Source organism: Microcoleus sp. A2-C3 (genome assembly GCF_036706065.1).
Taxonomy (GTDB): domain Bacteria; phylum Cyanobacteriota; class Cyanobacteriia; order Cyanobacteriales; family Microcoleaceae; genus Microcoleus.
On record NZ_JAUBVX010000049.1, the window covers coordinates 1 to 47927 of the forward strand.

Sequence of the window (47927 nt, forward strand, 5' to 3'; positions counted from 1 at the left end):
CTAATGTCATATCACGCTATGGCAAACACTTCTCTAATCATAACGTACTCTGATCCTTTCCTTCAGGGCACTACCCAGATGCAGACGGCGGTTTCAACCGCCGTCTGCATCTGCGGAATTAAAAAACCTCCACACCCTCCAACTTCTTCATAGTTTCAACCTTGGCATTAGCCGCTTCCCCGCAAGTTTTCGGCGTCGGAAACATCTTTCCAGGATTCGCCAAACCTTTCGGATTAAACACATGACGCACCCACTGCATCGTCTCCAAATCTACCTCCGAAAACATATCCGGCATAAAACACTTCTTATCAGCACCTATCCCGTGTTCCCCCGAAAGACTGCCGCCGACTTTCACGCACAGCCTGAGAATTTCTCCGCCCAATTCTTCCACCTTTTCCAGCGCACCTTTTACCGAGTTATCGTACAAAATCAGCGGGTGCAAATTCCCATCTCCCGCGTGAAATACATTCGCAATTCGGTAGCCGTATTTCTCGCTCAAACCCTCAATTTCTTTCAAAACATAAGCCATTTGCGTGCGCGGAATTACGCCGTCTTGCACATAATAATCCGGGCTGAGATGACCCGCCGCCGCAAAAGCAGCTTTCCGCCCTTTCCAAATTTTCAGCCGCGTTTCCAAGTCATGGGCCGTAGTGATATTTCGCGCTCCATTTTGCTTGCAAATATCAGCGATTCGCTGCTTATTTGTAGCAACTTCCACTTCTAAACCGTCTATTTCTATCAGTAAAATTGCCGCCGCATCGCGGGGATAACATCCTGTTGCTACTACATCTTCCACAGCATTGATGCTGATATTGTCCATGATTTCCATGCCGCCGGGAATAATCCCAGCGCTGATAATATCGGAAACCGATTCGCCCGCTGCTTCAATGCTGGGAAAATCCGCTAACAGAACACAAATCGATTCCGGCGCTTTCAGAATTCGCAGAGTCACTTCTGTAGCGATTCCTAAAGTGCCTTCGGAACCGACAAATACACCAGTTAAATCGTAACCGGGCATTTCGGGAATTTCGCCGCCGACATCGACAATCGAACCGTCGGGAAGTACCAATTTTAATCCTAAAACGTGATTGGTTGTGACTCCATATTTCAGGCAGTGCACGCCGCCAGAATTTTCGGCAACGTTGCCGCCAATCGAGCATATAATTTGACTGGAAGGGTCAGGTGCATAGTAGAAACCTGCGCCGCTAACTGCTTGCGTTACCCAGTTATTAATTACTCCCGGTTGTACGACTACTTGCTGATTTTCTAAGTCTACTTTCAGGATTTTTCGCATCAGGGCTGTGACAATCAGCACGCAGTTTTCTACGGGTAAAGCGCCGCCGGAAAGCCCGGTTCCTGCGCCTCTAGCTACCCAGGGAATGGAATTGCGATCGCATATTTTGACCGCATTTGCCACTTCCTCGGTAGTTCGTGGCAATACCACCAGGGCGGGGCGCTGGCGGTAGCTGGCGAGTCCGTCGCACTCGTATACAATCAATTCTTCACGGCGCTGCACTACGCCGTTTTTGCCGACTACAGCCTCAAATTCTTTAATAACGGGTTTCCAGTTGCGTTCGGTTGCTACGGCTATCATTAGTAACTTAATTTTAAGGGTTGCAATACTGACACTGAGCTGGATCGGCAGTCTCTCGACCGTCGGGAAACAGTTCTTCTTTAGTATAACCGCAGTTTTTGCATTGATAAATTGTCGATCGCACTAACTGACTCGGAAAATAGCAAAGTCCGCAGGGCAACCCGATTTTCCTCTCAGCAATCTCGAATCCCGGCCAACCGCACTCCGGGCAGAATTGCTGGAATTTTTTAACTAAATCGAGAGTTGCATTTTGGATATTTTTCATCCGAGTTGGATTGTACATCGCCCGCATATCTGTTTCGACATGAACTCGACCAGTTGAAGACTTGTTTAAGCCGGCTGATACAGCATCAAAAAGTTGTTTTTCTGTCGTAATGCCCTTGACAATTTCACCATTACCGAGTCCTGCCTCGCCAACTATAACCACCATTCCGTGTTCGGGAAATCCAGCTTGTTTAGCAAAATTATCTGCTTCTTCTATACTCGAAACTAACTGGTGACTGTAATTAGTTTCCACCGACAAAGATTCACCGATTAGTTCTAGATTGTTGTCTCGATCTAATAAAATTACGATTTCTCTATTAGCTGCCAGATACGGCATCATTGGATGAGGGCCGAAAGTGCCTTCGCTAGCAAAAGCCAGAGTTTCGCCCGCAATCTCTAGAGCTTTTTCTGCTTTCAACCGTGCTGCTTCTATTTGAGTACCTAAACGTTTAACTTCTCTGGTGAAGGTGCCGAAGATGTCAGTATCAAAATCCGCAGGTACTAGGATTGTTACGCCTAATTCTCGTTCCAAAATAGGAGCAATCACCCGTTCTTTTTGGTGCATCGTAGCAAGAACAGCCGTGCGATTTATTAATAATTCACTGCAATTCACATACTCAGAAATATTCGACATAGAGCAGCATCATTTCATAACACAAGACTCAGATACACCCCGATAAATTTCAAATCTCAAATGGTATTAATTACCTCCAGCCACTCCCCCAGCTTGACCTCTGAGTACAAAAATTACTCCCGTCATAATTAGCCCCACGCCTACCAACCGCAGCGGTGGCAAAGGTTCATGGAATACAATTTTACCGCCCAAAACAGTAAACAAGTAACTAATTGACAGCAAAGGCGAGACTATGCTAATGTTGGCGCGAGACAAAACTACGATAAAGCCGATCGAAGAAACTGCATACAAACACAGGCCTGCAACTATCAAAGGCTGAGTTGCCATTGCGAGCACTTTTTCCACTAAATTAGCAGCGCCAATGGGCCCTAAGATTTTTGCTCCTGCTTTCAGACTAAATTGACCCACCACACTGCACAAAATAGCAGCGAGCAAAACCAGAAAAACGCCTCTATTCATAAGTTCACTAACCTATATTACTACAAGCAAAAATTGCCATTCCCAAAAACCTGGAAAACTTTAATTAAGTTTTGTTGAGTTTTCTTCACCACTAATAATTTAAGCATACATACTGGAAAAGTAAGTATTGTCGATCGCCAGCAACAGTAAAACAAACATATGGCAGAGCAGACCAACGCCAGCGGGGAATACACTCTCGAACTCTCGATACTCATGCCCTGCCTCAACGAAGCAGAAACTTTAGAAATCTGTATCGAGAAGGCGCAGAAGTCTCTGCGCGAACTTGATATTGCCGGCGAAGTAATCATAGCAGACAACGGCAGCACTGACGGTTCTCAAGATATCGCTACCAGAATGGGGGCGCGAGTCGTACCCGTAGCAGCCAAAGGCTACGGCAGCGCCCTGATGGGGGGCATCATCGCAGCGCGCGGAGTTTATATTATCATGGGCGACGCTGACGACAGCTACGACTTTTCCAACCTCGGCGCCTTTGTCGAAAAATTGCGGGGAGGCTGTGATTTAGTCATGGGAAACCGCTTTCAAGGAGGCATCAAACCGGGGGCAATGCCACCGCTGCACAGATATTTAGGAAATCCCGTGCTGACATGGGTTGGACAGTTATTCTTTTCAAGTCCCGCCGGGGATTTTCACTGCGGATTGCGGGGTTTTAGGAGAGACTCAATTTTGAAACTCGACTTGCAAACAACGGGTATGGAATTTGCCAGCGAAATGGTTGTCAAGGCATCTCTGTACAAGTTGGGAATCACTGAAGTCCCAACGGTACTCTCTCCCGACGGCCGCACCAGGCCACCGCACCTGCGAACTTGGCGAGATGGCTGGCGGCACCTCAGATTTTTGCTGCTGTACAGTCCCCGGTGGTTGTTTCTGTATCCCGGTGCAGCCCTGATGATTTTGGGTCTAATTGTTAGCATTTGGCTGTTGCCCGGTACTCAAAAAATCGGGAGTATCAACTTTGATGTAAATACACTGCTGTATGCTGCGATCGCAATTATCGTCGGTTTTCAAGCAGTAACTTTCGCCTTCTTCACCAAAGTTTTCGCCATCAGCGAGAAACTGCTGCCCGAAGACCCCAAACTCAACAAAATATTTCGCTATGTCACCCTAGAGACAGGATTAATATTCGGAGTCACGCTAATATTAATCGGAATAATTGGCTCGTTCTTGTCATTAACTATTTGGAGCGATACAGCTTTCGGTTCTCTAGACCCTTCTAAAACTCTCCGTTTAGTTATTCCTTCGCTCACTTGCCTGACAGTAGGTTTACAGATGGTTCTGTCCAGCTTTTTTCTCAGCGTGCTGGGCTTGAAGCGCAGATAAAATAATTAAATCTCAAATCTTGTTACAACTTTCATGAAGATGATTTGAATACCTAAAAAGCTGTGTTAAATCTCTCGATAAAAATCAGGATTTACCCATGTTGCCAGTACATCCAAAACCTCAAATCCTATGACAGTAACCGAAAAAAACTCCAGCGAGTATATTGGCCCAAAACTAGGCGGTTTCGCAACTAAACTATCTTGGTACGCCCGCCAAAAAATGTTCGATTTGCTGATGGCATTAGCCAATCCCAGCGGCGACACAACTGTGCTGGATGTAGGAGTAACTTCCGACCGCCGCGAAGATTGCAATTTCTTTGAAAAACTCTATCCGTACCCTCAAAAAATTACCGCAGTCGGCATGGAAGATGCTGCCTTTTTAGAACAAGAATATCCCGGTTTAAAATACGTCCGTTCTGACGGGTTAACTTTACCATTTCCCGACAAAAGTTTTGATTTAGTCGTGAGTTTTGCCGTAATCGAACACGTCGGCAATAGGACTCAGCAAAAAGCTTTTATTCGGGAACTTTGCCGCGTCGGCAAAACTTGCTGCATCACCACTCCCAACCGCTGGTATCCAGTAGAATTTCACACTGCTGTTCCCCTAATACACTGGTTTCCCGCCTCTTGGTTTCGAGCTTTGTTGAGATTGCTCGGCAAGCACTTTTTCGCCAAAGAGGAGAATCTCAACCTTTTATCCGAGAAAGATGTGTTAAAGATGCTGCCAGCAGATGCTCAAGTTTCTACCAGACATTTCCGGCTTCTCGGTTTGATATCCAATCTGCTCTTTTATGTAAAAAATCCCATTTGATATCATGTCCGAGTTTATCTCGCAATACGCTTGGGATCAGAGATTCCAACAGGGAAAACCTATGAAAAATACACACTGCGATTGCTTCGTTCCTCTCTTCGGACAATCTTAAATGAACCGTATTGAGTTATCTCCTCGATACGGCGGTACTACCATATTACGGTTAATTGACCGGACATGATATAACACTTCGACTACGCGAACGTGCAAGCTGTCAACTGTCAACTGTCAACTCACTAGGCACTTTACTTGATCATTTAGTTCCCAAATCCAGCACAAAATTTTCTCCGTCTTCATAAAGTTTTTTTCGAGTTTTTGCAAGTTCCTGCACGTTATCCCGAAAGTCGTGAGAGAGTTGTGCTTGCAGTCGAAACCAAGATGACAATCCAGGCCCCGAAGTATCTACATCTGCGGGATGATTGAGACTCCAAGACGAATAAGCTATGTATCGAATAGATTTTGAAACTAAATAGTTGGCTAAGGCTTCAGGGCCTTTGAATGCAGGCATACCGGGAGGCAAACTCGCTCCCCCCGGCCAGTCTGCTAGGAAAATTTGATTGCGTTTGAAATCGAGGATAAAAGGTGCATCTAATCTTGTTAAAACTGTTTCTCCCTGTGGCACAGACTCCTGCATTGCTACGTACTGCGACTTTTGCTTTGCTGTAACTAACGATGGATTTGTTAGCCCAAATTGAATATTTTTCACATAAGCTGAATAAGTCTGTTTAGTGAGAGCCCAGTCATAGCTAATTGCCAACCCCGCACAAAATACAGCAACAATAAAAAAGTTGGCTACTCCGTTTTTATTTAATGCTCCCGTGTCGGTCATTGCTACCGTGATCAATATTAAAATTGCTGGGAAAAGGTGAGAAAACGAATAGCGAAAAGGGTCAGCATTTTCAGTAAGTATGCCTACAGCAATTGTCGCCAATCCCGCTGCAATTGTCATAGATAAAACTGCTTGGCGGTTCGAGAACGAGGGTTTTTCGGGTAAATTGCCAAAATTTAGAGGTCGGATGCTCAAGCTCAAACAGCCGAGCAATATCAGTATAATAATGTAAATGCCTCGGAAAGATGCGATCGCAGTTTTAGCAGTACCCAATAGTGTCGAACCTGATTTGAAGGTGATGCCGTAGGCGGAGGCGTGATAGCCTTTTCCTAAAAGAGGATACATTAAAGTGCCTGACGATTGATACATAGAAATCATCCAAGGCAACAGAAATATTCCGACTAACACTGTTGTCAGCACTAATTCAAGTACAATTTTTTGTTTTGATTGAGATCTAAAAAAGGAGAAAATGTAGCTCGCTGCCAACAGAAAGACACAGGCGGGAATTAGGGATGATTTTAAGGCACAAATTGCCGCACCAATTAAAGCTAATATACAAGCATTGGCCGCCCAATGGTTGCGCTCTATTTCTTTGCTATCAAGCGTCCTGAACAAACTTACAAATAATGCGACTGGCAGCATCATACTTGTAGTATTAGCTTTGGGAACTGCAATCAAAAGCAAGAATAAAATAGTGAATAAGATCCGTTTGGTTGAGGCTGTATTTTCTTTTAAAAATCCCAGAATTAGTCCGACAGTAATTATCAGGGGCAAAGCGGGGTCGATGAGGTTTAAATTAGTGTCGGAAAGCCCGCTTAAAATCAATGTATGGAGAAATGATTGCCCACCCAAAGATGTTATTCTTCGTTCGCTGAAAGGGTCTGGACCCATCGAACCGAGTTGCAGCATTTTGTGGGGAAATACTAAGTAGGCGTGGTAGTCGTCGCTGGTATTAAATCCGTCAGCATAGACCATGTTTGCAAAGTTGAGTCTACCTGTATAAAGCCATCCAGCATATTGGATTAAAATCAGTAGACTAACTATGGCAATGCCTGCTAAGATGATTTTATCTTGGCGGCATTCTTGAAATAGCTGCAAGATATTGCTAATAATTAATTGTCTATGATTTACTAAATCTACTAGACAGTAAATGAGTCCTAAACCTAAAAAAATTAGAATTGTGGTTTGGGAAATAGTCCAGGTTGCATTTAAGATGCCGCCAATTATAACGCTAAAAGCTAGACCCCAAGCGGCTCTTTGTCCCCAGTCAATTCGCTGGTTGGGAAACAGGATGTGGTTGAGGACTTTTCCCCAACCTATGAGGGATAGTAGCAGGCAAATACCGTAGGAAAATGAGATGAGGTATGACATCATTGCTCGTAGGAGTTTTATCTATTAAATAGTTAACTTTTGAAGTGATTAGTTGTCAAGTATTTGCGGTTTTGCTCTGGAGCGTTTTTGATTATACAATACGGTGTTATTATCGTCAATTTATTGTCAATACTTCGGACAGTTTTAGATCTAGTCGAGTGTCCGCAACCCAGACTGGCTATATTGTGGACTATTATTTCAAGGTTTAAGTGCAGCGCTAAGTTTCCTAAAATGCGTTAAAAATGGCAGGGCTTCCTCGCCCTCGGCTTACAGGGCCGTTAAAAAACTGTCCGAACTATTGTATTGTGGATTATTTATATTAATTAATGGTGGGAAAAAAGGCGGTTAATCGCTTGGGAATTTATTTTTAAGTTAGAGATGGGGAAGAAAAGACCGATCGCACACTCGAACACAAAAAAGTCGATCGCCCGAACAGCAATCTCCTCTGTTGTTCGATCGAGGGAAAGGCTAGCGGGGCGATCGCATTTTACTGATTTTCGTCGGCTGTTGAGTCTGCCGGATCAAAGCGATCGTCTTCGTTGGATTCGCCCGCGTAGGGCAGGCTTTTCTGCCGTTTTACGGCGTGGGAGCATCATTACTTCTGCCGAAAGCAAAATTCCCAAATTCTGCCTTCAGCGGAGCTACTTTATGCCTTCGGAGAGAGTCAAAGCTAAAAATTAAACAAGTCTTGCCACAGCGGATCAATTACCTAACATTAAATTTTATCAGAATTAATGGTACATTTCCGAATCTTTGAGGTATCGTTACAATATGCTCAGATGCCATATGTAAAAAAAATTGATGGGGTAAAAACCATGATCGCAAGTTGCTTAATTCCGTTTACGCTCTGCTTGATTGCTGGGCTGGTGACTGCTGGGACTGATAACAAAACGCTAGACGGGATTCCGGCTCCCATAGCTGCAATTATTGGGGTGTGTTCGTTAATTTGGTTTTTCGCGGTGTGTCCTTGGCCTGTTGAACTCGCTCTAGTCTTGGCGGTGCTGGTTTTGGGCAAAGCTTACCTGCAAGATATTTTGAAAGTAGACTGAATTCTCAGGGCTAGCGCTCCTCAAGTTGGGGGAGGGTTCACGGGTGCTTCTACTTCCTGGAAAAAATTCGCTTTTGGTGATTGTTTCGGTTGTGTTTTCAGAGGAATCTGCAACTGCCAAAGCAACCCCAGCATTGGTAAAATTCAATTTAGGATCGCGAATTAAATCACTTACAATTTAAATTGTGATTGTGGGATGTCCCGCCCGTCCAGAAAGGGCAGAAAAGGCGGGACACCCCATAAACTTGTGTGAATTATTTAATGCGCGATCCTTAGATATTTCGGTTGAAAATTTATAAGATCAATGTGGTTGTTAGATCGCACATAATATAAGGTGCGCAATGCGCACCCTACATATCGAGCAAGTCAAATGGCGAGATGTTAAATTGGCAAGCGATTGATATCTTTATTAGAACCAATTACTACCATCACTTCGCCGTTTTTCAAGCGTTCGTTTGGCTGGGGATTGATCTCGAACTTGTCGGCGCGACCAACTGCTAGCAAGTTCAAACCGTACCGGCGCCGGAGATCCAAATCGGCAATGGTTTTGCCGTCAAACTTTTCAGGAACGAGCAACTCGACAATGCTGTGATCTGGGTCGAGGTCAAAGCGTTCTAAAATGCTGGGTTTTGTAAGAATCCGAGCCAAAGAGCAGCCCATTTCTCGTTCGGGAAAAACTACATGATCGGCGCCGACTTTTTTCAAAATTTTCAAATGAGTTTCCGAGGAAGCTTTGGCTATTACGTGAGTTACCCCGCCTTCCTTAAGATTTAGGGTGGTGGTAATGCTTTCTGCTAGGTAATTGCCGATCGCCACAATCACTGTTTCAAATTCAAATATACCCGCTCCCCTAAGAGCGCTAGGCTCAGTAGAATCTAACTGCACAACGTGAGCAGCTATACGATCGTTCAAAGCTTGAGTTACTTTTTTTTCGTCGGTGTCAACCCCGAGGACTTCGTAACCCAAGTCATGCAAGGTCGAACACACAGCTTTGCCGAAGCGTCCCAAACCAATAACGGCAAACTGCTTGTTTTCGGCGCGCAAACCGCTAAAAAAATTCAAAGATGACAGGTTCACTGAATATCCAGCGCTGAGCGTCTTGCTGTTTAAATTGTAGCAAAGACAGCGCCGCCTCCTTTTGATTTTTAGGTAAATAGTAAAAGTTGATTTGGGTTGTCACCCATTGTTTAGATTATCAGCAATAAGGCAAATTTTTTATCCAACTAACAAACTTTCCTCAACATATTTAAAAGCTCTGGGTTTGGGGTCGCCGACAGCGGCACTCATCAGCAGCAGCACCCCAACCCGACCTATGTACATTGTAGCAATCAAAACCAACTTGCCTAGCACTGAAATCTTAGCTGTAATCCCTGCGGAAAGACCGACAGTGGCAAAAGCTGACACGGCTTCAAGCAAAACTTTGATAAAGTCTAGTTCGGGATTGGTTAGCTGAATTAAAATTGCAGATGTGAAGGTGACTAATAGGGAACCGAAGACTACGCTAATGGTTTTCAAAATCATTGCTGGCGGGATTTGACGCTGATAGCACTGCACATCTTCCTGGCCTTCGAGAACTGCTGCGGTACAGCTAAACAAGATCCTAAAAGTTGTGGTTTTGATGCCGCCGCCGGTGCTGCCGGGACTGGCACCGATAAACATTAGGGCGATCGTTATAAATAGCGCTGCGTCGCTCATTTTGCCAATGTCAATTGTATTAAACCCCGCCGTGCGGGGAGTAACAGATTGAAACCAAGCTGCCATTACCCTTTGCGGAAAATTCAGAGAACCGAAAGTTGCCGGATTGTTGTATTCCAGTACCAAAAAGATTAGCGTTCCTAAAATTAAAAGGGCAACAGTGGTACTGGTAACAACTTTGAAGTTTAGGGAAAAAACTGTGCATACCGGGCTTTTGTTGAAGCGAGCGCGCAGCCACAGGTACATTTCCATAATTACTTGATAACCGATTCCCCCAAATATGATTAAACCGGTGACTGTGAAGTTAATCAGAGGCGAACTGACGTAGCGAGTAAAACTATCTGAGTAGAGGCTAAAGCCGGCGTTGTTAAAGGCATTAACGCTGTGGAATACGGCAGACCAGAGACCGTCTTTAAATCCGTATTCTGGGACAAAAACGGACATTAGCAAAAAAACTCCAGTTAATTCAAACAAAACGGTTGTTGCTAGAATTGACTGCACGAGTTGCACTACGCCGGCTAGCCCGGATTTGTCAAGTGATTGTTGCAGGGCAATTTTGTCTTTTAAGCCAAAGCGGCGGCCCAATAACAGTAGCAAGAAGGTTGTGGCTGTCATGTAGCCCAAGCCTCCTATTTGCACCAATAAAACTAGGCACAGTTGCCCCCAAAAAGAGTAATATTTTCCGACATCCACAACCGACAAGCCTGTGACGCAGACAGCGGAAGTAGAGGTAAAGATTGCTGTGACTGGATCGCTCCAAGTTCCATCACTTGTGGAAAAGGGCATCATCAGTAATAGAGCACCTAGGATAATGACGGCGAGAAAGCCCAAGCAAATGGTTCGCGAGACAGTCATTCGATTTTAGATTTTAGATTGGGGATTTTGGATTTTTTTGATTGGCGATTTGAGAGGGGATCTGCAAATCGATAAATCGATTTTTTTGATTGGCGATTTGAGAGGGGATCTGCAAATCGATATCTGTTTGCGGTTTTGTGCGATCGCCCAAAACCGGAAAAGATGACAACATCGGGAAAATAACGGTAGAATTCCTTTAATAACTTGCGATCGTGCGATGACATCAACACTTTACCAGCAAATTCAGGAACTCTACGACGCTTCTAGCGGTTTGTGGGAGCAGGTGTGGGGCGAACATATGCACCACGGCTACTACGGCGCAGATGGCAATTTGAAAAAAGAGCGCCGACAGGCTCAGATAGATTTGATCGAAGAACTGCTGGGTTGGGCTGGAGTGCCGTCAAATCAGGCACTCTGTGAACCTTACCGCATTTTGGATGTCGGTTGCGGGATTGGTGGCAGTACGCTGTATTTAACCGAAAAGTTTGGTTCGATCGCGCAAAATAATTTAAAGTCGGATGGTGGGGTCGATCGGGTGACAGCCACCGGCATTACGCTGAGTCCGGTACAGGCCAATAGAGCGATCGAACGTGCTAAAATCGCTGGACTGGAAAGTAATGTTAACTTTTTGGTAGCAGATGCTTTAAATATGCCTTTTCCTGACGAGTCCTTCGACTTGGTTTGGTCACTCGAAAGTGGCGAACATATGCCCGACAAAATTAAGTTTTTGCAGGAATGTTGCCGCGTGCTCAAGCCGGGAGGAACTTTGATTTTGGCGACTTGGTGCCACCGCCCGCTGGGAGAAACGGCGGGAGAATTAACAGATGCAGAGAGAAAGGAGTTGGCAGAAATTTACCGGGTTTATGCTTTGCCTTACGTGATTTCTTTGCCGGAATATGAGGAAATTGTCCGCAGTTTGCCTTTCACAAGTATTCGCAGTGCTGATTGGTCAAAAGCTGTTGCTCCTTTTTGGGATGTGGTGATCGATTCTGCTTTGACTCCGAGCGCGATTTGGGGTTTGCTGACAAGCGGTTGGACTACTATTCAAGCTGCTCTTGCTCTCGGATTAATGAGCAGGGGATATCAGAGCGGATTGATTCGTTTCGGGCTGATTTGTGCTGTAAAATAAATCTGAGGGAAGAAGGAAGAGGGAAGAGGGAAGAAGGAAGAGGGAAGAGGGTTCTGTCGATGATATTTCTGGCGGCAAGTTCAATTAAGTAAGGTGGATAATTTTCACCTTACTTAATATTATTTCTGGTGCGTTTGTAGGAATTATGGGAAACGATTCGATTGGTAAGTCTTGGATTGATGAAAATGGCCAGGCTCCGCAAAGCTGGGTGAGGGCATTTTGGGAGTTTTCTCGGCCGCATACGATTATCGGGACTACGTTGAGTGTAATGGCTTTGTATGCGATCGCCCAAAGCACCCGATTGTTTGCCAATCCGATATTTCTGCCACTAGCTTTTGCCTGGTTGGCTTGCATTTGTGGCAATATTTATATTGTGGGATTGAACCAGTTAGAAGATGTTGAAATTGATCAGATTAATAAGCCGTATTTGCCGATCGCCTCTGGAGCGTTTTCTCGCAAAACTGGCGAATTAATTGTAAGTGTAACCGGAATCCTAGCAGTTGTGACTGCTATTTTACAAGGCCCGTTTTTGCTGGCTACAGTTGGGGTGAGTTTGGTAATCGGGACTGCTTATTCTCTGCCGCCAATTCGGCTGAAACGGTTTCCTTTTTGGGCGGCGCTGTGCATTTTTACGGTGCGTGGGGCGATCGTCAATTTAGGTCTGTTTCTGCACTTTAATTGGGTTTTGGGCTTGGGAAAGGCGAAAAACGCTTTCTCTGGCTGGAGTTTGGATAGCGCGTCTTTGGCAATTCCGGCGGAAGTTTGGGTGCTGACGGTGTTTGTGATTGTGTTTACTTTTGCGATCGCCATTTTCAAAGATATCCCTGACATGGAGGGCGACAAGCAATACAATATTACTACGTTTACGATCGAGCTGGGCAAAGCGGCTGTCTTTAATTTGTCTCGCTGGGTGTTGACGGTTTGCTATTTGGGCGCGACTTTAGCCGGAGTAGTCACATTGTCTAATGTTAATTTAGTATTTCTGGCAGTTGCTCATTTCGTGGCTTTGGGTTTGATGTGGTTTTGGAGTGTCAAAGTTAATTTGGACGAGCAGAAAGAAATTGCCGATTTTTATCAGTTTATCTGGAAGTTGTTTTTCTTAGAATATTTGATTTTTCCCGCAGCTTGTTTGTTAGGATAAAAGAAGGAAGTTCGGCAGCGAGCAATGTACGGGATGTAACGGATTTCATGGAGGTCATTTCAGAACCCTTTTTGTAATCACTTTAATAAATTTAACGAATTTAAAGAGGTTGAGGGAAGAAAGAAGGAATAGTTAACAGATTGAAATAAGTTGGTAATGACAAGTTAGCGAACTCCCAAATAACAAAGACAACTATGGCTTCTAAGAAAAAATCGCAAAAATCTGCCGTCAAAATGCGTGCTGAAGATTCTTTGAACATAGCTTGGACACATCATCAAGCGGGGCGTTTGTTAGAAGCTGAAAATTTGTACCGGCAAATCGTGGAAGTGCAGCCGGAGTCAGCAAACGTGTTGTGTTTGTTGGGAATAGCAGTCAGACAGCAGGGAAAAGTGGCTGAGGCGATCGACTTTTACGATCGCGCGATCGCCCAAAACCCCGATTTTGTAGAAGCACATTTAAACAAAGCCCATGTTTTGATGGATGTCGGCGACAGTCAAAGGGCGATCGCCAGTTACGAACAAGTCATCCAACTTTCACCAAATACCGCACTAGCATACAATAATTTGGGCTGGATCAAACAGCAATTGGGCGAAATCGACTCGGCAATTTCATATTATCAAACAGCGCTCAAACTCGACCCAAACCTGGTTGAAGCCGCCCACAATTTAGGAAAAATATTTACAGAAAAAAATCAACTCAACGATGCAGCAGCCTGTTATTTACACGCTTTAAAAATTAATCCTAAATTGACATATTCTCTGCTAGGCTTGGGCAGAGTTTTGCAGCAGCAAGGTAAATTAACCGAAGCTTTCAACTACTACCAGCAAGCTTTAGAAATAGAACCGCACAATCCCGACGCGCAAAACAATATCGGAGCATTTTACCACGAACAAGGCAATACAAAAACAGCCATAGACCACTACCGACAAGCATTAAGCTTAAAGCCCGACTTCGTGGATGCTATTAACAACCTCGCCCACGCTTTAGTAGATTTAGGAGAATTTCAAGAGGCTTTTACTTGTCACCGTCGAGCCTTGGAATTGCAGCCAGACAACGCCATCGCACACCTGGAATTAGCCTTAAGTTTGCTATTGTTCGGAGATTATCAGCGCGGTTTTGCTGAATACGAGTGGCGGTGGCGCACTCCGACACTACAACCGAGGCAATTTCAACAGCCGCTTTGGGATGGTTCCGATTTGCATTCTAAAACTATTTTACTCCACGTTGAGCAAGGTCTGGGCGATTCGATTCAGTTTATTCGCTACGCGCCGATTCTTCGCAGCCGAGGCGCTAAAGTCATCGTGGCTTGCTATCAAGAACTGATGCGGTTGTTTGCGACTGTTGCCGGCATTGAATATTTATCAGTTAGTTTTGAGGGTTTACCAGTATTTGACTTTCACGTACCGCTGATGAGTTTACCCAGAATTTTGGGGACAACTCTCGAAACAATACCCGCAAATGTTCCTTATTTGAGTCCGCCTGCTGAGTGCAAGTTTGCGCTGGCTTCTGATGCAAAATTTAAGGTGGGAATTGTGTGGGCGGGGAGTCCAAAACGGCGGAAAGATAATCAGCGCTCTTGCAATTTAAGCGATTTTATTCAATTTTTGGATGTGCCAGGAATCGCTTTTTATAGTTTACAAAAAAACTTGTCGGAGTGCGATCGCACTTTATTACACCAGCATCTAGTCCCGGATTTGAGTCCGCATCTGATCGATTTTGCTGATACGGCTTCTGCTATATCTCAATTGGATTTAGTAATTACTGTTGATACATCGGTGGCGCACTTGGCTGGTGCTTTGGGAAAACCAGTTTGGGTGCTGCTGTCTTTTGCTCCTGACTGGCGCTGGCTGCTGGAGCGCGAAGACAATCCTTGGTATCCAACTGCAAGGCTTTTTCGCCAGAGTCAGCCGGAAAGTTGGCAAGAATTGTTTGATGATGTGCACGCGGCTTTGAGTTTATTTGCGATCGCAAATTCTGGTACTTTTGCCGATATTTCTGTCGAGGATGCTGCGAAAAATCAGCCACTGGAATTGACAGCTACCAGCCCGGTTGAGGAGAGTAAACAAGTATTTGCGATCGCGGGCGAAGCGTTAGCGACTGACTCACCAGTCAAGGATTCGCAGGGGATTGAGACATCTCTGGCGATCGCAAATTCGCTGATTTTAGAGGATTTATTGCGACAAGCAGAACATTTAATGGAAACAGGCGATAAGCAAGAAGCGATCGCCCTTTATGATCAAATAATATCTCTCGATCCAAATTGCGTGCAAGCGCGGATTAACTTTGGTTTTCTCAAACAAGAAAATGGCGAATTAGATGCAGCTATCCCGCATTATCAAGAAGCTTTAGCGATCGCTCCAAACATCCCTCAAACAGCTTACAACTTAGCCAAAATTTTTGAGGAACAAGGTAAAGTGGAAGATGCGATCGCGCATTACGAACAAGCTCTGATTGCTGAACCGGATTTCGTGCCTGCACTGATTAATTTAGCGGTGGCGCTGCAAGAAAAGGGGGAACTTTTAAGGGCGCTCGATCTGTACCGGCGGGCGCTGGAAATTCATCCCCATAGCTGGGAAGCTTACAACAATCTGGCAACTGTTTTGCAAGAACAGGGCAATTTAGAAGAGGCACTGGAGTATTATCACAAAGCTCTGGAATTGCTGCCGGACTTTGTGGAAGCTATCAACAATTTAGGCAGAACTTTTCTGGAAAAAGGCGTAGTTGAAGATGCGATAGCCTGCTACAGACGGGCGATTTATTTGAATCCAAATCATGCTAGCGCTCACCTGAATTTGTCCTTGGCTTTGCTGTTGGCCGGAGACTTGGAAAATGGTCTCACCGAATATGAATGGCGCTGGACAATTCAAGAATTTAAAACTAGCCATTCCTGTTTTTTGACGGCACAGGGAAATACACTTTCAGCAAGAGAATACCGGCCACTGTGGGATGGTTCCGATTTGCAGGGAAAGACTGTTTTACTGCACGCTGAACAAGGTTTAGGCGATTCGATTCAGTTTATTCGCTACATTGCGATCGTCAAACAGCAAGGTGGCAAGGTAATTGTTGACTGTTATCCACAATTGCGCCGTTTGTTTGCCATGATTGATGGCATTGATTTGCTCATAGTTAGAGGTGAACCTCTGCCGGAATTTGATGTGCAAGTGCCGATGTTGAGTTTACCCTATGTTCTCGGTACAAAACTGGCAACAATTCCGGCAACTACTGCTTATTTATCTCCGCCTGCGGGTGCTGAATTTGCGCTTTTGCCCGATCGCAATTTGAAAGTTGGGATTGTCTGGGCGGGGAATCCCAAACACCGCAAAAATACACAGCGTTCTTGCAGTTTGAGCAAGTTTCTGCCGCTTTTGGACGTTTCGGGGGTAACTTTTTACAGCTTGCAGAAAGAGGTTTTAGAGGCAGATCGCGCGCTGTTGAATCAAACTCCGATCGTCGATTTGAGCCCGCATTTTGGGGATTTGGCCGATACTGCGGCTGCGATCGCCAAACTGGATTTAGTGATTACTGTCGATACCGCTGTCGCCCATTTGGCGGGCGCTTTGGGCAAACCAGTGTGGATTTTGCTGGCGTTTTCCCCGGATTGGCGATGGTTGTTGGAGCGCGAAGACAGTCCTTGGTATCCGACGGCGCGGCTGTTCCGCCAACGGGAAAGGGGGGACTGGCAGGGGGTTTTTGAGCGGGTGGCGGAGGCTCTAGGCGCTGTTTCCGCAGCATTTGTGCCCTCGGATGCGGCGAATGCAGAGTTTCGCGAGGGTCGAAATTTGCAGGTGCAGGGCAATTTTGCTGGTGCGATCGAATGTTATCAGCGGGCGATCGCGATCGATCCAAATTACGCGGCAGCCCACAGCAATTTAGGCGTTGTCAAACAGCAAAGCGGGCGGTTGACAGAGGCGATCGCGCACTACCAACAAGCGCTAGAAATCGACGGGAATTTGGCGGAAACTGCGAGCAATTTGGGCAGCGCGCTGGCGGAAGCAGGGGAGACAGCACAGGCGATCGCACAATACCAGCGGGCGCTGTCTTTGAACCCGAATTGCGCCGAAGCGATGATTAATTTGGGGCTACTGCGGGAAGAAGAAGGGAAGGTGGCGGAGGCTTGTTCGCTTTACCAGCAAGCGATTAAAGTCAATCCTGATTGCGCTGTGGCTTATTTGAATTTGGGCATTGCTTTGGAGGAACAAGGGGAGGAAACGGGCGCGAATTACGATCGCGCGATCGCGAATTACGAAAGGGCGATCGAGCTCGATCCCAATTATTTGGACGCTTTGCACAACTTAGCATACGCCTCGATCCGGCAGGGCCGAGTTGCAGATGCGATCGCGTATTACGATCGAGCTCTGGCGCTGCAACCCGATTTGGCAGCAACCGATCTGGCGATCGGGAGTTGGCTGTCCAACCAAGATCAATTAGATGAGGCTCTAGCCTTTTGCCAGCAAGGGATTCAAAAATATCCAGCCAGTGCGGGCGCTCACTGCAATCTGGCAATTGTCTTGCACAAACAAGGTAAAATTCAAGATGCGATCGCCTGCTATCAGCAAGCTTTGAGCCTGAAACCCGACTTTCCCGAAGCTTTGAACAATCTCGCTAAAGCTTTTGAGGAAGCGGGAAAAACCACGGAGGCGATGGATTGTTACAATCGGGCGATCGAACTCAAACCCGGTTATCTTAATTCCCTCAACGGTTTAGGAAACATTTTGCACCAAAGCGGACAATTTGCCGGTGCTGTCACCTATTACGATCGAGCAGTTGAATTCAATATCGCCAACCCCGAATCTCACCTAAATTTAGCTTTAGCATTGCTGCTTGCGGGAGATTTTAAACGCGGTTTTACAGAGTACGAATCGCGGCTGGTAGTTGAAAAAAAACAGTTCCCGCAATACAACTTTCTCCAACCGATTTGGGACGGAAAAGATTTGGATGGAAAAACAATTTTGCTCTGCCCAGAACAGGGTTTAGGCGATGCAATTCAATTTATTCGCTACGCAGAATTAGTCAAGCAAAAAGGCTGCCGAGTAATTGTTTGGTGTTTGCCGCACTTGCAGCACTTGTTTGCACGAGTTGCGGGAATTGATCAGTTAATAATTAGTCCAGAAGCAGCACCGGATTTTCAAGTTCGCGCGCACCTCATGAGTTTGCCGCACCTTCTGGGAACAACTTTAGAAAGTATACCCGCCCAAGTTCCTTATTTAGCTCCGCCTCCCGACGGGGAATTTACTTTGAGGCAAACAGCCAATTTGAAAGTAGGCATTGTCTGGTGTGGCAATACTAACAATTCCCAAAATAAACTGCGATCGTTCCCGCTCAATTTGTTAGCCAAAATATTAGATATTCCCGGAGCAGATTTTTACAGTTTGCAAAAGGAAATAACAGCAGAAGAACGCGCTTTGTTAGAGCAAATGCCTGTCACAGATTTAAGCTCTTATTTGCACGATTTTGCCGATACAGCGGCCGCAATATCGGCTCTGGATTTAGTGATTTCGGTGGATACTTCTGTGGCGCACTTGGCCGGTGCTTTGGGCAAACCTGTGTGGATTTTGCTGTGTTTTGTGCCGGATTGGCGGTGGATGTTGGAACGGGAAGATAGTCCTTGGTATCCGACGGCGCGACTGTTTCGTCAGTCAACAGCGGGGGATTGGGAAGGCGTTTTAGAACGGGCTGTATTGGCGCTGAAAGAAAAAATTAGCCAGCATCAAGAAGCTCGCCCGCCAATAGCAACTCAGCCCAATATTCAGTTGGCTAAGAAACAGTTCGATCGCGGAAATCTGCTGAAGTCGCAAGGAAGGCTTGCTGAGGCGATCGCATATTTTAAGAATGCTTTGGTTTTGCAGCCAGATTCGATCGAGTCCGCTACTAATTTGGCAGTGACGCTGCACCAAACAGGGGATTTAGCCGAAGCTGCGACGTATTATCAGCGCGCGATCGAAATTGACCCGAACTGCGCTCAAGCGCAAAATAACTTGGGTATTTTGCTGCAAGATCGGGGGAATATAGCCGAGGCTGTAGTTTGCTTTCAAAAGGCGATCGCCCTAAATCCCGTTTATGTCAAAGCCCTGAACAATCTCGGCGCGACTCTCCAGCAGCAGGGAGAGTTCCAAAGTGCGATCGCCTGTTTTAATCAAGCACTTTCCATCAATGCCAATTACGTGCCGGCTATCGTAAATTTGGGCGCGGCAATGCAAGCAACAAATCAGCTAGAAGAAGCTAAACGCCTTTATTGTCTGTCAATTGAGATAGAACCTGACAGCGCCACAGGACATTATCACCTGGGAAATTTGTTCTTAGAAATGCACCAATTCGATCGAGCTGCGGTTAGCTTAGAAAAAGCCATAACCTTACAGCCAAATTATGTGGAAGCGCTGAATAATTTAGGCACAGTTTTAGAAGCAAATCACGAAATAGACAGGGCAATTTCATGTTACAATCAAGCTATTAGTTACGACAAAAATTGTGCAAAATCTCACTTCAATTTATCCTTGGCGCTGCTGTTAACAGGTGACTTGCCTCGCGGTTTTGCAGAGTACGAATGGCGCTGGCAAACCGATCAAGCAAAGAAAATACAGTGGTTGAATTTCGATCGGCCGATTTGGGACGGTTCAGATTTGCACGGAAAAACTATTTTGATTCGCTGTGAACAAGGTTTGGGTGACGCAATTCAATTTGTGCGCTACGCGGCAATCGTGCAGCAAAAAGGCGGCAAAGTAATCCTTTCTTGCTATCAAGAACTCAAGCGTTTATTCAAGCAGATTCCTGGTATCGAAAAAGTGGCGGTGCGGATGGACGAATTGCCCGATTTTCAAGTGCAAGTACCGCTGATGAGTTTGCCGCACATTCTGGGAACAAATTTAGAAAATATACCCGCAAATGTTCCTTATTTAGCAGCGCCTCCAAATTGGCAATTTTCCCTAAATGCCGATAGCAATTTCAAAGTGGGGATTGTGTGGGCGGGAAGTTCGGAACATTTGAAGGATTTTCAGCGATCGAGTTATTTAAGCTATTTTCTGAAATTGTTAGATATTGCGGGCGTAAGTTTTTATAGTATTCAGAAAGAATTATCTGCGGGCGATCGCATTTTGTTAAATCAAACTTCCGTAATAGATTTGAGCGAAAATTTGAACGATTTCGCTGATACTGCGGCGGTGATATCACAACTGGATTTAGTAATTTCTGTTGATACTGCTGTGGCGCATTTAGCCGGTGCTTTGGGCAAACCCGTCTGGATTATGCTCTCTTTCGTACCCGATTGGCGGTGGATGTTGCAGCGCGAAGACAGCCCTTGGTATCCCACTGCGCGGTTGTTTCGGCAGGAAACAGCGGGTGATTGGGAGGGTGTTTGCGATCGCGTAAAAATAGCTTTACAAGAGTTAACAAAATCCTTGATTGCGAGTGAAACATCGCCATCGCCGAGTCTTGTCTCTGCCCAAAAACTGACAGCAGTTGATATAGATTTTCACATAGCAAATGCCTTACGAAAACAAGGGAAACAAGCTGAAGCCGCCAGTCGTTACGAGCAAGTAATTGTCGCCTCACCAAACCACGCAGAAGCTCACAGTTATTTAGGTTATTTTAAACAAGAAAACGGGCAAATATCCGAGGCTATTTCCCACTATAACCAAGCCCTAAAAACCAATCCCAATCTCAGCGAAACCAACTTATACTTGGGTTCCGCCCTCGAAGAAGAGGGACAAGTCGCAGAGGCGATCGAATTCTACAATAAAGCAATTCAACTATGTCCCGAATCACCAAATTGGCGTTTGAGACTAGCCTTAGCTTTGCTCTTAACTGGAAATTTTGAGCGCGGGTTTGCGGAGTACGAATCGCGCTGGCAAACTCAAGAATTGGAGCCCCGATATTTCGATCAACCGCTTTGGGACGGTTCCGATTTGCAGGGGAAAACAATATTATTGCACCCAGAACAAGGTTTGGGCGACACGATTCATTTTATCCGCTACGCATCTTTAGTTAAACAAAAAGGTGGCAAAGTTGTTGTGGCTTGTCATCTATCGCTGAAGCGTTTGTTTGAAAAAGTTGCAGGGATAGATATTGTAGCAACAAAGCCGCCAGATTTGCCTGATTTTCAAGTACAAGCGCCACTAATGAGTTTGCCCCGAATTTTGGGAACGACTTTGGAAAATATGCCTGTAAATATTCCTTATTTGACAGTGCCAGAGGATTGTAAATTTTCCCTAGAATCAAACAATCAGCTAAAAGTAGGTATTGTGTGGGCTGGTGGGCCGCTGCACCGCAAGAACAATGATCGATCGTGTAAGTTGAGCGATTTTGTGAAGTTTTTAGATGTTCCGGGAGTTAGTTTTTACAGCCTGCAAAAAGATTTACCAGCGAGGGATTACGCTTTATTAAATCAACAGCAAGTTCAAGATTTGAGCAAGCATTGCGTTGATTTTGCCGACACCGCAGCGATTATTTCCCAACTGGATTTAGTAATTTGCGTAGATACTTCTGTGGCGCATTTAGCCGGTGCGTTGGGCAAACCGGTGTGGATTTTGCTGTCTTTCGTGGCCGATTGGCGGTGGATGCTCGATCGCGAAGACAGCCCTTGGTATCCCACTGTGCGGTTGTTCAGGCAGTCAAAACCCGGTGATTGGGATGCCGTGGGCGATCGCATAAAAGCAGCACTGCAAAACCTAATTTCTAATTCTAAAAAGGCAGAAGCGACAACGCCCCTACAAACCCTGGCCGGGGCGGGCACGGGGGCACCGCCCCTACAAATTCCCCCAGAAACCCCGCCAAAAATAACAGGAATCGGCATCAGTTGGCCGCTCAGCCTCACCAGCGGCTGGGGAATTTACGGCATGAATTTAACACTGCAACTGCTGCGAAATCCCGCCTGGGAAGTGGCACTTTTAGTCCCGCCATCCATCACCTCAGAATCGCTCAATCCGCTGCACAAATCGCTGTTATTACCCCTAATAGAAAAGCAGAAACATTTTCAAGAATTAGTAACCGCGAATTATGACAAACAAATCGCTTTTAACTTTCCCGTACTTTACGGTTTGGGGAATAATTTAGTAACGTCAGGAGTAGAGAATCAACTTACCAGCGCTTGTCAAGTAGGAGTCATATTTTTTGAAGACACGCGCATCACAGCAGAAGCCGTAGAAAAAGCGAAAAAATATAGCGTGATTGTCGCCGGCTCTAACTGGAATGCGGATGTTTTGCGAAGCTGTGGCTTGACGAATGTGGCGATGGTAAATCAAGGAATTGACCCGACAATTTTCCATCCTGCACCCAAATCTAATCTATTTGGCGATCGCTTCGTGATATTCTCCGGTGGTAAACTAGAATATCGCAAAGGCCAAGACATAGTAATTGCCGCTTTCAAACAATTTCGCGCCCGCCATCCAGAGGCATTATTACTAACAGCGTGGCACAACTTTTGGCCTCAATATATGCTGGGAATGGAACAAACCGGAAACGTTACCGGACTTCCCAATATTAACCGCGATGGAAGTTTAGGAATATCCCAATGGTTGGCAGCCAACGGTTTACCGATTGACTCTTTTATCGACATCGGCTTAATACCCAATCACCTCGCGGGACAAATTTTGCGAGAAGCCGACTGCGCCGTTTTTACCAACCGCTGCGAAGGTGGCACTAATTTAGTCGCAATGGAAAGTATGGCCTGCGGAATTCCGACTATTTTATCAGCAAATACTGGTCATTTAGACTTGATTTACAGCAACATTTGCTATCCTTTATCGCATCAGGGACAAGTTAAACCTACTGCTCATTTTGCTGGTGTCGAAGGTTGGGGAGAGTCTGATGTTGCAGAAATTGTTGATGCTTTGGAGCAAGTTTATAATAATCGCGAAGTTGCCAAAAATCGCGGTTTAGCTGCGGCAAATTTTATGCTGGATTGGACTTGGAAAAAACAGGTTAATCGATTTCTTGATGTTATTACTCTTTTGTAGGGTGCGCAATGCGCACCCTACGAGAATTAATATCATTTCAATTTTTGAAACCGGTGCGCAATGCGCACCCTACGGGAATTAATATCATTTCAATTTTTGAAACCATACTCCTGTTTCATCAATCCTATGCAGAGAAAATGACTCACCTTTCATCTTCTCAAAATCCTGTAATGCTTGCTTGCAGCCCTCCCAATGTCCGTAATCATCCACCTGAATCAAACCATTAGCAATCACACTGTCATAAAGCGTATTAAATATATCCATTGTTGACTCATACCAATCTCCATCAGCGTGCAGAAACGCAATACTTCCTATTGCTGACTTGTATTTGGGTAAAGTCTCGGCGAATAATCCCTTAACCGGTACCACAATATTTCTAACTTGCAGTAATTCACAAATTTTATCCAAATTTTCACTAATTGCAGCTTTGAGAGTTCCTTCGCCAAAATCTGTGAGATTGGCAGGTATTCCCTGATGTTTATCAATCTCGGTAGGTGCCGGCATTCCTTCAAACGTATCAAAAGCATACAGCACTCTCGGACGGCGGCTGTAATGTTTAATTACAAATGCGATTAACGCCGCTGAACCGCCTTTGCAAGTTCCGCATTCTACAAAATTTCCCGGCAAATCTTCCACACATATTTGCTTTGCTAGGGAGTATAGCGAAAACAATCGAGCTTCGCTTAATAATGTGTAAGGTTCGATCGCTAAAAGTATTGCTTGAAAATTGTCATCAAACGGCTTATTTACAACTGATGCACCGAGGGATGGCGGGGCTTTTATTTTCTTTAAAAAACCATTGGTACACCAAGTAATGTTATAGCCAAAGTAATCGCAATAATTGCTATCAATTTCATATTCGGCTTCGTGTGCGGAGAGGAACTGTTTCAATGCTTTGTGAGGGCCATTGTTATATGAAGCATCTTGCTCTAAATCTGAAATAATTCCGTCTTCAATAACAATATATTCTTCCTGCTTAAGATACGGATGGAAGAACTCCAAGACGTGCTTGCTGGTTTCGTAGGTATGGTCAGCATCTTCTATTACCAGTAAGGGACGCGGCAATGAGTTGATAAACTCTGATGTTAATATTTCTGGTAAAGCTCGTCCGTTTCCTTCCATGTAAGTGACGCGAGGATGTTGGACTGAAGTCACTTTGAAAATATCAATAGAATAAATGTGACCGTCAATGCCAAAATTATTTAGCATATCTGCAAACCACAAAGCACTCCCACCATATTTAGATCCAATTTCAATAATTGTGAGCGGTTTTAAGTTCCAAAATAATAGAGGGTACAGCGTAAAATCGAAGGGATTTTTGAGCATCTGTACGCCTCGATATGAATAGTTCAAAGTGGCGTTTTGAATTGACAGCAGATGTTCGCGCGGAAGAGTTGTATTCCACGAACGTTGCTGTGTGGGTATTTTTAGTTGCGGACGCAATAAAGCCCTAGTTAATTTTTCAACTTGCGCTTGTGCTTGGCGGTGGGTTGGATCGATCGCCAGTTCTACTTTAGCCGCTGCAAGTGCTTCCTGATGCCGCCCTAAATTGCTCAAACAAACTGAACGCAGGTAGTACATTCCTGGTACATTGATATTTAGTAAAGCGACTTGTTCAGCTATTCGCATAGCTTCTACGGGATTATTGCTATGGAGGAATGTAACAGCTTGCTGCATCATTTCATGCACTTGTCGTACAGTGACTTCTCGATCTACAGATTGATTGTTTGAAATACCGCTAATTGAATAACCCTGCAAATGGGCTGGCAAATCCCAGGAAATATTGGGGTCTGGTTGATGTTGGACGGGCGTAACATTGCCACGCCAAGCTGCCCCCATAATTTGCATTGTTTGATATACTATAGTATGCCAACCTCTTTCTTTCAAGTAATCTAAACCCTTAGCAACAGCGGGAGCAGCTAAATCGTGAAATAAAATTATGGCATCTTCTTCTGCCAAGTTTTCGCACGCAATGGCATCATTTAACGGCCCATCACCTTCGTGTTCTCCGTCAATAAAAATTAACGACCATTTGCGGTTAAATTCCTTTGCTAATTGTTCAACTCTTGGTGGGCTGTAACCGGGTACGAGCTTCACGGAAGTTTGCATGCCAGAGGCATTGAGAGCGCCTTGAATTGAATCGATGACGCTTTGTCGAATGTCTTCTCTTTCTAGCAGCGGATCGATCACATCTAATTCAACTCCTGCGAGGGCTAAGTGACAAGCAGACCATCCCAGCCAGCAGCCTATTTCTAATGCTTTTTTCCCGGCAAATTGCAGGGCTGTATTGTAAAGAATGTGTGCTTCGTCGCGACTGAGGAATCCGACTGAACTAGCACGGCGATCGACATACCAGTTGTGCTTGATTTCCCGGCGCAGGTAGGGCCACGGACAAGTATTAGTATCCCCAACAACCATGTTGGGAAAGTACGCATCTGGAAGGATGATTTTCAATCCGGGCGAGACGTAATCTCCGGGTAACAAAGTATTGTGGGGGATTTCAGATTGTGGTTTTAATGTCATTTGCTTTGGTTTTAACTGTTGAAATACTGGGTGTTGTATCGGTTGATAGCGGAGACTAATTTCTATTTGATTTCCGTCGGTTGTTGCTAATTTTACCAAGTCGTGCTTGTGACCGGTGATGTGCAGAATGCCGATCGCCCCGTGCGGCAAATACGGCTCCACAAAACAGGCTCGTTGCTTCTCCCAGACGGGCAAACCAAAGTTGCAGCTCCAGTTACACAGAGCCGGCAGCATCTCTGTGCGATCGAACATTTCAGTACCATAAACCAACCGATTTAACGCTATTTGGTCAGTCATCAAAGAAACGTGCCGCTGCAATCCCTCTCCCAGATATTCCGCCCATAATTCCCAGTGCGGGGCATCTTTTTGTAGTGCAAAAACACCTGCATTTATAGTTGGATAGGTGTGCAACTGTTGGGCAATTTCATCGCCGAAAGCTGCTTGATAATCGCGGTAAACAAATTCCCAATACCAAGGTTGTTTGCCGTAAGCTAAATAATAGCCTCTGTCTAATTCTGGAACAACTGCTAAACCGCGTTTTGCCGCGCCTTTAACTAACAGTTCAACAGCTTGCCAATCTTGCACCCAAGCATCGGCATCTATCCACAGGTAGATGTCAAAATTAGGGAAGTAGCGACGCAAAAAAGGACGTGCTAAAAGTCCTTTGAGATAGTGAGGGGCTTCGTTTTGGCCGGGAAAGTCAAAGTCCCAATCAGGTTTTTGAATGAAATTAACTTGTGTTTCCAGCCACTGCAATTGTTCGGGAGTACAGCCGAGATCGAAAAAGCCGATCGCAATATTTGCACCCTCTGATTTTTCCCGCACCGATAAAATAGTACCTCGCACCAGTTCAAAGTAATTTGCATCGGCGGCCGTGATGATGATAATCTGCATAAGAAGGAAGAAGGAAGTTCGGCAACGGATTCTGTAACGGATGTAACGGATGTAACGGATTTCAGTCCGATGGAAGCCGGAAGAAGGAAGAAGAAAGAAGGAAAAATTTTTATACTACATAAAGTATACTATTGAGGATGACTTATGAAAAACCCAAAAGGAAAAGTTTATCTAGTTGGTGCGGGGCCAGGAGATTGTAACTTGATGACAGTGCGATCGCACCAACTGCTATCCCAAGCCGAAGTCTTAATTTACGACGCTCTCATCGACATCCCGCAACTCGAATTAATCCCAGTAACTTGTCGGAAAATCGAAGTCGGCAAACGCGGCGGCAAACCTTCTACACAGCAGCAAGAAATTAACCGTTTGCTGGTAGAACAGTGCAAACTAGGCAAACAAGTAGTGCGGTTAAAAAGTGGCGATCCGTTTATTTTTGGTCGCTCCAGTTCCGAAATTCAAGCATTGATCACAGCAGGCTGCAAGTTTGAAGTAGTACCCGGAATTTCCTCAGCATTAGCCGCCCCAATGCTAGCAGGAATTCCCCTCACAGATCCGGTCATGAGTCGCTGTTTTGCTGTGATGAGCGCCCACGAACCAGATGCGCTGGAATGGGAAGCATTAGTGCGGATTGAAACTTTGGTAATATTGATGGGAGGGCGCAATTTAAGCGAGATAATTTGGCAATTGCAAAAACACGGACGATCGCCCGAAACTCCGATCGCCATTATCCGAGATTGCAGCCGCCCCGAACATAAAATCTGGATTGGCACTCTGTTGAACATCGTACAGCAAACAGCAGGTCAATCTCTATCGCCTTGCGCGATCGTCATTGGAGAAGTAGTCAGATTGCGCGAATATTTAATCGGATCGGAAAGTACAAACATGAGCGTTACACCAGTCATTTCTAACAACAGCCTGCCGCTAGCAGGAAAAACGATTTTAGTCACCCGCGCAGCTTCCCAGTCAGGTCAATTTAGCGATCGACTCCAGCAACTAGGAGCCCGCGCGATCGAAATGCCAGCCTTGGTAATTGGTGCGCCGTCCACTTGGGAACCATTAGACAGGGCGATCGCCCAAATGTCAAGCTTTCACTGGTTAATTCTCACATCCCACAACGCTGTAGATTGCTTTTTTCAACGCTTACAAGCAAAAGGCAAAGACGCCCGCAGCTTATTTGGCATTAAAATCGCAGTTGTCGGCAAAAAAACAGCAGAAAGTTTGCGATCGCACTCTCTACAACCAGACTTTATTCCCCCCAACTTCGTCGCCGACTCCCTAGTCGAAAACTTCCCAGACAAATTGCAAAACTCCAAAATTCTATTTCCCAGAGTAGAAAGCGGCGGTAGAGAAATTTTAGTTAAAGAATTCACCGCCAAAGGAGCGCAAGTAATCGAAGTACCAGCTTACCAATCTTGCTGTCCCGAAACTATCGATCCGATCGCCCTAGCAGCACTCCAAAATCAAGCCGTAGATATCATAACCTTTGCCAGTTCCAAAACCGTGCATAACTTTTGCCACCTCATAGAAACAACTCCCGAACTTTCCTTGTCTCAGGATTGGCTAGAAAGCATTTGTATCGCATCTATCGGCCCGGAAACGTCCAAAAGCTGCCAAAATTTATTGGGCAAATTAGACGTAGAAGCCACAGAATACACGTTAGATGGGTTGACTGAGGCGATCGTCCAATGGGTAACAAAAAATAAAAGATAAGCCCGGCGGTTGAAACCGCGGCTACACAAACAAAGATAAGATAAGCCTGGCGGTTGAAACCGCGGCTACACAAACAAAGTCCGCCTTCGCGGACTAAGAATGCGAGATAAGTTGTAAAATGGTTGTAAAATAACGAGGAGGAAATATGACCGCAAAAGACCAACTTCTTCAAGAACTTGACCAAGTACCAGAATCGGTGTTGCTGAAAGTGCTTGAATTTGTACTTTCCTTGAAAACTGAGGAAGAACAAAAACTAGAATCCAAAACATGGCAGGCATATCTAGATTCAGAACGCGAAAGAAAGGAGGTTTATCGTCGCCTTGCAAACTCCTAATTTTATCATCACAAGTATGGTTTTAAGTATCCACGCCAGACAGATAGAAATATTTGGTGGTACTTCCGGTGTTAGAGACGAAGGTTTGTTAGAGTCAGCTTTGGCTCAACCTCAAGCAACTTTTGGCGGTCAACTTTTGCATCCAACAATTAGCGAACAAGCTGCCGCCTATCTCTACCACCTAGCGATGAATCATCCATTTATTGATGGCAATAAACGAACGGCTTTTGCGGTGGCAGATACCTTTTTGCGTTTGAATGGCTGCAATCTGAATTTGATGGACGATCGAGCTTATGATTTAGTCATGCAAGTCGCACAAGGGACAATGACTAAGGAAGAACTAAGTACCGAGTTCGAGTCATGTATTGTTGAGTTTTAATAAGTTGGCAAATCTACTTTGAGATCAAGAAGGTGCGCACACCCTACAACTGACTGTGGACATAGGAAATCGCGGAACAAAAAAGCGAGTAAAATGATCAGTAAATAACAAAGCCGATCGCCTTTACGTCAAATTACCAATACCATGAATATAAATTTTTCTCGTTTCGACACCTTAAGCACCTTGCTAGCAGGAACCACCGCAGCCTTAACCATAGTCATTAGCCAACCTGCGATCGCCAAAACACCGCAACAAGTCGCCAGCATCGCCGGGCCGCTGACAGTACAAATTAATAGTTCCCTAGGAGACGGTTCTGGCGTAATTATTGCCAAAAATGGCAAAACTTACACAGTTTTAACCGTCAATCACGTTGTAGAAAAGGCAGAAGTGAAGTATACCGTTCGCACATCGATCGGCAAAAACTACCAAGCAACCGCAGTCACTCGCTTACAAACAACCCCAACAGACCCAGATTTAGCCATAGTCAAATTTGAAAGTCCCGAAGAATATCCAGTCGCGACGCTTGCAGATTCCGATCAAGCCGTCATCGGCACTCAAATCTTCGTTTACGGCTATCCCGCTACCGGCGGACTTTTCGGCGCCGAACGAGAACCCGAACTGTCTCCCGGACTTGTTACCAGCCGCCCACGCAGCCGATCGGAAGGTTACACTCTGCGGTATCAGGCAGTAACTTGGAGTGGCATGAGTGGCGGGCCAGTTTTTGACTCCGAAGGCCGAGTCATCGGTTTACACGGACAAGGCGAATTCGGTTTTGCCCAAACCAGTTCCGGCGAAGTCGCGCCGATTAAAACTGGATTTAATGCAGCAGTTCCAATTAATACTTTTATCGGAAAACTGGTAGCGGCGGGAATGAACAAATCCGAGTTGAAAGTAGACAATACTCCCTCAACTAGCGGCCCCGTATCCACCGCCAATCCGCAAGATGCCCAAGCCTATTATTTTCGAGGACTTTCGCGCTTAGATCAAGGAGATGCTTGGGAGGCGATCGCCGATTTCAACAGAGCACTCGCTTTCAAGCCCAAATATACCCCAGAATTGTATTTTAATATCGGTAATGCCCGCACTTTCATCACTTCCGGCTTGCCCCAAACCGAACCCACCCGCGGTTCCACTGCTATTCAAGCATACACGCAGGCGATCGCAGCCAATCCCGGTTTTGCTGATGCCTATTACAACCGAGCTTTAGCTTACCTAGCAACAGAAGACAAACCGAAAGCAATTGCCGACTTTCAAAAAGCAGCAGAACTTTACAACCAAGGCGGCAGAACCAGTGCATATCAAGACGCGCTGAACAGAATCAAACAAGTGCAGTAACAGTTGACAGTTGACAGTTGACAGTTGACAGCGAAGTTTTTAGGCAGGGGATTTAAGCCCCAGCCTAAAAACAATCCACCTAAAGGTGGGAGCTTAAATCCCCTGTGCAGTAAAATTAGAAGTTAAGGATTAAGAATTAAGAATTAAAAATGGGATAATTCATTTTTAATTTTTAATCTAGTTCATACAAACAGCAGGTAAATAAGAATGACTGCTATCACATTAAACCTCAATTCCATTATCAAAATAACTTCCGAACAGTTCTACCAACTGTGCGAATAACACCGCGATCTACAATTAGAACGCAACGCCAATGGACAATTGATCGTCATGCCACCAACCGGAGGAAAAACAGGAAAAAGCAACTCAAGATTTAACTTACAAATTGGACTTTGGAACGAACAAGCCGAACTCGGTGAAGCCTTTGATTCCTCTTACAAAAGATTTGGAATTAGTTTAAAATTATGGTTCAAACAATCCAAGCTAAAAATGTCACATTAGCAGAATTAAAAACACTTTTTGACCTGCAACTTGTCACAGACGACCAATTTTTTCGAGAATGGCAAGACGAGTTGCCAGAAATCACTGAATTTCAACAACGACAGCTAGATCAGATCAAAGCGGGTTACTTCAATTTGCTGGAGTATCCGCCGATGCTGGAAAAAACCATCAGTTTGTCGATCGTCTCTCCGCTGTTATTTGCTGGCGAGTTTTACCTGCATCCTTTCTACATTAAACCAGAAAAATCTGTCGAAATTTCCGAAGAAGACGAAGGGGTAATCATCAAAGGTAGCATAGACACTTTAGTTTTGAAAGACCAGTTTTGGCTGATGGTAATTGAGTCGAAACGAGTTTCGTTTTCCATCGAAGCGGGATTGGCGCAAATCTTAGCTTATATGCTGGCCAATCCGAATCCCGACAAACCCAGTTACGGCATGATTGCTACAGGCGGCAGTTTCATATTTGTTAAATTAGTCAATGGAGAATCACCGCGATATACCACATCTAAAGGGTATCTCACTCGCAACCCCGGTAACGAACTTTATGATGTCCTCCGCATCCTCAAACGCTTGAGTCAAATAGCAGCTAGCAATTAGTCATTAGTCAGTAGTCATCAGTCATTAGTCATCAGTCATTAGTCATACCAATTTCATAAAGTAGCGCTAGATATTACCCCCCCAACCCCCCCGCGAGTTCGGGGTGGCTCAGAATTCATCAATAGCATATCTTTAGAAAAATGGTATCAGTTTGCACGATCGCACCATTCTTCCTTCTTCCCTCTTCCTTCTTCCTTCGCAATTACCAAGGCGAACCAATCATCGTAAAAGCAGCCCAATAATAAGGATGCGACAAATTTTTATCGCCCCTGGCGGCCAATTCCGCAGGCAAAGGCAGAGCTTGATTATTACCCGATCGCACCAAATAACCATCCTGCAACCGCACTTCCCCGCGCAGCATCGCCAACTGCGCTTGCCGCAAAGCCTCAGCCTTAATCGGCGCCGTGCGCAACTGCTGGTAAAACTCAGTCATCAGCCCCAAAGTTCCAGCATCGCTGACATACCACAAACTCGCCAAAGCCGATTTTACCCCAGCGTGCACCGCCAACCCCGCAAACCCCAACTCAGCTTGTTCGTCACCCACCGCCGTAGTACACGCACTCAAAACCAACAACTCCACCTGCGGGTTAGATAACTTCAACTCACCCAACTGATTTAACCGCAACTTAGTATCCCAAAACTGAATGTAAGAATTTTCCGATCCCCCTGGCTGAAAATCGCCGTGAGTAGCCAAGTGAATAATTTTGTATTGCGGTTGATTGCGCTTATTCTTCAAATTTGCCAAGGTAAAAGCTTCATTGAGAAAAGACGCACCAGGCCAAATCTTGCCCACAATTGTTGATATTTCCAGGGGCACAGCAGGCAAAGGATTTTGATCGTATTTTTCGGGAAACTTCGACGCACCCATCGCCAAAACTTCAGAACCTTTAACATCGGCATAGCGAGTATCAGTCAAACTCAAACTGGGAATCAACCCCAAACTATACTTTTCTACCAAGAACTGTTTGCCATCAAAAAGAGCAGCTAAAGGCAAAGTTCGCAAACCGGCATCCATTGAAAACACCAAGGTGTCAATTTTGTTAGCCTCCAATTCCGCTTGCATCGGTGCAATTAACCACTGATAAAGTTCCTGGCCAGGTTCCTTGTAATCAGTAGCATTCAATCTCTTAGGAGATCTCACAGCATTAGTGAATTCTTTAGCAACTTGCAGAACTGTTTCGCGGCTTGCAGACACAGTTTTAAAAATATTTTTGCCGTCTGGCAATAACAACACAAGTTCTAAATGTTGCTCTTTCGCCCACACATAAACGATCGCGGGTTTAACCCCAGTCAATCGATTGACACTGCTGAGAGTATCTCGGATACTTTGTGGTGTGACTGACTTTTGATCGAGATTGCCACCAAAATAACGTTCAAATTCCCGGCCCTGAGCTCTATCCCTTTGCTGCACTGCGTCGATCGGACTTATTTGCATCGCACTCGATCGAGAAATCTCAGGAAACCTCAAATTCCCGACATTTTCTGAATTTCCACCACTCGCGGGCTTCTGTGCCGTTGCCACAGTGCCACCGTTTTCTGTCGCCACAGGTGTGCCCAGATTGTCTTTTAACACAAACGGCGATAGCAGTACCGACCCGGTTGCAGTCTCATTCGATCCCCCCTCAACAGGTACAGCAGTCCCTCCTGGCGAGACATTTACGATACCGCTCTTTGACTCAGACACTGCGGGAGTCTGAGTGACAATTTGTGGAGAATTGCCTGTAGTTTTTAGTGCCACGGTGGTGGTAGTTGTTGCTGGACTCGGCAGACTGAGCACTGGGCTGGTAACACTTGAGGTGGCAGAGTTCGACTTCGAGTTTCCCGTGCCAACAGTTGCCACCGTGCAGGCTCCTAACGGGCAAGAGCTTTGTAGCAGAGTCAGCGAACCCGATCGCACCTGCCCATCTGTAGAAATGCTAACGCTGGCGCGATCGGCAGTCGTTCCCGTTCCCGCAGCCCGAAACGTTCCCCCAGCATCGATTGCCACATCGCCGCCCGTATTGCCATTAGCTTTGATCGAAACAACTTCCACATCTTTCTGCCCATTAATCTTGCTCGAACCGGCACTTCCCGACTGCGAACTCGAATTGATCACTCCTGTCACGATCCGGCCCGGCGCCACGATCGAGATATCTCCGCCACTTTTTGCACCGAAAGCATTGACATTGCCAGATTCTACCGCACCCGCGCTGCGGATGTTGATATCGCCCGCCGTCCCGTTTGCCGATCGAGATGACACAACACCAGCAGTCACATTACCTTGACTGCTAGTGATGTTAATCCCCGCATTCGAGGTAACGTCTCCGACTGTCACAGTACCGCCCATCAGAGCGATGCTAGCGTTATCAATTCCCACGATCGCACCCGTTCCCATGATCGCACCCATTCCCAAGGGCGAGCGAATCGTCGTCGGATCTTGAAATGTCACCGCCGGCGTTGAATCTGAGGCTGTGGTTGCCGGAGTAATCACAATTTGGCCGCTACCGTCAGCACGCCCGATTGCTACGGAAGCAAAGCCATTCCGCAGCGAGTTCAATTCCGCAGCAGTCAAATCCAAAGCCTCAGTCTCAGCAGCACCGGCAATCGTCACATTTTGAGCCGGATCGGACGGTTGCAGCACCAGATTGCCGTTGCTGCCGATCGAATTATTGCCACCAGTCAAATCAATTTCATTGCCTGTCAGAGTAATATTTCCCCCTGTTTCCGAGCCGCCAGCTTGGATCGCCTCAGCAGTCACTCCGTTGCGCCCTGTTAGCGTCACATTTCCCGCGCGATCGCCCCTCGTGTCGATCGCAGCCACTGTTACCGTACCCTCTGCGGTAACGCTTACATCACCCCCCGACGTGCGTGGCACTTTGGCAGAATTGACAGAAGTGCTGATGCTGGGCGGATTTCCCGTGCGTAGCTTAGCCGTAGTGACATTACCCGCCGTGCTCGTGATCCGAATTTCCTGATTGTTGGTAGTGATATTTCCCGTGCGGATATTGCCCTCAGCTTTCAGAGTAATTGAGGCATTGTCCGCCCCTGTCAGGGAACTTGTGCTCGTGATTGTTCCCAAACCCGCCGGCGATTGAATCATTAGCGGGTCATAAAATGTGAAATCATTAGCAATCAGAATCGAACCAGTACCGTTGCGGAGGCCGATCGTAATTCCAGCAAACCCATTTTGCAAACTTCCGAGATCGCTTGCCGTCAGATTCAGATAAGTAGTAGTCCCGACATCTCCTGAACCAGCGATTACAATATTTTGACCAGGGCTCCAAGGTTGGAGTACCAACAAGCCCGTGCCACTGACCGAATTTTTGTCGCCTGTCAAATTAATTTCATTACCAGTCAAAGTAATATTTCCCGAACCCGCTGCGATCGAACTAACTCCCAGAACATTCCCAGCCGTCAAAGTTACATTTGCCGACGATTTAGAACCGCTAGCATCAAGTTTTTGGGCCGTGACATTCAGGCCTTCGAGCAGAATATTGCCACTGCTACCGCTGCTAGGATTCGATGCAGAAATATTGTTTGTAACCGTCGTTCCCGGACTAATCAAACTAATATTTCCGCCGTTGCTTGACAAATTGCCCGCAGTAATTTGACTTCCCGAAATGGCGATCGCGCCACCTTGAGTGCTAATTGTATCTTGAGCATTCATCGAAAAAACACCCGCACCATTGCGATCGGCATCTGCTCTCAATGTCACCGATCCAGTAGTTGCCGAAAAGCTCAACTGATTGTCCGCCAAATCAGCAATTTTAATATCATTCAGCGCTTCCAGAACCAGATTTGTCGTCGCCGAGATACTTTCCAAAGCTCTTCTGGAAATTGTCAGCGAAGGATCAGAATTGTCTTGCTGCTGTCCTGATGGCGTTCCGGTTGCCAAAATATTACTGTTAGCAATAACTGCCGCATCCCCCGCAGCTTCTGAGGAATCTGTAATTAAAATATTTTCCGGATCGAACAGCAAAGTCCCCAAACCATTTGTCCCGGAAGTATCGACAGTGCCATTAAAAATCAATCTTTGCTTACCGGAAATTTCCACAAATCCGCCAACACCTGTGCTGGAAGTTGCAGAAACACCAGTCGCGCTGATGTTGCCGAAAAATGCTGTCGTGTTGTTCGCCCAGACAAAAACTCTGCCACCATTACCTGTGCTAGTTGCGTTGGCTGCGATCGAGCTTTTGCCATCCACATAAGTCATCGTGGCATTCGGCACCGTTCCCTCGCCACGGTAATCTCCCCCGATCCGCACCGTGCCGCCGCCATCGGGCCCCGAAGCCTCAATCTTCGCTCCCAACAGCCCTACCTTCTCGCCCAACACGTTCACAGTGCCTCCCGCACCCCCCCTGGCAGACACGTCCGCAACACCCGATACTAGAGCAGTTCTGGCACCTGCCGGTACTGTTGTGCCGCCGGTCAGTACGACTTCACCGCGATCGTTCGTAGTTAAACCAGTAGCGTTAGCCACGCCGGAACCCGATAGTAGCTTTGGCAAACTCAGAGGAGAGAAGGGAAGAGCTTCCGAACCAGGCACTCCCGCAGCCGGAGTAACTTCCAAACTCAGCAAAAGTCCGTTTTGACTCAACCGCACCAGATTTTCGCCCGGAACCGCCGCCACCGTAATTTGACCACCGGGCGCCGAAAGTTTCCCCGTACTAATCACCGTACCGCCGAGCAAAGTCAAATTTTGACCAGTCTCCACAGCCAAGTCACCGGCATTGACAATACTCCCCGGCTGTGCGCCAAAAGCAAAAGTATTCGGTGTGCCCAGTAGATCTGCGTAGTTGTTTGTCCCAGTACCGTTAAACCAGCCGCTATCAAAACCGATACCGCTAGCGGTGGTAGCAAAAAAAGACCCGGACACGTCGAGTCGGGCATTATTGCCAAAAATAATCCCTGCGGGGTTGATCAAGTACAAGTTAGAATTGCCACCACTAACTTGAATTAGACCGTTAATTAAGGAAGCGTCGCCGCCGACAACGCGGCCGAGGATATTTTTAATGTTTGGGTTGGAGAGAAAATTGGCAGTTTCGCCAGAATTCAGACCAAATCGAGTAAAACTGTGGAACAGATTTGCTCCGTCTCTGGAGGGTGTGCCGCCTTTAATGTCGTAGCGAGAGGGGGTTCCTGTACCAGGTGTGATGGTGGTTCCGGTGCCGTCTGGGGCTGAAATAATCTCCCCGGCCTGGGCACTTTGAGATTGGGGATAAATTGCCACAATCACCCATCCGCTGATATCTTCTTGGAGGAAAACCAGGTTGGGGAAAAAATCTAATATCAAAAATCCAGCAAGGGGAATTGCTGCCAGAATCGATCGCACAGCACGTTGAGCATTCATAAGATTTGCCTCGATCTAGACCTGAATTCGAGCTTTAAATGGAGATTTTAGGTAAAAAATAGTCGATCGCACCCCAATGCTGACAATTCCTAACGCTAACTCTCGATCGCAAATTTCAAATTTTAAGTCGAATTTTGATTGTGTCACCAACATAGCAAAGACATACAGTAAGTGTCGAAACACCAGAAGTTAAAACGCCAGAAAATTATGAGTGATCGAATTGTCCGTGCGATCGGTTTAACTGGGGGCATCGCCACCGGGAAAACCGCCATATCTAATTATCTGGCAGATACCTGTGGATTTCCGATTTTAGATGCCGATATTTACGCCCGCGAAGCTGTGCACCCAGGTTCGCCAATACTGGACTCTATTGTAGAACGATATGGCGCGGTTATTTTGCTCCCCGACGGCAATTTAAATCGCCCCGAGTTGGGAAATATTATTTTTTGTAACCCATCCGAACGGCAGTGGTTGGAACAACAGATTCACCCTTATGTGCGCCGCCGGTTAGTGGAGCGAACTCAAAGCTGTATTTCTGCATCGAATCCGGTATCGCCAAACACATTGACTGTGGTTTTGGTAGTACCACTGCTGTTTGAAGCTAACATGACTGATTTGTGTACCGAAATTTGGGTGGTATACTGTTCGCCCGAAGTGCAGTTACAACGACTGATGCAGCGAGATGGCTTGAATTGCGATCGAGCCTCGGCCCGCATTAACGCCCAGATGCCACTAGCTCAAAAATGCCAAAAAGCTGATGTTGTTTTGGACAACTCATCAACCCTCGACTCGCTATTCGCGCAAATAGATATGCAACTCAGTCGATTTTCCATTTGAGATTTGAGATTTGCAATTTGAGATTAACTGGCGATATGGGTTGAAAAACCCGGTTTCTATAATCCCTGCGCGCAATTCTTGAATGGTTGCGTCCTCATATCAATAAATTATGAAGTTAATCTGAATAGTCGTAAAAATTTATAATTTGCGGTTGTCGTTTCCTGGTTTGAAGAGTATTTAAAGAGGATTGCAGGGGTTAAATTCTGCTTGTTGCCCGCAAACAGCAGGCAACTCGAACTTATGAGCGAACAAGCGAGTTAGATGAGGGGTTTTACCCCGTTTTGACGAAAAATCAAAAAAATTGCAGGTATTGTCAATTACTAATTGATGATTTCGCGCCAATTCAATTTTTTCCCCTGATAGCAGAGTAGAGGCTGTGTATCAAGAAGTGGAAAATACGACACGGAACTCTATGATGCGCCTCTACTCTTCTATCCTGATGTCAAGCCTGTTACTGAGCGGCACCGCAGTTAAGGCTCAAAGCATGGAAACTCGATCGACCTTTTTCTCTCAAAACAACTCTGCTCCCGAAACGATCGCCACTTTCACCGACACTCAGATCTTTTACGGAGATAAGGATAAGGATACCTTGCCCGAACGAGGCAGCGGGAGATAAATCCGAAAAAATGGATAATTTTGCCAAAAAGAAGCAAATATACTGAATTATTACTTTTAGTATGTTTGCTTCTTTTTTATTGTCGGGACAATTTCAATACGGTTCACTTAACGCTTTTTTGTCATTGCGATCGCAGAGAAAGCAAACAAGAGTGCCTATTTTTCACATCGTTTTTCCAACGGACTGTCTTAATTGAACCGTATTGGGGACAACTCGGTAAAAAAATCAAAGTAAAGCGCGAGTAGGAATCTTCGGCTTTACCTGAATTTTTTAAACTTTTTAAGCTTCAATCTTCCGCAGCTTCGCCGCCAACAACCACATCGCGAATCCGCAAACTGGGCCCGCCACAACCCACGGGTAAACCGCTTTGTCCTCCTTTACCGCAGCCGCCGGATTCATCCCAGTAGAAATCGTCGCCGATCGCCTCAATATCGGCTAAAGTGCTGAAAACATTACCCGAAAGAGTCACATCCCGCACCGGATTGTCCAGTTTGCCATCGCGAATCATCCAAGCTTCGCCAGCACTGAAAGTAAACATTTCGCCGTTAGTCATGCCGCCTTGCCAATTGCGCGCATAAACACCCTCTTTGATCCCAGAAAATAAATCAGCAACAGGTGTATCGCCCCTTTCGATCCAAGTATTCGTCATGCGGACGATCGGCGGATAGTGATAATTCAAACAGCGAGCATTACCCGTAGGCGTTTCTCCCAACTTACCCGCAGTTTCCCGCGAGTGCAGCCGCCCGACTAAAGCGCCGTCTTTAATTAACTGAGTCGTAGTCGCCGGAGTCCCTTCATCGTCATAGAAATAGCTGCCACGGTGTCCCTGTGGCGCTGCACCGTCGAAAATTTGCAAGTTTTTGGGCCCAAACTGGCGGCCCAGGGTCATAATTTCCAAGATGTCGGGATTTTCGTAGGCCATGTCGGCTTCGGAGAGGTGTCCGAAGGCTTCGTGGACGAATAATCCGCTGAGAATTGGGTCGATGACGACGGTGTAGGTGTTGCCTTGGACGGATGGCAAGGCTAGGGAATCTACGGCGCGCTGAGCGGCGCTGCGAACTTGGGTGTCAAGTTCGGTTAAATCTTCGTAAGCTTTGCGGGAACCGGTGGTTTCGCGGCCGGTTTGTACGGTTTCCCCGCTGCGGGCGGTAGCTGCAAAGCGCATTTCCATGTCTACCCAACCTTGTTCGAGCATGGTACCTTCGGAGGTGGCTAGGATCATGCGCTGGGTGCTGTCGCCGTAGCGCACGGAGATGGTGGCAATACGGGGGTCTATGCTACGCAAAATGGCTGCGTAGCGATCGCATAATTGCTTTTTCTCAATTAGCGGCACTAAACGCGGATCTGTTCCTGTCAACGGTAGGAAGCAAATGTCTTGTACTGGCTTAACTGGCGCGAGAATCGTTTCTTCTTCGCCGATCAGTTTGGCTGCGGCGATGGCTTCTTCGATTCTTTCGGCGAGGGTGGAAAGTCGGTTAAAACTGGCAAAGCCCCAGCCACCTTTGTGACAGGCTCGGACTTGGCCTCCAATTGAGACTCCTTCGCTGAGGGTTTCAATTTTTTCGCCCCGCAGCAGGATGTCTGTGCCTTCGGCTTCTTCGAGTCGAATTGCTAGATAATCTACTTGGTTGCGGTAGCGTGCCATTAAGTCTGACAGCAGATTTTTTGAGTCGGCGATCGAGGTGGGCATGAATTTGCACTATTTAACTGCATCCATTTTGCACTTTTGTTAGGGCGATCGGGCTTGTTGGTGCAAAATATCCACTCCTTGCGCGGAGATTGCGACTTATTGGTACGGTTCTGCCAATATCGTTAGTTGACAAATATAGATATCCTGTGGGTTAGGGGCAAGACGCAAGAAATTAGGCTGGTTGTTTCCGTCCTACTGGTGCTTAAATTCTCGCTCCTAAACATTCCTATAAATAAATACTTCATTCTTCACGTCTGTGAAGGTGGGCTTATAACTACTGTGAATACTTACTTTCTACCAACAATCAGCGAAATTTTAGCCTCCGAAGGCTCTGAAAATGACCTCACTCCCGATCCGAGGTCGATCGCCCAAATCGGTCGCCCGAAGTGTCCTGGGAGTCGTGCGGCTGCTAGACAGAAGGCTGAACGGGAATGGTATGGGGCGATCGCAACTTTGAATCAAATGCTCGATCGGCAAAAACACTGTCTCTCCCCAAATCCCACTTCTTGTCAGGGATTGGTTTTGTCCGGGCCGTCTTCGGTTTTGACAGAGCCCGCTGTCGCTTCCGGTTTTGCTAATTGGATTTTTACCAGTATTCCCGACAACGATGCAGGTTTGTGGTCTTTTCGTGCTAGACAAACTTTAGCTTTGCTACCGGCGGCCCAGCAGCAAATATCTGTACCGGAGGCTGCCCCGGCTTTAGCTTTGGCGATCGGCGATCCTTTGGCAAACGAGCAGTTTTGTTTGGTTTTAACTGCTACTTTTAGTCTGGTGATGGTTTTGGGTGAAAATTCGGCTGGAATGCCGGCTTTTCTATTTTCTTTCGACCCGCAAATCGCCGCCAAAGCTTGGGAAGTTTTGCGGAGCAGGGTGACTGAAAGCGATTGTTTGCTTGCCAATTCTGACGGCGGGATCAATTTGCCAGTCAGCCAATTAACTCATAATTCTACGAAATTAGACGCGCTGTTCCAGCAGTTTTTGCCTGTAGATCCAAACTATCAAACAGTCGCGCAGTTCACCCGCTTGCTGCTGCATAATTTGCCCATTGGGAAAGACGAAGTGTCGAGGGGAAAACACGAAAGAGTTGATGATAGCTTGAAAGGGCAGCAAAATATCAATTGTAAGTCTCATCTGCCTCATGCTACCAAAGAAGTGGAATTGCTACAGGCGATCGCCCACGAAGTCCGCACTCCTTTGGCCACCATCCGCACCCTGACTCGGCTGCTGCTGAAACGCCCCAAACTCGAACCGGTGGTGGTGAAGCGTTTGGAAATGATTGATGCTGAGTGTACCGCTCAGATCGATCGCTTCGGTTTAATTTTCCGCGCCGTAGAAATGGAAATGTCCCAAGCAAAAAATTCTGCGATGCAGCTAACAGCAATGTCCCTCGGTGAAGTGCTCCAAAATAGCATTCCGCGCTGGCAAAAGCAGGCGAGTCAGCGCCATCACACTTTAGATGTGATTATACCGAAAAAATTGCCAGCGGTAGTCAGCGATCCGACGATGTTGGATCAGGTTTTAAGTAATTTAATTGAGAATTTTACTCGCACTTTGCGATCGGGGAGTCGCATTCAGGTGGAGGTGACTTTAGCAGGGAGTCAGTTAAAGTTGCAGTTGGAATCGGAACACTTATCTGAAGGTAAAGGCGTATCGACTTTTGCAGAATCGGCGAATGCTCCTTTGCGATCGATCGGACCTTTGTTGATGGTGCAGCCGGAGACGGGAAGTTTGAGTTTAAATTTGAGCGTGACTAAGAATTTATTTCGGGCTGCTGGCGGCAAGTTGGTAATTCGTCAGCGCCCAGAAAAGGGTGAGGTGATGACGGTATTTTTGCCACTGCAATAGTCGATAGCAGAAGGAAGAAGGAAGAAGGAAGAAGGAAGAAGGAAGAAGGAAGAAGGAAGAAGGAAGAAGGAAGAAGGAAGAAGGAAAAAGTGAGCATCCTGATGAGTGTAAAAAGCGTGTTTTAGGAGTGCGAACTCCTAAAATTATGATTCGGATGGCAACGGAAACGATATCGATCGACTGAACGCGATGTGATACTTTTTACACCGGAATCTCGATCGCAAATTCTGTCCCTTCTCCCAATGCAGAAATACAACTCAGTTTTCCGCCGTGTTTTTCTTCTACAATCTGACGGGCGATTGCCAATCCCAATCCCGTTCCTTTTCCAACCTCTTTTGTAGTAAACAGGTAGTCGAATATCCGCAATTTTACTGAATCGGACATACCCAGGCCGTTATCTCTGATGCGAATTACTACGGTTGAAAGGTCGATCGACATTTCAGTACAAATCATAATGCGCCCAGGTTCGGCCTGTAATTCCGCAAAAGTTCGTCCAACGCTCGCTGCGTCCAAAGCATCGATCGCGTTAGCGAGTTACAACCCACTTTCCGCCTTAACATAAAATCGCGAATTTTTGGCTAAAAAATTGCTATCTTCCATTCTATACAAGCGTTATAGCCCCTGTATGAAAATATTAATTTTTCTTGATAATTATTTTTATACGATCGATTTTTTGGGATTATTAAGAAGTATTCTCAAATTAAATCTCTATAATGACGTTTTTTAGTCAAAATATTTTTAACTGTGTTAAGAAGTGCGGAATGTGGGCTCAAAAATTCTCGCATTTCATTAGCTTGTTCTTCTGTCAATGCCGGGTAACAAAGTAACTCCACCCAAGTAATCGGACAGTAGAAAGCCTCTGCATCTCCAGCTTTAATTTCATCAAATATAGACTGAACTTCCGGCTCATCATTGAAGTAATAAATCAGGATGTTGGTATCGAGAAGATATTTAGGCGTTGCTTAATCAGGGTATGAAAAAGAACTAGGCAAAAATCCAGAAGTTTTGTGGAAAATGGTTTTTATGATTTGCCTATTTAGCCGTTCATACCGTAAATCAGCAACGCCATATTTTTTAATTAAAAACCCGGTTACTGCAAGAAACCGGGTTTTTAATCAGACGTTATTTATCGCTTTGTTGATCGCAATTAATGACTCAATGCCAATTCAGGCAATTTCGGCTCAGATGAACCATCGGGTAACACCTTAACCTGACCGTTTTCATCCACATCAACGATCGCACTTTGGCCTTCTTTCAGCTTCCCAGACAGCATTTCCTCAGCCAGTACATCTTCCAACAACCGCATGATAGCGCGGCGCAAAGGTCGAGCACCATAGCTAGGATTGTAGCCTTCTGTAACTAACAAGTCCTTGAACTTGTCTGTCACCGACAAAGTAATACCCTGTTCGGTTAAGCGGCCGAAGACTTGCTGCAACAGGATATCTGCAATCTGCTTGACTTCTTCCTTGTTCAACTGGCGGAAGACGATAATTTCATCCAAGCGGTTGATAAATTCGGGACGGAAGAACTGTTTCAATTCTTCGTTTACCAAGTTGCGAACGCGGCTGTACTGCGCGTCTGCGGCACCTTCAGCAAACTCGAAACCGAGACCACCGCCGCCTTTTTCAATCACTCGTGAACCGATGTTTGATGTCATGATCAGCAGCGTATTCTTAAAGTCTACCGTCCGACCTTTAGCATCGGTCAAACGGCCGTCTTCCAAGATTTGCAGCATCATGTTGAAGACATCCGGGTGAGCTTTTTCGATTTCGTCGAATAAGATCACTGTGTAAGGACGACGACGCACTGCTTCTGTTAGTTGACCGCCTTCGTCGTAGCCGACGTAACCCGGAGGCGAACCGATGAGTTTAGAAACAGTGTGGCGTTCCATAAACTCGGACATATCTAACCGAATCATCGCTTCTTCGGAACCGAAGAAATATGTGGCTAAGGCTTTTGTCAGTTCGGTTTTGCCGACGCCTGTGGGCCCGGAAAAGATGAAACTGGCGATCGGGCGATTGGGATTTTTCAAGCCAACCCGCGCGCGGCGGATGGCGCGAGAAACTGCGCTGACAGCTTCTTCTTGACCGATCAAGCGCTGGTGCAATGTGTCTTCCATGTGCAGCAGCAATTCCGATTCCGATTCTGTCAGCTTGCTAACTGGTACTCCCGTCCAATTTGCCACGATGTGGGCGATGTCTTCTTCGGTGACGATGGGAGAGATTCTGATCTGGCTTTTGTTGATCGTAGCTTCGGCAATTTGGGCTTCGATTTCTAATTCGCGATCGCGCAATTTTCCAGCTTTATCAAAGTCTTGTTCCCGCACAGCAGCATCTTTTTCTTTGCTGACGGCCGGAAGTTGTTTTTTGAGTTCTTTAACTTCGGGCGGGGTTTGCGAGTTCAGAACGTGGACGCGGGAACCTGCTTCGTCAATTAGGTCGATCGCCTTATCTGGCAAAAATCGATCGTTAATGTACCTGTCTGACAGTGTAGCCGCTGCTTCTATAGCTGCATCGGAAATTGTCAGTCGGTGGTGCTGTTCGTAGGCCGATCGCAAGCCGTACAATATTTCTATTGTTTCAGCCACACTCGGTTCGCCGACTTTAATTGGTTGGAAGCGGCGTTCTAGGGCAGCATCGCGCTCAATGTATTTGCGATATTCGTCCAAGGTAGTTGCGCCGACACACTGCAATTCTCCTCTAGCAAGAGCCGGTTTGAGCATATTGGAGGCATCCATGCTGCCTTGAATCGCGCCTGCACCAACTAAGGTATGAATTTCATCAATTACCAGAATGATGTTGCCTGCTGCGCGAATTTCCGCCATAATTTTCGTCAGCCGTTCCTCAAATTCGCCTCGGAATTTCGTACCAGCAATCAGCGAACCCATATCGAGGCTGATTACTTGTTTGTCTTCTAAAATTTCCGGGACGTTTCTGTTAACAATTCGCTGGGCGAGGCCTTCGGCGAGGGCTGTTTTGCCGACTCCCGGTTCGCCTACTAACACCGGATTGTTCTTCGTGCGGCGTCCGAGCACTTGGATCACGCGCTCGATTTCATTTTCGCGGCCCACGACTGGATCTAGTTTGCCGGCGGCTGCTAGCTTAGTTAGGTTGGTGCCGAATTCTTCTAAAGTCGGGATTTTACGATCGCCACCGCTATCTCCTCGGCCTCCGGGTACTGCCGCGACTTCTCCCACGGCACGAATTACCTGCGTGCGGACTCTCTGGCGATCGATTCCCAGGTTTTGCAGCACCTTCGCCGCCACACCTTCATCGTCTTGAATCAGCCCCAGCAGGATGTGCTCTGTGCCGATGTAATTGTGTCCTAACTGTCGCGCTTCGTTCAGCGCCGTCTCAAAAATGCGCTTGACGCGGGGGGTAAACGGAATTTCCGGCGGGAGGAACCCGGAACCTCTACCGATAATATTTTCGATTTCATTGCGCGCCTCTTTCAAGTTGAGGCCCATATCCAGTAATACTTTTGCAGCGATTCCAGTGCCTTCGCCGACGAGTCCCAAAAGGATTTGCTCGGTGCCTACAAAATTGTGGCCGAGGCGCCGCGCTTCCTCTTGGGCTAGCATGATTGCTTTAATGGCTTGTTCTGTAAAGCGTTCAAACATATTTTTTCTATCCTACTGTCTTGGCGAGGGTTGTATCGCTGCTGGTGAGGAGCGATTTGGATCACTACACAAATTATATATGTAAATTTTTGTGTATTTCCTTTAATTCAATGTATCGCTACTAAGAGGAGGCGGACAGTGGGGAGAGCCGAATAGTTGGGGTGTGTTTGCCGTCTGGCTGTGCGATCGAACTGTGCCAATGCAAATTAATGTTATCAATCACGATTTCACTCATTTCCCAACATACTGTGTTGCCGCTCCCCTGTCAAGCATTCTCTTAAAGCGAGCTATCGACAATGTTTCTTCGGGCGGGGGAATGCTTTTGTTTCAAATTACGTACTTTGAGCAAAAGTATTGCACCCCAAAGCAATTTTATTGTAACAGTTTGACTTACGCACGGGCGGTCAGAAACCGGGTTTTTTACTAAAATCCTTCGTTGCAGCCTGTAGATTTGGTAAAAAACACGGTTTATTGGGGCTTTGTGCGTCCAGGAATCTACAGGTTAAGGGACTTATGGGCGATCGCCATTCCCAAATTAGCTGCCTTTTGAAATTGCTATTAATCGCCTACTTGCAAAATCTACGATCGAGACTTGAAGCCGTGAATTTTTCTTGTCATCTTTTCCTTAAACCCATGACAATTTCCTGACTTTAAAGCCATTGTGGAACCAACTGTTTAATAACTTTCACAAACCCGATCGCAATTTGAATCAGCGGCCAACCCACAAAACAGATTAACACTGCCCAGCGAGTTTTAATATCCAAACCTTGACGAACCGCCACAATTACAGATAGCAAGCTCCACACAGCTAATATCCGCTCTATCCCTTCTCCCAGCAAGGGAATTAACGTTAAAAAATTCAGCACTTGCGGGGCGTAGGCAAATCCGATCGGAACCAACAACTCCCCATAACTTACATGACCTGGTTTCAGCCACTGCCCGATTTTAAAGATAGTGAAAGTCCAAAAATAATAACCCCCCACCAGTGCCAAAGCATCTATCCAAAGTGCTAACAATAACACGGATAGCTCAGTTCGATTGATTAACAAAATGACGGCACTGCCAAAAACGCGGGACACCGCTGCTAAAATTACAATCGTTAAAGCTATCCGCTTCGTTCTGGCAGTGTAGGGAGTTTTTTCGTAAAAGTTGCTGTTCAAAGAAAGTGAGTTCCACAGCGTTCTTCGCAAACCAGCAATTGAATCTTCTCCCTTCACGTTTAACTCCTGCTCCTCAAGATAGTTGACAACTCGGACAAAATAAGCTCTAATACAGCACAATCACCAAAATATTTCTACATAATTAGGTAATTAACAGGCATTCTACCAGATTTTATTCAATGCTAAGATTGATTTTGCAGATACTTGTGTGGCTGCGCGGAGGAAGTTTAAATTTGTTGCTCATCGCAGGTCTAATCCTGTTAGTTTGGGGCATTCTTTCGCCAGTGGGAACTGTTATATGGTGGCTTGGTCAAAGTGCCGAAACTTTGGGTTTTAAGAAAAATTCGCCGGAGATATTGCCCCCGAACGAAAGCAGCCCGGAAGCGCGCAAGTCTTCGTCACTCAATTGTTATATCATCTTTTTGCCCGGAGTTGGCGATTTTTCGGGGGACGAACTAACAGCGGGAGAAGCATTTTTTCTCAACCATTTAGTTAAAAGTCACCCGCAGTGCGTAGCAGTGGGGGATATTTTTCCTTATTCAGCTTCTAACAAAAGTTTAGGCGGACAGCGCTGGCTAGCTCCTTTTTGGCGGTTTGCAGCGCAGGCAAAAAGTGGGCCGATTGCTGCGGATATATTCATCAAAATTCGCAATCTTTGGAGGTTTGCAATTTCTCTCGATTATCGCTACGGTTTTGCATACAATCAGGGAATTGCTCATGCAATTATCGAGCGCATGAATGCTCAATCTCCGATTTCAGCTAATCCTCAAAAACCTTTGCAAGTTATTTTAATTGGCACTAGCGGCGGCGCACAAGTTGCTTTGGGTGCTACTCCCTATCTTAAAGAATGGCTGAAAGCAGAAATTACTGTTATTTCAGTTGGGGGCGTGTTTTCGGGAGAAAATGGTTTTGCAGAAGCCGATCGCATTTTCCATTTTCGTGGCACTCGCGATTCAATTGAAGATATTGGCGGCATCGTTTTTCCAACTCGCTGGTACTGGTTCGCGACTTCTCCTTTCAATCAAGCTCGTTTGCAAGGACGCTACGCAGAAGCTGTCAGCGGCCCTCAAAAGCACGACGGCGATGATGGATATTTTGGCGAAAATCTGGCGGATAACGGTCAAAAGTATGTAGATATCACGCTGGATAAGATTAATCAATTGCCTGTTTGGTCTGAGGGCGCGGCCCAAAGAAAGGACTGAAGTCCGAACGATCGAACCTATAAAAATGTAATGATGTGTGCCTTCTACCGACGGCGGTCATTTGAAGAATTTATGCTCGAATCAATTCAACTTTATCATCTTTTGTAAATATGCCAAATTAAATCAACTGATGATATTTTTTCACTGTGAAAAGGCGCTTGATTAACAGGGCTATTTCATTCTAAACAGATCTTTGAGTATGCTACAACTAAAGCCAGCGAGACGTTGAGCTTGAGCCATGTT

The 47927-nt window shown here is 46.1% G+C and carries 28 protein-coding genes and 2 pseudogenes; 17 read left to right on the forward strand and 13 right to left on the reverse strand.

The annotated features are described in order from the left end of the window. Positions 1–118: 118 nt before the first annotated feature. The 3 genes from glcD to QUB66_RS22850 all read right to left on the reverse strand — a co-directional run bounded on the left by glcD (position 119) and on the right by QUB66_RS22850 (position 2951). Positions 119–1594, reverse strand: a complete 1476-nt coding sequence (gene glcD / locus QUB66_RS22840; RefSeq protein WP_265234214.1) for a glycolate oxidase subunit GlcD — start codon at positions 1592–1594, stop codon at positions 119–121. A 13-nt stretch (positions 1595–1607) separates the two neighbouring features. Further along, a complete protein-coding gene (locus QUB66_RS22845) occupies positions 1608–2492 on the reverse strand; it encodes a DUF6671 family protein (protein WP_265234215.1) in 885 nt (294 codons plus the stop codon). Positions 2493–2558: 66 nt separating this feature from the next. Continuing rightward, a complete protein-coding gene (locus QUB66_RS22850) occupies positions 2559–2951 on the reverse strand; it encodes a transporter (RefSeq protein ID WP_265234216.1) in 393 nt (130 codons plus the stop codon). 159 nt (positions 2952–3110) lie between these two features. Between QUB66_RS22850 and QUB66_RS22855 the strand changes: the two genes are divergently transcribed. Together QUB66_RS22855 and QUB66_RS22860 are read left to right on the forward strand one after the other, a co-directional pair. After that, a complete protein-coding gene (locus tag QUB66_RS22855; RefSeq protein WP_332969847.1) occupies positions 3111–4289 on the forward strand; it encodes a glycosyltransferase family 2 protein in 1179 nt (392 codons plus the stop codon). Between the two features lie 129 nt (positions 4290–4418). After that, positions 4419–5099 carry a class I SAM-dependent methyltransferase gene (locus QUB66_RS22860; RefSeq protein ID WP_332969848.1) on the forward strand — a complete coding sequence of 227 codons (681 nt, stop codon included), beginning with the start codon at positions 4419–4421 and terminating at the stop codon, positions 5097–5099. 253 nt (positions 5100–5352) lie between these two features. On the opposite strand, the gene QUB66_RS22865 is transcribed toward QUB66_RS22860, so the two are convergent. After that, a complete protein-coding gene (locus QUB66_RS22865; RefSeq protein ID WP_332969849.1) occupies positions 5353–7302 on the reverse strand; it encodes a hypothetical protein in 1950 nt (649 codons plus the stop codon). 375 nt (positions 7303–7677) lie between these two features. Here QUB66_RS22865 and QUB66_RS22870 point away from each other — a divergent pair, with 375 nt between their 5' ends. Together QUB66_RS22870 and QUB66_RS22875 are read left to right on the forward strand one after the other, a co-directional pair. Then, the gene (locus tag QUB66_RS22870) at positions 7678–7980 is read left to right on the forward strand and encodes a hypothetical protein (RefSeq protein WP_332969850.1); all 303 of its coding nucleotides are present in this window, start codon (positions 7678–7680) and stop codon (positions 7978–7980) included. Positions 7981–8078: 98 nt separating this feature from the next. Continuing rightward, a complete protein-coding gene (locus tag QUB66_RS22875) occupies positions 8079–8348 on the forward strand; it encodes a hypothetical protein (protein ID WP_265234221.1) in 270 nt (89 codons plus the stop codon). 380 nt (positions 8349–8728) lie between these two features. Here QUB66_RS22875 and QUB66_RS22880 read toward each other — a convergent pair whose 3' ends face one another. Together QUB66_RS22880 and QUB66_RS22885 are read right to left on the reverse strand one after the other, a co-directional pair. Next, the gene (locus tag QUB66_RS22880) at positions 8729–9424 is read right to left on the reverse strand and encodes a potassium channel family protein (RefSeq protein WP_265234222.1); all 696 of its coding nucleotides are present in this window, start codon (positions 9422–9424) and stop codon (positions 8729–8731) included. Between the two features lie 138 nt (positions 9425–9562). Continuing rightward, positions 9563–10897, reverse strand: a complete 1335-nt coding sequence (locus tag QUB66_RS22885) for a TrkH family potassium uptake protein (RefSeq protein ID WP_265234223.1) — start codon at positions 10895–10897, stop codon at positions 9563–9565. 217 nt (positions 10898–11114) lie between these two features. On the opposite strand from QUB66_RS22885, the gene QUB66_RS22890 reads away from it, so the two are divergent. The 3 genes from QUB66_RS22890 to QUB66_RS22900 all read left to right on the forward strand — a co-directional run bounded on the left by QUB66_RS22890 (position 11115) and on the right by QUB66_RS22900 (position 23114). Further along, entirely contained in the window at positions 11115–12026 is a 912-nt protein-coding gene (locus QUB66_RS22890; protein WP_332969851.1) for a methyltransferase domain-containing protein, read from the forward strand. Positions 12027–12171: 145 nt separating this feature from the next. Continuing rightward, the gene (locus QUB66_RS22895; RefSeq protein WP_332969852.1) at positions 12172–13167 is read left to right on the forward strand and encodes a homogentisate phytyltransferase; all 996 of its coding nucleotides are present in this window, start codon (positions 12172–12174) and stop codon (positions 13165–13167) included. 194 nt (positions 13168–13361) lie between these two features. After that, positions 13362–23114 (forward strand): tetratricopeptide repeat protein, encoded by a 9753-nt coding sequence (locus tag QUB66_RS22900; protein ID WP_332969853.1) that lies wholly within the window; start codon positions 13362–13364, stop codon positions 23112–23114. An 84-nt stretch (positions 23115–23198) separates the two neighbouring features. Here the strand turns inward: QUB66_RS22900 and QUB66_RS22905 are convergent, their stop codons facing one another. Further along, positions 23199–26531, reverse strand: a complete 3333-nt coding sequence (locus QUB66_RS22905; RefSeq protein ID WP_332969854.1) for a CmcI family methyltransferase — start codon at positions 26529–26531, stop codon at positions 23199–23201. Positions 26532–26675: 144 nt separating this feature from the next. Here QUB66_RS22905 and cobA point away from each other — a divergent pair, with 144 nt between their 5' ends. The 6 genes and pseudogenes from cobA (at position 26676) to QUB66_RS22935 (ending at position 31386) form a co-directional block, all read left to right on the forward strand. Continuing rightward, positions 26676–28241: a uroporphyrinogen-III C-methyltransferase gene (gene cobA / locus QUB66_RS22910; protein WP_332969855.1), complete on the forward strand. Its 1566-nt coding sequence runs from the start codon at positions 26676–26678 to the stop codon at positions 28239–28241. A gap of 145 nt (positions 28242–28386) precedes the next feature. Continuing rightward, positions 28387–28575 (forward strand): DUF2281 domain-containing protein, encoded by a 189-nt coding sequence (locus QUB66_RS22915; protein ID WP_332969856.1) that lies wholly within the window; start codon positions 28387–28389, stop codon positions 28573–28575. 16 nt (positions 28576–28591) lie between these two features. After that, positions 28592–28954, forward strand: coding sequence for a type II toxin-antitoxin system death-on-curing family toxin (locus QUB66_RS22920; RefSeq protein WP_332969857.1), 363 nt, complete (start codon positions 28592–28594; stop codon positions 28952–28954). 144 nt (positions 28955–29098) lie between these two features. Then, positions 29099–30289, forward strand: coding sequence for a tetratricopeptide repeat-containing serine protease family protein (locus QUB66_RS22925; protein ID WP_332969858.1), 1191 nt, complete (start codon positions 29099–29101; stop codon positions 30287–30289). Between the two features lie 297 nt (positions 30290–30586). Beyond that, positions 30587–30790: pseudogene (locus QUB66_RS22930) on the forward strand (Uma2 family endonuclease); the annotation flags it as partial. After that, on the forward strand, positions 30754–31386 hold the full coding sequence (locus QUB66_RS22935; RefSeq protein ID WP_265234234.1) for a restriction endonuclease subunit R: 633 nt from the start codon (positions 30754–30756) through the stop codon (positions 31384–31386). The pseudogene QUB66_RS22930 and the gene QUB66_RS22935, both read left to right, overlap by 37 nt. 202 nt (positions 31387–31588) lie before the next feature. Here the strand turns inward: QUB66_RS22935 and QUB66_RS22940 are convergent, their stop codons facing one another. Continuing rightward, positions 31589–36715 carry a CHAT domain-containing protein gene (locus QUB66_RS22940; RefSeq protein ID WP_332969859.1) on the reverse strand — a complete coding sequence of 1709 codons (5127 nt, stop codon included), beginning with the start codon at positions 36713–36715 and terminating at the stop codon, positions 31589–31591. A 207-nt stretch (positions 36716–36922) separates the two neighbouring features. Between QUB66_RS22940 and coaE the strand changes: the two genes are divergently transcribed. Both coaE and patX read left to right on the forward strand, forming a co-directional pair. Further along, complete coding sequence (coaE, locus tag QUB66_RS22945; protein ID WP_332969861.1) at positions 36923–37552, forward strand: dephospho-CoA kinase; 630 nt, start codon at positions 36923–36925, stop codon at positions 37550–37552. A 412-nt stretch (positions 37553–37964) separates the two neighbouring features. Then, a complete protein-coding gene (gene patX, locus QUB66_RS22950; protein ID WP_332969862.1) occupies positions 37965–38168 on the forward strand; it encodes a heterocyst-inhibiting protein PatX in 204 nt (67 codons plus the stop codon). A gap of 286 nt (positions 38169–38454) precedes the next feature. Here patX and QUB66_RS22955 read toward each other — a convergent pair whose 3' ends face one another. Beyond that, the gene (locus QUB66_RS22955) at positions 38455–39858 is read right to left on the reverse strand and encodes a TldD/PmbA family protein (RefSeq protein WP_265234238.1); all 1404 of its coding nucleotides are present in this window, start codon (positions 39856–39858) and stop codon (positions 38455–38457) included. 279 nt (positions 39859–40137) lie between these two features. On the opposite strand from QUB66_RS22955, the gene QUB66_RS22960 reads away from it, so the two are divergent. Next, positions 40138–41703, forward strand: a complete 1566-nt coding sequence (locus QUB66_RS22960; RefSeq protein ID WP_265234239.1) for a sensor histidine kinase — start codon at positions 40138–40140, stop codon at positions 41701–41703. A 201-nt stretch (positions 41704–41904) separates the two neighbouring features. Here QUB66_RS22960 and QUB66_RS22965 read toward each other — a convergent pair whose 3' ends face one another. From QUB66_RS22965 to QUB66_RS22980, 4 genes and pseudogenes are all read right to left on the reverse strand, one after another. Then, positions 41905–42225, reverse strand: coding sequence for a sensor histidine kinase (locus tag QUB66_RS22965; protein ID WP_321161559.1), 321 nt, complete (start codon positions 42223–42225; stop codon positions 41905–41907). A 173-nt stretch (positions 42226–42398) separates the two neighbouring features. Next, positions 42399–42641 (reverse strand): annotated as a pseudogene (locus tag QUB66_RS22970) (hypothetical protein); the annotation flags it as partial. Positions 42642–42850: 209 nt separating this feature from the next. Further along, entirely contained in the window at positions 42851–45322 is a 2472-nt protein-coding gene (locus QUB66_RS22975; RefSeq protein WP_265234240.1) for an ATP-dependent Clp protease ATP-binding subunit, read from the reverse strand. Positions 45323–45972: 650 nt separating this feature from the next. Next, a complete protein-coding gene (locus QUB66_RS22980) occupies positions 45973–46539 on the reverse strand; it encodes a hypothetical protein (RefSeq protein ID WP_265234244.1) in 567 nt (188 codons plus the stop codon). Between the two features lie 122 nt (positions 46540–46661). On the opposite strand from QUB66_RS22980, the gene QUB66_RS22985 reads away from it, so the two are divergent. After that, entirely contained in the window at positions 46662–47684 is a 1023-nt protein-coding gene (locus QUB66_RS22985) for a hypothetical protein (protein WP_332969863.1), read from the forward strand. Positions 47685–47927: the final 243 nt, after the last annotated feature.

Excerpts from the sequence above, each read along its gene's own strand:
- glcD (WP_265234214.1), bottom strand. The coding sequence starts at position 1,594 with ATGATAGCCGTAGCAACCGAACGCAACTGGAAACCCGTTATTAAAGAA.
- QUB66_RS22845 (WP_265234215.1), bottom strand. The coding sequence starts at position 2,492 with ATGTCGAATATTTCTGAGTATGTGAATTGCAGTGAATTATTAATAAAT.
- QUB66_RS22850 (WP_265234216.1), bottom strand. The coding sequence starts at position 2,951 with ATGAATAGAGGCGTTTTTCTGGTTTTGCTCGCTGCTATTTTGTGCAGT.
- QUB66_RS22855 (WP_332969847.1), top strand. The coding sequence starts at position 3,111 with ATGGCAGAGCAGACCAACGCCAGCGGGGAATACACTCTCGAACTCTCG.
- QUB66_RS22860 (WP_332969848.1), top strand. The coding sequence starts at position 4,419 with ATGACAGTAACCGAAAAAAACTCCAGCGAGTATATTGGCCCAAAACTA.
- QUB66_RS22865 (WP_332969849.1), bottom strand. The coding sequence starts at position 7,302 with ATGATGTCATACCTCATCTCATTTTCCTACGGTATTTGCCTGCTACTA.
- QUB66_RS22870 (WP_332969850.1), top strand. The coding sequence starts at position 7,678 with ATGGGGAAGAAAAGACCGATCGCACACTCGAACACAAAAAAGTCGATC.
- QUB66_RS22875 (WP_265234221.1), top strand. The coding sequence starts at position 8,079 with ATGCCATATGTAAAAAAAATTGATGGGGTAAAAACCATGATCGCAAGT.
- QUB66_RS22885 (WP_265234223.1), bottom strand. The coding sequence starts at position 10,897 with ATGACTGTCTCGCGAACCATTTGCTTGGGCTTTCTCGCCGTCATTATC.
- QUB66_RS22890 (WP_332969851.1), top strand. The coding sequence starts at position 11,115 with ATGACATCAACACTTTACCAGCAAATTCAGGAACTCTACGACGCTTCT.
- QUB66_RS22895 (WP_332969852.1), top strand. The coding sequence starts at position 12,172 with ATGGGAAACGATTCGATTGGTAAGTCTTGGATTGATGAAAATGGCCAG.
- QUB66_RS22900 (WP_332969853.1), top strand. The coding sequence starts at position 13,362 with ATGGCTTCTAAGAAAAAATCGCAAAAATCTGCCGTCAAAATGCGTGCT.
- QUB66_RS22905 (WP_332969854.1), bottom strand. The coding sequence starts at position 26,531 with ATGCAGATTATCATCATCACGGCCGCCGATGCAAATTACTTTGAACTG.
- cobA (WP_332969855.1), top strand. The coding sequence starts at position 26,676 with ATGAAAAACCCAAAAGGAAAAGTTTATCTAGTTGGTGCGGGGCCAGGA.
- QUB66_RS22915 (WP_332969856.1), top strand. The coding sequence starts at position 28,387 with ATGACCGCAAAAGACCAACTTCTTCAAGAACTTGACCAAGTACCAGAA.
- QUB66_RS22920 (WP_332969857.1), top strand. The coding sequence starts at position 28,592 with ATGGTTTTAAGTATCCACGCCAGACAGATAGAAATATTTGGTGGTACT.
- QUB66_RS22925 (WP_332969858.1), top strand. The coding sequence starts at position 29,099 with ATGAATATAAATTTTTCTCGTTTCGACACCTTAAGCACCTTGCTAGCA.
- QUB66_RS22935 (WP_265234234.1), top strand. The coding sequence starts at position 30,754 with ATGGTTCAAACAATCCAAGCTAAAAATGTCACATTAGCAGAATTAAAA.
- QUB66_RS22940 (WP_332969859.1), bottom strand. The coding sequence starts at position 36,715 with ATGAATGCTCAACGTGCTGTGCGATCGATTCTGGCAGCAATTCCCCTT.
- coaE (WP_332969861.1), top strand. The coding sequence starts at position 36,923 with ATGAGTGATCGAATTGTCCGTGCGATCGGTTTAACTGGGGGCATCGCC.
- patX (WP_332969862.1), top strand. The coding sequence starts at position 37,965 with ATGATGCGCCTCTACTCTTCTATCCTGATGTCAAGCCTGTTACTGAGC.
- QUB66_RS22955 (WP_265234238.1), bottom strand. The coding sequence starts at position 39,858 with ATGCCCACCTCGATCGCCGACTCAAAAAATCTGCTGTCAGACTTAATG.
- QUB66_RS22975 (WP_265234240.1), bottom strand. The coding sequence starts at position 45,322 with ATGTTTGAACGCTTTACAGAACAAGCCATTAAAGCAATCATGCTAGCC.
- QUB66_RS22985 (WP_332969863.1), top strand. The coding sequence starts at position 46,662 with ATGCTAAGATTGATTTTGCAGATACTTGTGTGGCTGCGCGGAGGAAGT.